We start from the raw sequence: 46922 nt of genomic DNA on the forward strand, positions 1-46922 counted from the left end.
AGGCGCAACGTACTGCGCGCGCCGGCCCATCGAATGTGGCGAGGAATCCGTCACCGGCCGTATCGATCTCACGGCCCCGGTAGCGCTCCAGTTCCCGCCTAACCAGCGCGTGGTGGCTCTCCAGGAGATCGTGCCAGCCACGGTCGCCGAGTTGGGCCGCACGTTCGGTGGACTTCACGATGTCGGTGAACAGGACAGTGACCAGGAGCCGGTCGGCCTCGACGCCGAGCCGGGCGCCGGTGAGGAATTCCTCGATCTCGTCGAGGATGATTTCGCTGTCGCAGCCCCACGGGAGGTGATCGATGCCATGCAGTTCGACCAGCTTCGCCCCGGCGATGCGCTCGCTCATGTACTGGCTCGCGCCGAAGTCGATGACGTGATCGTTCCGGCTGTGCAGCAGCAAGGTCGGCACCCGCACGGCGGGCAGCACATGGCGTATGTCGATGTCGATGTTCATGCGCAGGACGCCCGCCGCCGCGGCAGGGCTCGCGCTGGAGCGCAGCCACCGAGCCCACCAGCGACGGCAGCGCTCGTCCTGCGCATGGCTCGGCCACCGCGTCTCGATGCCGACGGCCCCGCCCCAGTCGCGCTCCACCTGTGCCGCCACATCGAGCAGTTGCTCCCTGGTCTGGCCCCAGGGGTAGTCCGGTGCGCTCGCGCGCCTTGCGAAAGAGCCGCACATGATGAGCGCGGAGGCGCGGTCCGGGTAGGTGGCGGCGAAAAGCGCACACATCGCCCCGCCCTCCGAATAGCCGTACAAGGCGGCGCGCTGCGAGCCGGCGGCGTCCATCACCGCGCGCACGTCGTCCATGCGGACTTCGAGGGAGGGCATGTCGCTGACGCGATCCGACAGACCCGTTCCTCTCTTGTCGAAGAGGATGACCCGGGAGAACGACGCCAGCCGCGTCAGCATCCGGTTGAGCGCCGGCTCTTCCCAGAAGACGTCGATGTTCGACACCCACCCCGGCACCACCACGAGGTCCAGCGGGCCATCGCCGATCACCTGGTAGGCGATGTTGACTCCACCGCTTTTCGCGTAATGCGTCGTGGGAAGCATGGAGATGCGGCTCCTTGAAGCTTTTCGATCTGTCGGAATTATCGAGCGACTGCGGCGCCAATGGCGCTTTCCTCTGCCCGATGCGCATCCGCTGAAGGAAAATGGCGGGTTCCTCATTCCACGCCCACCGCCATGCCGAAGCTCGACGACCCCCTCCACGATGCCGAGATCGGTTCACGCGACAGCACGATCGACACCACCCGCATCGACGACGTCCGGATCGGCGCAGTCCGGCCACTGATGACGCCGGCTCTCCTGCAGGAGCGGGTTCCGGTGCTTGACGACACGCTCGCGCTGGTCGAGCAAAGCCGCGCGGCGATCGCCAACGTCCTGCACGGTCGCGACGACCGGTTGATCGTCGTGGTCGGCCCCTGCTCGATCCACGACCACGACCAGGCCATCGAATATGCCCACCGCCTGAAAAAGGTGGCCGACGACCTGGGCGACGATCTGCTGGTCGTCATGCGCACCTATTTCGAGAAGCCGCGCACGACCGTGGGCTGGAAGGGCTACATCAACGACCCGCACCTGGACGGCAGCTTCGCGATCAACGAAGGCCTCGAGCGCGCGCGACGCCTGCTGCGGGAACTGACGCTGCTGGGCCTTCCGACGGGCACCGAGTTTCTCGACCTGCTGAGCCCCCAGTTCATTGCCGACCTGATCGCCTGGGGCGCCATCGGCGCCCGCACCACCGAAAGCCAGAGCCATCGCCAGCTCGCCTCCGGGCTCAGTTGCCCCGTCGGCTTCAAGAACGGGACCGACGGGAGCATCAAGGTGGCGGCCGACGCCATCCTTGCCGCGAGGGCGCCGCACGCCTTCATGGGCATGACCAAGATGGGGATGGCGGCGATCTTCGAGACCCGCGGCAACGACGACTGCCACGTGATCCTTCGCGGCGGAAAGTCGCCGAACTATTCGGCCGAGGATGTGGCGGCGAGCTGCGCGGCCCTGCGTGCCAATGGCCTGACGGAGCAGGTCATGATCGACGTCTCGCACGGCAACAGCAGCAAACAGCACCAGCGGCAGATCCCGGTGGCGCACGACGTCGCCGGGCAGATCGCCGCGGGCGACGCGCGCATCACCGGCGTCATGATCGAAAGTCATCTGGAGGAAGGCCGGCAGGATCTGGTCCCCGGCGTGCCGCTCAAGCACGGCGTCTCGATCACGGATGCCTGCATCGGCTTCGCGCAGACAGTTCCGGTGCTGGAGGACCTGGCGAGCGCGGTGCGCCGCCGGCGCGCGAAGCGCGGGTGAAGGCGCTCAGTTGATCCGGCCGAACCAGAACAGCGACAGCAGCGCCGCGGTCACCGCGATGAGCGCGGAAACCAGCGTCAGCGGTCCGGTAAGTTCGGTGTCCCGCGTCTGCACCTGCAGGCGCGAGCCCAGTTTTTCGTAGACGCTGCGCAGCATCTCCGCGGTGCCTGCATGGTGGTACTCGCCGCCGGTCATGCGCGCCACTTCCCGCAGCGTCGGTTCGTCGAGCTGCATGTAGATCGCCATGCCGTCCGGCATGGCGGCGTCGCCATCCACCGTGCCCAGCCCCACCACGTAAATGCGGACACCCCGATCGGCTGCCATCTTCGCGGCTTCCAGCGTGTCGACCCCGGTGGTGCGGCGGCCATCGCTCAGCAGGATGATCGCCGCCGAGTCGTACGAGCCCGGTGCCACCGGCGTGATCTGCATCGGAGGCGGCTTCGCTCGCTCGTCCAGGCTCCGCGCGCGCGGCCTGCCGCTGAAGGTCAGGTCGGCGAGTTCGATGCCCTGCTCCGGAAACAGCTCGGCCAGGCACTGCACGATCGCGTTGCCCACCGCGGTGCCCATCTGCATCTGGAAGCCGTCGATGCTCGCAATCAGCGACTCGCGGTCCAGCGTCGCGCGCTGGGCGACCTGGCTGCTGCCGGCGAACGTGACGAGACCGACTTCGATGTTCTTCGGCAGTTCGCGCAGGAATGACTTCGCCGCCTCCTGCGCCGCCACGATACGGCTCGGCTTGACGTCCGCGACGCGCATGCTGAGCGAGACATCGATGGCCAGCATGATCGAGGACCTTGCCCATGGCAGCGGCACGCGCGCCACGGGCCGGGCCGCTGCAAGCAGCAACCCCGCGCACGCGAGCAACAACAGGGCCGGAGGGAGGTGCTGCCGCCAAGCGCGACCCGCGGAAGCCGCGCGGACGATGCCCAGACTGCTGTAGCGCAAGGCCGTCTTCCTCCGACGGCGCAGGATCCAGACATAGGCCGCCGGAAGCAACGGCAGCCCAGGCAGGAGCCAGAGCAGATCGGGCCAGAGGAAGAACATGGACGGGCGCTCCAGCAGGCGGGGCACTCTCGGTGCGCACAACATCGTGCCTGCGATGCGGTCGATTCGCAACCGCCACCCGCCGCGCGGGCAGCTCCCTCGGCCCGTCGTCCAGCGACCGCAGGCTTGGGGAAATCCCTCCCACACGTCGCGTGGAATTTTCCGAAACCTTGCTGATAATGCGCATTACCAATCAAGTAATACGTATCAGCAAAGCAAATGGTTGCCCGCCGCCTGACCCAGCAAGACATCGCCAAGCTCGCCGGCGTGAGCCAGGCGACGGTGTCCCTGGTGCTGAATGGCGCCGCCAACGCGCTGGCGCGAATCCCGCCGGAGACCCGCGACCGTGTGCAGAAGATCATTCGCGAAACAGGCTACGTGCCCGACCCGATCGCCCGCCGCATGGCCAGGGGTTCGAACCGGATCCTGGGCGTGTTCACCTACGAGCCGGCTTTTCCGAATGCGCACGCCGACTTCTTCCTGCCCTTCCTTTTCGGCATCGAGGAGGAAGCACAGGCGCGTGGCTACGACCTGCTGCTCCTCACCGGTGCCGGCGAAGGCGCGCAACGGAAGATATTCGCCGAGGAAGGCCGGCTGCGCATCGCCGACGGATGCATCGTGCTGGGCAAGACGTTCGACCGGACCGAACTCGCGCGGCTGGTGGCCGGCGACTATCCCTTCGTCGCGATCGGCCGCCGCGAGGACGCCGGCGGCCCCGTGCCCTTCGTCGGCGGCGACTATGCAACGGCCACCGGCGCGCTCGTGCGGCAGGCCCGCGAGCTGGGACATCGGCGGCTGGCCTATCTCGGACCGACCGGCCCGGCCGAATCGCCGCTCGACCGCTGGACGGGCTTCACCGCTGCACTCGGCGCCGACCTGGAACTCGCCCTGCAACTGGCGGACACACCCGCCGACGATGGCGAACTGCTTGACGCACTGCTCGCCAGCGGCGCGACCGCGGCCTTCTGTGTGGAACTGGCCGACGCGGTGCGCCTCGAGCGCGCAGCCAAGGCGCGCGGACTGGCCCTGCCGGACGATCTGTCGGTCGTGGCGCTGGGCTCGCACATCCGCACGGAAGGCAGCGGAACGCGATTCGCCTCGTTCCTCGTTCCGCGCGAAGAGATGGGCCGCCAGGCCACGGCCATGCTCGTGCGCCGCGTCGAAGGCGGCATGGCGCAAGCGGTGCAGCAGGTGCTGCTGCCCTGCGAGCCGATCCGCGGCGAGACCCTAGGCCCCGCGAAGTCGCACTGAACTCACCCCATGGAACGACACAGCATGAGAGAAATGAAGACGGACATCCTCGTGGTCGGCGGCGGCCTCGGCGGCGTGGCCGCCGCGCTGGGCGCGCTGGAGGCCGGACGCACGGTGGTGATGAGCGAGGAATACGACTGGCTCGGCGGCCAGCTCACGAGCCAGGCCGTGCCACCGGACGAGCACAGCTGGGTGGAACGCTTCGGCATCACCCGCCGCTATCGCGCGCTGCGCGACGGCATTCGACGCTACTACCGTGACCACTACCCCCTGACGGCGGCAAGCCGCGCCTGGGACGAACTCAATCCGGGTGCGGGCTGGGTCAGCCGCATCTGCGCGGAGCCACGCGTCGGCCTGGCAGTGCTCGAGGCCATGCTGGCACCCCATCGCGGTGCCGGACGGCTGACGGTGCTGCAACCCTACCGCCCTGTCGCAGCCGACACGCAGGGCGACAAGGTGCGCGCGGTGACGCTGCGGCATCGCGACACCGGCGACGAGATCGCGGTCGAGGCTGCCTTCGTGATCGACGCGACCGAACTCGGCGACCTGCTGCCGCTGGCCGGCTGCGAGTACGTCATCGGCTTCGAGAGCCAGGGCGACACGGGCGAGCCGAGTGCGCCGGCCGAAGCCCAGCCGCAGAACGTGCAGGCCGTGTCGATCTGCTTCGCGATCGACCACGTCGACGGCGACCACACCATCGACAAGCCGCGCAACTACGACTTCTGGCGCACCTACCAGCCGCACTTCTGGGGCGGGCCGCTGCTGGGCTTCAAGGCGCCGAATCCACGCACGCTGGAGATCACCGAGCGCTCGTTCACGCCCAACCCGGACGACGATCCTCTGCTCGTCGATGCCGACCAGCGCAAGAGCGGCGGCGACCAGAACCTGTGGACCTTCAGGCGCATCGCGGCGCGGCGCAACTTCGTGCCGGGTGCCTATGCCTCGGACATCTGCCTGGTCAACTGGCCCATGATCGACTACATGGAGGGCTCGATCCTCGATGTGTCCGAGGCCGAGAAGGCGCGGCACCTGCAGTCCGCGGCCGAGTTGTCGCACTCCGTCTTCTACTGGCTGCAGACCGAGGCGCCGCGTGCCGACGGCGGCGCGGGCTTCCCGGGGCTGCGCCTGCGCGGCGACGTCACCGGTACGACGCACGGCCTGGCGATGGCGCCCTACATCCGCGAAGGTCGGCGCATCCTCGGTGTGACGCGCATCGTCGAGCAGCATCTCTCGCATGCCGTGCGCGGCGACCAGGGCGCGGTGCGCTACCGCGACAGCGTCGGCGTGGGCATGTACCGCATCGACCTGCATCCTTCGACGGGCGGCGACAACTACATCGACGTGCCCTCCTGCCCCTTCGAGATCCCGCTCGGCGCCCTGCTGCCGCGCCGCATGACGAACCTGATCGCCGGCGGCAAGAACATCGCGACCACGCACATCACCAACGGCTGCTACCGGCTGCACCCCGTCGAATGGAACGTGGGCGAAGTGGCCGGCATGTTGGCCGCGCATTGCCTCGACAACGACACCCTGCCGCACCAGGTGCAGGCCGACGACACGCGACTCGCCGCCTTCCTGGCCCTGTTGGCGCGTGCCGGCGTGGAGACGCGCTGGCCCGACGTGCGCGCCTACTGAGCCAACTGAATCACCGCCCCCATCGACAGTTCGCAGACAAGACCGAGGAGACCCCCATGTTCCAACGCAAGAAGTCCGTCACCCTCCGCGCCATCGCCGCCGGCCTTGGCCTGTCGCTGGCCCTCGCAACCGTCGCGTCGGCCGAGACCAAATTGCGCATGACCATCTGGAGCGCCAACGAGGCGCACCTGAAGCTCTTCAACGGCATCGCCGAGGGCTTCAAGAAGGAACATCCCGATGTCACGGTCAGCTTCGAGTCCCTGCCCTTCGAGAACTACACCACGGCGCTGACCACGCAGATCGCCGGCGGCAACGCGCCCGACATGGCCTGGATCTTCGAGACCAGCGCGTACGACTTCGTCAACTCTGGCGCCCTCGTCCCGCTGACCAAGGCGCTCGCCGCCACGCCGGGCTACGACCTGGGCGAGATCAGCCCGTCCGCCGCCGAGCGCTGGTCGAAGGACGGCGTGCTTTACGCCTATCCCTTCTCGACCTCGCCCTTCGCCGTGTTCGTCAACAACGACCTCATCCGCAAGGCCGGCGCCAAGACACCCGCGGAACTCATCGCCGCCGGGCAATGGACCTGGCCCAACGCGATCGCGACGGCGCAGGCCGTGGCGCAAGGCGGCAAGGGCGGACTGGTGGTGCGCGACTTCAACTACCAGGCCTGGCAGTACCTGTCCTCGGTCTGGAACGCCTGGGGCGCGGCGCCATGGAGTGCCGACGGCAAGCGCTGCACTTTCGCCGACAAGCCGATGGTCGACGCGCTGGGCTTCATCCACGACGCAGTGTTCGTGAAGAAGGCGATCCCCGGGCCGGGCCAGAACGTCGACTTCTTTGCCGGCGATGCCGCCATGACGATCACGCAGATCAGCCGTGCATCGCTGCTGCCCAAGGACAAGCGCTTCGACTGGGACCTGGTGCCGCTGCCCAAGGGCCCGGCGGGCGACTACGCGATCGTCGGACAGGCCGGCATCGGCGTGCTCAAGGCGGCCAAGGACGCGGCGATGGCGACCGCCTTCGTCGGCTACATGACCAATCCGGAAAATTCGGCCAAGCTGGCGCAGTTCTTCCCCTCCGCGCGCAAGTCGCTGCTCAATGCCGAAGTGCTCGGAAAGACCAACGCCCTGCTCTCGCCCGCCCAACTCGACAAGGTCGTGGTGTCGGGCATCGCGAACGGCAAGGTGATGCCGGCACACACGGATTTCGCGCGCCTGCAGCAGACGGTGCGCTCCGGGCTCGATGCGGTGTGGCAACCGAAGGCCGACATCCCGGCCGCGACGCGCGCGATCTGCGCGCAGATCGAACCGCTGCTCGCGCAGTAGGACGCTGCAAGTTCCCGACGAACGGCACACGATGCTTCGCACACCCGACCCCGCCCCCACGCCACGGCCGTTCTGGACGATCGCGCGGCGCGACAGCGTGGCGGGCCTGCTGTTCGCGGCGCCGCAACTGGCGGGCACGGTCGTGTTCGTGCTCGCGCCGCTGGTCCTGGTGTTCTGGTATTCGCTGCACGAGTGGAACGTGCTGGCCAACACCTTCAACTACAGCGGTTTCCGGAACTATGAGCAGTTGCTGAGCGACCCCAACCTGCCCAGCGTGCTGCTGTCCTCGGCGCTGTTCTCGGCAGGCCTGGTGGTGCTGAACATGAGCCTGGCCCTGCTGCTGGCCGTGCTGCTGAACCAGAAGCTCGCCGGCATCACCGCGTTCCGCACGCTCTTCTTCTCGCCGGTGGTCGTCTCCCTGGTGGCCTGGACCATCGTCTGGGGCTTCCTGCTGCAGCACAACGGCGGCATCAACGGCATGCTCAGGCTGGTGGGCATCGAAGGGCCGAACTGGCTGCGCACACCCGGCACCGCCATGCTGTCGGTGATCGTGGTGCAGGTGTTCAAGAACGTGGGGCTCAACATGGTGTTGTTCCTTGCCGCGCTGCAGGGCGTGCCGCGCGAACTCTACGAGGCTGCGCGCATCGATGGCGCCCCGCGCTTCAAGCAGTTCCGCCGCATCACGCTGCCGCTCATCAGCCCGACGATCATGCTGACATCGATCATCACGATCGTCGGCTCGCTGCAGGTGTTCGCGCAGATCGCGGTGCTCACGCAGGGCGGGCCGGGCCTGTCGACCACCGTGCTGGTGTACTACCTCTACCAGCAGACCTTCCAGTTCCATCGCTTCGGCTATGGCTCGACGCTGGCGATCGTGCTGTTCGCGATCGTGGCGCTGCTGACGCTGGCCCAATGGCAAATGCGCAAGAAGTTCGTCTTCCATGAACAGTGAGATCTCGCCGCGCATGAAGGTCGCGCTGTACGGGCTGCTGTGCGTGCTGCTGATCCCCTTCGTGTTCCCGACCTGGTGGATGGTGACTTCGTCGCTGAAGCCGATCAGCGACATCTTCGTGTTTCCGCCGCAGCTCTTTCCGACGCATCCGGACTGGAGCACCTACAAGCAGGTGTTCACGGTCCAGCCCTTCGCGCAGCAATACTGGAACTCGGCCTGGATCGCGGCCGTCGTGACCACGGCCACACTCACGATCTCGTCGATGGCCGGCTATGCCTTCGCGCGCATTCGCTTCCCAGGTGCCAACGCCTTGTTCATCGTCGTGCTCACCGGCCTGCTGATTCCGTCGGAAGTGACCATCGTGCCGCTGTTCCGGATGTTCCTGAAGCTCGGCTGGGTCAATACGCACTGGCCGCTCGTGCTGATACCGGTCTTCGGCGCACCCAGCGTGTTCGCGACCTTCGTGATGCGCCAGTTCTTCATCGCGCTGCCGCAGGAGCTCGAAGAAGCCGCGCGGGTGGACGGCCTCGGCCGCTTCAAGATCTTTCGCACCATCGCGCTGCCGCTCGCAAAGCCGGCCTTGGCGTCGGTGGCGATCTTCACCTTCCTGCACAGCTGGAACCTGTACCTGGAGCCGATCGTGTTCCTGTCGACGCCGTCCAAGTTCACGCTGCCGCAGGCGCTCACGCAGTACACCGATACCTATGGTGGGCCGATGTGGAACATCCAGTTGGCCGCGGCGACGCTCACGGCCTTGCCGGTGCTGATCGTCTTCGTGCTGGCGCAGAAGCAGTTCGTCGAGGGCCTGGCCCACACGGGGCTCAAGGGCTGAGGGCGCTCATCCAACCTCCCATTCATGGCAGAAGTCCTACTCTCCCGCATCCAGAAGCGCTTTGGCGCCGTCCAGGTCATCCACGGGCTGGACCTGCACATCCACGACGGCGAGTTCGTGGCGCTCGTGGGACCTTCGGGCTGCGGAAAGTCGACCTTGCTGCGCATGATCGCCGGGCTGGAGGCCGTCACGCACGGCCGCATCCACATCGGCGGACGCGACGTGACCGACCTGGACCCCAAGGACCGCGACATCGCGATGGTGTTCCAGAACTACGCGCTCTATCCGCACATGACGGTGGCGGCCAACATGGGCTTCTCGCTGGAGCACCGCGGCCGGCCGAAATCGGAGATTGCCGAACGCGTGCGCTGGGCCGCAGACATCCTGGGGCTCGCGCAACTGCTCGAGCGCTATCCGCGCCAGCTCTCCGGCGGCCAGCGCCAGCGCGTCGCGATGGGACGCGCCATCGTGCGCGATCCGCAGGTGTTCCTGTTCGACGAGCCACTGTCCAATCTCGATGCGAAGTTGCGCATCGTCATGCGTGGCGAGATCAAGGGCTTGCACCAACGGCTCAAGACCACCACGGTCTACGTCACGCACGACCAGGTCGAGGCGATGACAATGGCCGACCGCATCGTGGTGCTGAACGCGGGCCGGGTCGAGCAGGTCGGTTCGCCGCTCGAACTCTTCGACCGCCCCGCCAACCAGTTCGTGGCCGGCTTCATCGGTTCGCCGGCGATGAACTTCATCCCCGGTCGCTGTACTTCAGAGGGTTTTGCGGCTGCGGGCGCCCTGTTGCCGCTGCCGCCCGCGGCCACCCTGCCATTCGGGGGACTTGAGGCCATCTGCGGCATCCGGCCCGAGCACTTCGAGATCTGCAAAGCCGGCGAAGGCGTGGCGGCGCAGGTGCAACTGGTCGAGCCGCTGGGGTCCGAGACGCAACTCAGCCTGCGCCTGGGCGAAACACCGGTGATCGCCCTGTTCCACGAGCGCCTGAGCATGGCGCCGGGCGATGTGCTGCACCTGCGGCCGAAAAGAGGCGCGGTGCATCTGTTCGATGCGGCCAGCGGCCTGCGGCTGGATGCAGGCGCCGCGGCATGAACGGCGGCAGCCCGCCGATCCCGTCAGTTCAGCGGGTCGAGTGAGCGGTCGACGTCGTGGCCCTCCGCCTGGGCCAGCAGGCGCGCCGCAGCGCCCGCCGCCATCTCCAGGCGCCGCACATCGCGGTCATCGAGATGCGTGCATTCGGTGAAACTGAAGCCGCAGAGCACACCGTAGAGGTTGCCGTCCGCGAATTGCACGGGCACGCCGATGTGGCCGCCCAGCACCTCGTAGTACTCGGGCAGCTGGTAGCGCGCTCGTTCCTGGGCGACGCTCTTCATCAGGCGCGGCATCCGCCCGTCGACGATGCGCTTGCAAATGGTCATGTCCAGCGGGTGCGACTGCCCGGCCTTGACGACGGGATCCTTCGACTTCGCCGACACGTGGCGGAAAACGCGCGCGCCCCCGACGAATTCGCCGACGAAGACCACTTCGAGGTTGAGCTGCTCGCGCACGACGCGAAGCAGCGTCCCGATGGAGCGCTCCAGATGCGCGCAGCCGCGCATGTCGGCGTCGGCCGTGACCATCGAAAGTTGTCCGGCCCAACCTGCCAGGTCGCCGTCTTGGGATTGAATTTCCGTTTCCATTGATAACGAGTCTCCGTTGCGACATCCTAAGTCAGCCCACGCGTTGAATCTGTGCAAAACCGCGTGAAATCAAGCGATATTCACGCGACCCCGGGCTGGCAAAAGAGCGGCATTAGTTCTATAGGATTCGTTTTCACATGAACAAGGAGACACCCATGAATTCGATCGCACGTCGCCAGACGCTGGCCGACCTCGTCAGGCGCAGTGCGCGCCGGTTTCCTTCGAAGCTGGCCATCGTGTGCGGGGACACCCGCTGGACCTATGCCGAGCTCGACGCCATCGTCAACCGCCTGGCGGGCGCGCTTTCAGGGCGCGGCATCGTGGCGGGCGATCGTGTCGCGGTGCTCGCGCGCAACTCGCACGCCTTCGTCGCATTGCGTTTTGCCCTCGCCCGGCTTGGCGCTGTGCTCGTGCCCATCAACTTCATGCTCAAGGCGGAGGAAGTCGCCTACATCCTCCGGCACGCCGGTGCGCGCATGCTCGCGACCGACAGCGGACTCGCCGCGCTGGCGCGCGACGCGGCGGCGCTCGACACCGCCGTGGGCGAGTTCGTCTGGCTGCCTTCCGAGGACCCGACCGATGCGCCCGAAGGCATGACGCGATTCGACGCGCTGATCGCGATGCAGGCCGAGCCCCCCGAGGTCGACCTGAACGGCAGCGAGCTGGCACAGATCGTCTACACGAGCGGCACCGAATCCGCCCCCAAGGGCGCGATGCTCACGCACGACGCCGTGATCGCGGAGTACGTGAGCTGCGTGGTCGATGCCGAGATCGCGACGGGCGACCTGACGCTCCACGCACTGCCCCTCTATCACTGCGCGCAGCTCGACGTGTTCCTCGGGCCGTGCATCTACGTGGGCGCGACCAACGTCATCACCGCCAAGCCGACGCCGGAGAACCTGCTGCCGATGCTGGCGCGACACGGCATCCAGTCCTTCTTCGCGCCGCCGACGGTCTGGATCGGCCTGCTCCGATCGCCGCTGTTCGAGCAGGTCGACCTTCGGTCGCTCAAGAAGGGCTACTACGGCGCGTCGATCATGCCGGTCGAGGTGCTGCGCGAACTCGCCGCACGCCTGCCTGCCGTGCGGCTCTGGAACCTCTACGGACAGACCGAGATCGCGCCGCTCGCCACCATGCTCGGACCCGATGACCAATTGCGCAAGGCGGGCTCCGCCGGCCGGCCGGTGCTGAACGTGGAAACGCGCGTCGTCGACGACCAGATGCGCGACGTCGCCGTCGGCGAGGTGGGCGAGATCGTCCACCGGTCGCCGCACCTGATGCTCGGCTACTACCACGACGAGGCACGGACCGCCGCCGCGTTCGAGGGCGGCTGGTTCCACTCCGGCGACCTCGGCATCCTCGACGACGAAGGCTACCTGAGCGTGGTCGATCGCAAGAAGGACATGATCAAGACCGGCGGGGAGAACGTCGCCAGCCGCGAGGTCGAGGAAGCCATCTATCGCCTGGCCGGCATCAGCGAGGTCGCGGTGGTGGGGGTTCCGCATCCGCGCTGGGTGGAAGGCGTGCTGGCGGTCGTGGTGGCCAAGCCGGGGCATGCGCTGGACGAGGCGCAGGTCATGAACCATTGCGCGCAGCACCTCGCGAGCTTCAAGTCACCCAAGCGCGTGGTCTTCGTCGATGCGTTGCCGAAGAACCCCAGTGGCAAGCTCCTCAAGCGCGAATTGCGCAACAGCCATGTCGGGGCGTTCACGAGCGGCGAGGACGGCGAACGCGGCTGACATGGGCGCGCCATCCGTGGCGCGACATGTATCGCTTTGTTCCCGGGTAAAATCTCGCCCCTCTATGTCGGATACCCAACTCACCAAGGATGGCCTGCGCTACGTCAAGAAGGCGCCGGGCTCCATCATCACCACCCCCCGCGCCGAATCGATGATGTCGTGCTTCAAGTGCGGCAAGTTCACCCTTCGCACCGCGATGACTTCGCGACGCTTTCTCGGCAAGAACCACCTCGTCTGCGCGCCCAAATGCGGCGGCTAGACGCGCGGCGGTTCAGTTCGCCACGAACGGGTGCGTGATCAGGCTGTAGATGGTCCGCACCCCGTCGATGTAGTTGCCCATCCGCATGTTCTCGTTGCTCGCATGCTGGTTGTTGTCCGAATTGACCAGCGGCACGATCGCAAACGGAACCTGCAATGCCCCCACGATCTCGGCCGTGGGCACGGTGCCGCCCATCATGCGGATGCGGACCGGTTCGGGCTTGGCGCCGAAGGCATCGACCATCGACGCATAGGCCCACTGGCCGACCGCTGAATCCATCGGCGTGCCCGCCGCATCCCCGCCTTCGGTCTGCATCGCAAAGCTCGCCAGCTTCTCGTAGCGGCTGCGATCGTCGTCGGTGGGCGCGCCCTTCACGAGGTGGTAGCCCTGCTTCTCGATGTGGGTCTCGACCAGCTTGCCGAGATAGACCGCGTTCGAATCGGGCGTGGTGCGCAGATCGAGTTCCGCCACCGCCTGGTCGGGCACGATGTTGGCGGCCTTGTCGCCCACCGCCGCCGACGACATGCCCCGCACGTTGAGCGAGGGGTACTGCATCGCCTCCTGGTAGTTCGCGCCGACCTGGTCCGTCCGCGCAATGCCCAGGCGCTTCTTCAGCGCGGCCTCGTCGTCCGGCACGGCCGCCATGATCTTGCGCTCGGCATCGCCGAGCTTCACATGGTCGTAATAGCCCGGAATCAGCACGCGGCCCGTGTCGTCCTTCATCGAAGCGAGCAGCGTGGCCAGGCGCTGCGCCGGGTTCGGCGAGTAGTTGCCGTAGTGGCCGCTGTGAAGCGACACCTTGGCGCCATAGACGGTGATCCGCCCCATCGCCGCGCCGCGGTTGCCGAAGATCAGCGTGGGCCGATTGGTGGCGTGCATCGGACCGTCGTGGATCACGATCGCGTCGCTGCGCAGCAGGTCGCGGTGCGCGAGCATGACCTTGCCGATCGAGGGCGAGCCTTTTTCTTCCTCGCTGTCGAGCACCACCTTGACGTTGACGCCCAGCTTGTCGCCACTCGCCTTCAGGGCGTCCATCGCCGCCAGGAACATCATGATCGGCGCCTTGTCGTCGGCCGAGGATCGCCCGAACACGCGCCATTCCGGATCGACCGGGCCGCTGAAGAGCTGTGCCGAGTCGATCTCTTCCCACTCGCCCTTTGCCGTCTTGCGCTTGAGCACCGGTTGCCACGGGCTTTTCTGTTGCCACTGCTCGGGGATGACCGGCTGGCCGTCGAGGTGCATGTAGAAAAGCACGGTCTTGCGCTTCGGGTCGCTGCCGGGCAACTCCGCGAAGAGCATGGGCTTGCCGTCGTTGGCCAGTTGCGTCGTCGTGAAGCCGCGCTTGCGGAAAGCCGCTTCGAGCCACTCGACGTTCTTGCGGATATCGGCCGGCACGATGGCGTCGTTGGGCAGCGCCAGGAGTTCGAAGTAATCGCGGAAGGTGGCCTGCGCGTATTGGGTGGCCCCGGCCGGCGAAAGCTCGGCGGCATGCAGGGGATGGGTTGCAGCGGCGGCGAGCAGCGCCGCAACGAACGAGAGGTGGCGCAAGGGGCGATTCATGGCGGGGAAAGATAGCACAGCACTTCGAGCACCCTGCCTCCCGCGCGGCCCGCAATTCGCGCCCGAACCGGATCTCACCGGCTCACGGTCACCTGCCGGATGCTGTACTGCGAGTGCGCGGTGCCGTCGGAATCGAGGCAGAAGTTGTAGCCGTATAGCCCGACGAAACGGGCGTTGGGCACGGTCCATGTCTTCTGGTGGAAGGCGGTTCCGGCAACATGGAACCAGCCCTCGCTCGTCGGCACCAGGCCGTTCCCGTCGCCAGAGGCGATCAACGCGTCCGATTCGTACCGGAGATTGAAGCCGGGGTCGCCGTGCCCATGCCCGCGCAGCACGACGGTGATGCGAATCGGCGCGGCCCCATACAACGGCAGGAACGTGGGGTCCACCGCAAAGCAGGGGCCGGTACGGCCTTCGAGATTGAACTCGGGCGTGTTGTTCGCCACGGTGGCCGCGGGTGCGTCTTTCATGAAGACGCCCTGCGGCATCGCGCCCGCCGTCAGCTGCACCGACGCCGAAGCACTGTGGTCACCGTTCCATGGAAACGCCTTGCCGTTGCTGGCAGCGGCTTCGGTCAGCCATTGTTCGGCTTGTGCCGAGCCAGCCGGCGCGACAAGGATCGCAGGCGCATCGGTGAGCGTCGGTGTGCGGCTCGTGGTGGTCGCACCGGTGCGCGGGTCGACCACCGTGACGTCGGACGCCAACGCGAGCACCGCCGGTTGCGCGGGCCGCGTCCACGCCGACAACACCACGCCTTGCGGACCTTTGAAGACGAAGCCGTAGTAGGCATTGCCGGGTTGCGTCCAACCGACATAACGGGGCCGCGCGCCCAGGTAGGTGTTCAGGCTGCGCAGCGCGTACCAGGCGGGCCGCTTCGTGCCGTCGACGGTCGTTAAGCCCATCGTCAGGCCTTCGCTGTCGCTCGGGTCGAACCAGTAGGTGCGCGCCACGCCCTGGGCGAAGGCCATCGTGTAGATCTTCGCGAGCGCGTCGCTTTGTCGTTGCGGTCCGACGCCATCCGCGGCGGGTGTCGCGGCGTTGAAGCCGATCTCGGTGAACCACACCGGCACTGCGGCCTTCGCGGGATCCTTCTCCCGCAGCATCTCGCGCACGCGGGGCGCGATCGCCATGAACTGCCCTTCCCAGCCTTGAGGCAGCAGCGACGCCACTTCGTAGGGGTGCAGGGTCACGAAGTCGTACTTGCCCGCGGCCCCGGCCGCGATGCTTTCGGCCAGAAAGTTGACGTGGTTGCTCTTGGCGGCGAGGCCGATCTGCACGGTCGGATCAACGGCCTTCGCCGCATCGAAGGCAACAGCCACCACCTTCGCGTAGGACAAGGGCGACTGGTCGGCCGTGAAGTTGGGCGGCTCGTTCCACACTTCCCAGTACTTGACGCGGCCCTTGTAGCGCCTGACCTGCGCAGTCACGTACCGGTGCCAACCACGCAGGTCGTTCACCGGCAGCGTGAAGACGGGGCCGGAACTCCATTGCAGAAAACCAACGGCCGACATGCCGGCCGCGGTGATGGGCGTCAATCCGTCGACGTCGGGCGTCGACTGGAAGCCACGCACGGTCGTGATGCCTGCTTCCGCCATCGCAGGCAGCCAGGGCTCGGGGTTGTAGGACAGCGCCGCCGATGGCGCCACGCCCCAGGGCCTGTCGCGATTCGCGGCAAGACCTGGTTCGTCGGCTGCCCGTGCGGTCATCGACCCCATGCTCGACGCGGATGTCAGCAACGCAGCGGCAGCGAGATGGGCTCGTGACGCCTTGAGATCGAGGTTCATACGTGTGGAGACCATGTTAGTGACAAGTTCGTCGCGCGGTTTACATAGACGTGAGAAGTCGTAAGACACCGCGCCGAAACGCTTACGCGCACAGACAAGCGGCACGATTTCTGCTGTTATCTCGGAATGCGCCAATCCCTCACTATCTCGACGCCCGGCACTCAACAGCGTCCGCTCGCAGTTTCCGGGCCAGGCATTCCGATGATCGACGCGGAAGACGAGCCGCGCCTCTCGGAGTACAGGGACATCCTGATCGACCACAAGTGGCTGATCGTCTCCACCATCGCATTGGCCCTGCTCATCGGCCTGGTCTACGTGACGGTGGCCACGCCCGTCTATCGTGCCAACCTGCTGTTGCAGATCGAAGACTCCGCGCCCGACAGCAAGAATCTTGTCAGCGAAAAACCCGGCCTGTTCGAAGTCAAGACACCGGCGACCGGCGAGATCCAGGTGCTCGCATCCCGAATGGTCCTGAACGCAGCAGCAGAAGAGACCGATCTGCAGATCAGCGCGCAGCCGCGTTATCTGCCGGGGATCGGCCAGTGGCTTTCCCGTCGCACGGTCGGACTGTCCGACCCCGGCATCCTGGGTCTGGGTGGCTATGTGTCTGGCGCCGAGCGCATCCAGGTGACGCGCTTCGATGTGCCGCCTTCACTGGAGGACACGGAGCCTTTCATCATCACCGCGCGGGGCGACGGGAAATTCACGGTGCGCCACGAGCTGCTCGATGCGCCGCTCGAGGGCGTGGTCGGACAGCCCCTGCGCCAGACGCTGCCCGACGGCGTCCTCGAGATCCGCATCGGCGAACTCGCGGGCAAGCCCGGCGCCGAATACACCGTCTCCGTGGCATCGCGGCTACGCGCCATCGAGCGCCTGCAGGAGCGTCTGCAACTGAGTGAACAGGGCCGGCAGTCGAACGTCATCGGCGTCACCCTCGAAGACACCGATCGCATTCGCCTCGCGCGCATCCTCAATGCGATTGGCGAGCAGTACGTTCGACAGAACATGGATCGCAAGTCGGCGGAAGCCGAGAAGACACTCGCGTTCCTCAAGTCGCAATTGCCGGTGTTCCAGCGCCAGCTCCAGGGCGCGGAGGATGCCTTTGCGCGCTTTCGCAACAAGAACGGCACCGTCGACTTCGACGAGGAAGCCAAGGTCTGGCTGAAGAAGACGTCCGACCTCCAGACCAGCCTGCTCGATTTGCAGCAACGCCGTCGCGACGCGCAGATGAACTTCACCGACCAGAGCCCTCGCATGCAGCTGCTGAACCAGCAGATCGCGGCGGTCCAGGGCGAACTCAACGCACTCAATTCGCGCGTCTCCGGCATGCCGAATGTGGAGCGCGACGCGTTGCGGCTGGAGCGCGACGTGCGCGTCAACAGCACGCTGTACCAGGCCATGCAGAACAACATCCTGCAGATGCAACTGGCCAAGGAAGGAAAGATCGGCAACGTGCGCCTGCTGGACAAGGCCGCCGTGTCCAAGGTGCCCGTCAAGCCGCAGAAGACCCTGGTCCTCGCCTTCGCGCTGGTGCTGGGTGCCCTGGTGGGGCCGGCGCTCGCGATATTGCGCACGCGGCTGAAGCCGGGCATTCACAACCCGGGCGAGATCGAGGATCACACCGGTCTGGACGTCCATGCGGTCGTGCCCCACAGCCCCGAGCAGTCGCTTCTCGAGCGGCGGCGCAACGGCAGGACCGAGTCGGGCTCCCTGCTGGCCGATGCCCATCCGCACAGCGCCTCCATCGAGGCCTTGCGCACCTTGCGCGTCGGCCTCAGGCTCACCATGGCGGATGCACCCAACAATCGCATCCTGGTCACCGGTGCCACGCCCGGCGTCGGCAAGAGCTTCATCGCGAGCAACTTCGCGACGCTGCTGGCGCAATCCGGCAAGCGGGTGCTCCTGATCGATGCCGACCTGCGCAAGGGCGATCTCAGCGGCGCCTTCGACCTTCCCAGGGAAGGCGGATTGGCCGAACTGGTCGCCGGCGACGTCGACGCGCAACAGGCCGTTCGCGAGCAGGTGCGGCCCAACCTGGACGTGCTGACCACAGGCAGGCTGCCCGAGATGGCGGCCGACATGCTGGAGTCGGAGTCCTTCACCCACACGCTCGAGACGCTCTCTTCGTCCTACGACCTCGTGGTCGTCGATGTCGCACCGGTGCTGGTCGCGGCGGATGCATCGGCAGTGGCCTCGGCGTGCGGCGTCGTCCTGCTCGTGACGCGCGCCGGCAAGAGCCAGCTTGGAGAACTGAACGAGAGCATTCGACGGCTGGTGCAGGCCGGCGCATCGATCAACGGGGTGCTCTTCAACGGGATGGACTTCAGCCGCCGCTACAACGGCAGCCGTGCCTACCGCCACGGCAGCTACCGGCACGAGGAATACAAGCAGGCGTAGCGGCTACGCCAGCGTGTTCGAGATGCTGAACACGTTCTCGTTGCGGTAGATGAAGTCCCTGTTTCTCTCGGAGATGGCGCGCAGGAAGTTGTTCGAGGTGGCCTGCCGGGGCAGCATCCAGTCATGCAGCTCGATGATCAGCAGAGGGAACGCATCCAGCCATTCGACGTTCTTCTCGAACAGGTTCTGCTCGAAACCCTCGATGTCGATCTTGATGATGAAGGGGGTGCATTCGCTGTAGAGGGGATCGCGGACGATCGAATTGACGCTGACGATCTTCGTCTTTCCCTCGGCGCTGGTCTCGGTCCGGTAGCCCCAGTTTCCCTCGCCGGGGTCCACGATGTCGGCTCGCGCATCCGAGTTGCCGATGCCGGCCAGCAGGAACTGGATGTTGGGGTCGTGGTTGTTCAGCCGGGCCATTGCCATGTTCCGCTCTTCCGGTTCGATGCAGACGACCACCGAGCCTTCGTAGGTCTCCGAGAAATACTTGGTGGCCAGGCCGCTGTTTCCCCCGCAATCGATGATCAAGGGCTTCTTGCCCGAATCGATGATCCTGGCGTAGTACTGCCGGAGGGTGTCGGCGTGATTGGGACTTTCGAGTGCGTAGTCCTCATTGACGAAGATCTGCCGCACCACGGCCACGTCGATGTCGTCCCTCGACTTGACGGTGAAGACCGATCCGCGCAATCGGTCGTAGATCAACTGGTCCGAGAACACGCCGGGCGTCAACTTCACGAACCTCGACTTCTTCTTCAGCAGCGGACTCGCGCAGAAGTTCGACAAGCCATACGCCCAACGCGCGAGTTCCTTGATGCGCTTCGAATTCGACATGGGTATCAGCATCTTCACGTCCTCCATAGTCTTCACTTCTGCGATCCGAGGTTGATCGACTTCTTGAGCCCACTGCCGTCGAGGCAGACGCCCGCATACCCTTCGGCCCTGCCGACGGCCACGTTCAAGTAGTAGATCCCGCGGTTGATGTTTCCCTTCAGCAGGGACAGGCACGCACCCCCGATGGGCCGGACCAGGTAGTTCGTCAGATACAGGATCCCGTAGCTGTGCTTGCGGATGACATGTCCCATGCCCCTCGCATAGCGGCGCCCCTTGGCGCGCATGGCGTCGTCCGGATCGCGCGTGTCGAGTTCCGGATGGTGGGCGTAGAGCGCCGGGTCGTAGACGACCTTGAAGCCGGCCAGGATGGCACGAATGGTGATGTCCGGCCCTTCGCACGACTGCCAGGGCGTCGACGCACCGACGCCGATGTCCTCGTCGAAGCCTTCGAGCTTCTCGAACACCTGGCGCCTGAAGAACACCACCCATTCGATCTGGGTGGTGAACACGTTCCGGAGGTCGACCGGCTGCGCGCGCGTCTCGAACCGGCCGTTGATGGAGCGACCGTCCGGGGCCGCGGCACGTCCGCAGACGATGTCCGCACCCGTTTCGTCGAATCGTCCAAGGGCATTCCTGAGCAACGAAGGCGGATACAGGCAATCGTCATCGGGAAAGCAGAGGATCTCGCCGCTCGCCTTCGCGACGCCCAGGTTCCTGCCGAGGCTGACGCCCTTGGCGTGCGGGCTCCGAAGATAGTGAACCGGAAAGTCGACTGCGACGGCGCTGCACGCCACCTGCAGGCGCGCATCCGCGTTCTGGTCGACGATTATCAGTTCGAAGTCGTTGTGGTCCAGTTGCTTCAAGGCCTGGATGAACTGGATGACTTCGTCGATCCTGCCGAGGGTGGACATGACCAGGGACACTTTCATCGGTCGTCGTCCTCAGAAGCGAAGAATGCGCTCGGGGTCGACGCGCCCTCGAACCCAGTCCCACACCGCCAGTGCGTTGCCCACCAATCGGCCGCGCCTGTCGACCCAGGGTTCCGGCCTCCAGCTGCGCAACAGGTTCGCGCCGATGTTCTTCAGGTTTCCGTTGAGCGCCTGAAGCGGCGTCATGTGCCCCTTGCGCATGATGTAGATGCGGTTGGCCACCTGCGAGTAGCCGAGGCGCTTGCCCGGACTGCGACCCGAGCGCTTCGTTCCCAGGTGCACGCCTCGCAGGCTCGTCGCCTGCACGATGTCGCCATGGGGCGCGAGCTGCCTCGAGAAATCGACATCCTCCAGCCAGCCGTACAGCGGCAGCCGCTCGTCGAAGCGGATGCCGTGCTGCCGCACGGGCGCAAGCCGGACCGCCATGTTGCAGCCATAGGCGTTGAAGGCCGGAGAAAGCGACGGCGGATTCGGATCGAGCCCCGTGTCCGCCAGCAGCCGCACCGCTTCTTCATGGGTCAATCCGGGCCCGAGGATGCCGTCCGCGAGCACCTTGCCGGTCGCCACGACGACCCCGGGGTGGGCGGCGAACAGCCGCTCGGTCTCGCGCACGAAATCTTCCGCAGGCAGGTAGTCGTCGTCGAAGAAGACCATCACATCCGCATCGGAAACTTCGATGAGCGCATTGCGTTGCGCCGAGCTTCCGATCGAGCCGGACACGATTCGGACGGGGCAGGGAAAGCCGTCCAGGCAAGCGGGGTCCACGTCCTCCGGCCGCGCCGGACAGATGAGCAGCTCGTCCGGCCGGCGCGACTGCCGCGCGAGGAAGCGGACCGCGTCGGCCAGCACGTCCCGTCGGCCGGCTGTGGCAATGGCGATGGCAATCTTGAGGCTCATGGATCAGTACGCCGGGAGGTTGCCGGTGCCCACGATGCGCGGGGCGGGTTCGTGAGCGGGCGGCATCAGGCTGTCGGTCAGCGCAGCCAGTTCGCGGTCGTTCCAGGACTGCGCCGTGCCGAAAGCAGCCCGCCCCCGCTCGACGCGCTCCTGCCTGTCCCTGTAAAGGTGCAGCACCGCATCGGCAAAGGCCGCTGCATCGCCGTCCGGCGTGACCCGCACGCCATGGAGGTCCGAAGCCCTGATGCCTTCGACACCGAATTGCGTGCTCACCGCCGGAATGCCGTGCCCGAAGGCCTCGAGCAGCTTGATCTTGACGCCCGTGCCGTGCGTGATGCTGTTCACCAGGATCGGACCTTCGCGGAACGCATCGCGAAAGCGAGGCACGACGCCGTACTTGACGACGCCGGGCGCGTCCGCGCATTTGCGGCAGACCGTGCCCGCGACGAACAGCTTGAAGTCCGGTTCCTGCTGCCGCACGAGCGGCAGGACCTGATCGACGAACCACGCCAGCGACTGGTTGTTCTGCGCGAAGTCCGAACCGATGAAAGCCGCCCCCGCGCATGCCGACAGGTCGAAAGGCGCATCGATGTCGATGATGTGGCTGACCAACGAGACCGTGTCCATCGAAGGCGGCAGCAGTCGCCGGAAATACTCGGCCTCCCGGTCCTGGATGGCCAGCACCCGCTGCGCCCGAATGAGCCCTCGCCGCTCCTGGGCCATCGGTATGCCGCCCGCAAAGCTGTCCTGCGTGTCGACGACGCGAAACGCGCGCGGCCCGAATGCATCGAAAGCGCGGGTGAAGGTCACGTACTGCGCAATGACGACATCGAAACCGTGCTGGCGCTCCAGCTTTCTGAGCTGTGGCGTGAATCCTGAAAAATAAGTCTCGTCGACATCGCTTTGTAGGAACCGGCTCCTAGTGAGTTTCCGCCGGGCCTTCCAGATTGCGCGGCCGGCGTAATAGGCCGCGTCGGCGACCGGCCCCCGTTCGAGGCAATGGAAGTTCCCGCTGCCCAGAAGTGCGCGATGCGCTTGCGGATCGAAGTCCCCCATCTGCCGCGATGGCAGGAACACGAAATGCACTTCGTGGCCGCGCGCCTTGCACGTCTTGACCATGTGCAGGGTCCTGACCCTGTTGCCGCCCGTGGCGGGGTAAAGCGGGAATGGCGAGACAAAGACGATCTTCATCGGAATCCTGTTCATCGGTTCAGAAGCGAAGAACCCGCTGCGGGTCGACCTGGCCCCGCACGCAATCCCACATGGCCAGGCAGTTGCCCGCGAGCCGACCGCGCCGGTCGACCCAGGGCTCCGGCGACAGGCTGCGCATCGAATTGGCCAGCAGGTTCTTCGCCATGTGCTTGAGCGCCAGCGACCAGTTCATCGTCCCCTTGCGCGCGAGATAAAGCGGATTGGCCACCTGCGAGTAGCCGAGGCGGCGGCCCGGGCTTCGGCCGGTTCCCTTGGTGCCGAGGTGAACGCCGCGCAGGCGCGCGACCTGGACCACCCTGCCGTGCGATGCCAACTGCCGCGAGAAGTCCACGTCTTCGAGCCAGGCGTAGAGCGGCAATCGTTCATCGAAGCGGACGCCATGGCTTCGCACCACCTGCATCCGGATGGCCATGTTGCACCCGTAGCCGTTGTAGGTCGCGGTCAGCGACCGGGGTCCGGTGTTCGGCCCCGCGCGTTCGAGGATGCGCACGCCCTCCGCGTAGCCGATGCCGGGGCCGAGGATCCCGTCGGCGAGCAGCTTTCCCGTGGCGACGACCACTTCCGGACAGGCGGCGAACAGCGCCTCGACCTCGGCGACGTAGTCGGACGACGGCAGGAAGTCATCGTCGAAGAAGATCACCACATCGGCATCGGTCGCGTCGAGCAGCACATTGCGCTGCAGCGGCAGACCGACCGGACCGCGCAGCACGCGAACCTCGCCCCCGTAGGCCCGCAGGCACGCCGGGTCGAGGTCTTCCTCCCGCGCCGGACAGACCAGCAACTCGTCCGCCATCCGGGACTGGTTGGCGAGCAGCCCGATCGTCTCGGCCACCACGTCCCGTCGACCCGCCGTGGCAATGGCAATCGCGATCTTGAGCCGCTCTGGCCTGGTCTCCAGCGCAGAAAGCGGCCGCATCATGACGCAGGCCTCTTCGTCGACTGGCGATGTGCGGGACACGGCCGCCGGCACGGGGCTCGCCTGCATGAGACCGGTGTCGCCCAGCGCCCGGCCAAGCACGGTTTCGAGCAGGCGACGCGCCGCCCGGTCCCAGGTGAAATGCGCAGCGTGCGCCTGGCCGCGGCGCCGCATGTCTTCGCGCAGTTCGACGTCATCGCACAGGCTTGCAACCTGCCGGGCCCATTGATCGGGGTCGTGCGGATCGGCCCACAGCACCGCGTCGCCGCAGACTTCGGGCAGCGCGCCGCAGGGCGCGGCAATCGCCGGACAGCCGAGCAGCATCGCCTCCAGCGGCGGAAGACCGAATCCCTCCGTGGTGGATGGAAAGGCCAGCGCCACGGCCTTCTGCAGAAGACCGGCCAGTTGCTCGTCGCTGATGAACCCCAGGAACCTGACGTTGGGAGGGACCGTGTGGCCTTGCCGCTCGAAGTCCTCGCGTTTCGCGGGTCCGAAAAGCGCCAGCGTGACCGACTGCAACGCCGGTGACTGGAAGGCCCGAAACAACATCGCGATGTTCTTGTGCGGCTGGGTGTTGGCGAGCGCGAGGATGAAGCGCTCACCCGCCAGCCCTGCCCCGTCGACCTTCGCCGCATCCGGCACCAGCCGCAGCACGTGGTCGCAGCCGTTGTGAATCACGCGGATGCGCTCCGCATCGGCCACGCCGAATCGCGCCAGTTGCTCGCGCGAATACCGGGAGACCGTCAACAAGGCCTTGTTGCGTTTGCCGAGTCGCGGCAGCACCAGTCGATACCACGTCCGGAAGGCGCGGGAGTAGGACGCGGGCGCGCTGTAGACCTGTGCGTCGTGAACCATCGTGAACGCATCGCGGTACACGACCGGCCCGATGTTGCAGAGGCTGATCAGCGTGTCGCTGCCGGCGCGGCGCGGCAGCATGAGTTGCTCCCAGAGCAGGCCGTTCAGTCGATCGGGCAAGGGCCCCCCGCTCCCCCAGCGATCGCTTTCCACGCGAATGTGCGAGAGGCGGAGATCGGTGTCCTGCCCACCCGGCACGATGACGCGGCATGACAGGGCCGCGGCAAGCGCAGGGTTGTTGCCGAGCACGGTGTCGAGCGCCACCAGCATTTCGCGGGCCACGCGATAGACGCCCGATCGGCTCGTCGAAGGCTGCAGGAACTTGCCGTTGATGACCAGTCGGGGCACGGTCGTGCCCTTCACAGGCGGCGGCGGATCAATGCGGTTGCTTGACATGGGCCTCCATGGGGTCGTTCGGCTTCGTTCGCGTGCGGGCCGCCGCCTGGGCGCGATGCGCGCGTGCCCGGGCGAACCGGGCGCGGATGGTGTCGAGGAGATGCTGTTCGAGTCCGGCGGGCCGCCCTGCCAGTTGCCACGCCAGCAGGACCAGCAGGGCATAGACCAGCAGGTACAGCAGGCCCAGCGGGATCGCCCGCACCAACAGATCAGGCAAGCCGGGCGCAGCCATCACGGCGGGCTCTGCGAACCAGAGAAGCGCACCCGCGGGCAGCATGGCCAGCAGCGGTGTCCACAGCGTCATGAGTTGGGGCACCAGGGGCTCGGCGATCAGGCGGCGCACGATGAACAGCGCGACCACCGTGCCGGCCGCGGTGGCGATCGCACTGCCGGCGATGGCGCCCGGTATGCCGAAGGCCACAGCGCCCAGCCACACCAGCGGCAACCGGACCATGAACTCGATCAGCGTCCGGACCGCCACCCACCGCGTGCGATCCAGCGTCATCGCCAGCGGCCCCATCAGGATCGCCGGAAGCCCCAGCAAGGTGACCGCGCTGATCCAGCGCAACCATTCCGCGGCCGGCGCCCAGGCCGGCCCCAGCGCCACGCGAACGAGCACTTCCGGCCACAACAGCGGCAGCCCCATGACGGGGGCCATCATCAGCGCGATGGCGCGAGACAACTGCAGATAGCGCGACCCGCGCGAATCGCCGGCCGATGCCAGTGCCTGCATGACGGGGCGACTCAGCGGCTGGACGAGGGCCTGCGCCGGAATCTCCGCCATCTGCTTGCCGAGGGCGTATTCGCCGAACGCCGAGGTGTTCGTGAGTCGCGGTAGGAGCAATCGATCGATCTGCCAATTGAGCGCCATCCCCAGTTGCGACACGAAGTTCCATCCGATCAGGCTGGAGAAATGCGTCCAGTGGACGAAGGTCAGTCGGGGCCGCAGCGGCACGATGCAGTACGACAGGAGCGTCGCCACCAGCGGCGCGCACACCGATGCCGCGGCAATGGCCCAATAGCTGCGCGTGGTGACGGCGATGGCCACCGATACGACGAGCGCAACGACCTTGCCGGACAACTCGAGCACCGCGTCGGGACGGAAGTTCAGCGCGCGTGCGTACTCCACCATCCGCGGATTGACCAGGCCACGCATCGTCGGCGCCAGCGCCAGCACCGCCAGCAACGCGGTCAGCCGCGGTTCGTTGTTGAACGCAGCCAGCGGCCAGGCCACGGCGAGCAGCAGCAGCCCGACGACGAGCCCGCGCAACAGGCTGAGCGTGAAGGCCGTGTGGAGCATGTCGGTGGTCAGCACAGGCACGCGGATCAATGCGGCAGCCATCGGCAGGTCGAACAAGGCCTCGACCACGAACACCGCCGCCATGGCCATGGCCACCAGGCCGAACTCCGCCGGGCCGAGGAAGCGCGCCAGGCAGAGCAGCATGACGAGGTCGATCAGCTTGGCGGTCAGCCGCGTGCCCACTGTCCACGCGCCGGCCCCGATCGCCCGGCTGGCCATGCTCGTGGGTTCAGCGGCTGACACGCGCGCTCCGCTCGGTGGCCAGCCGGAAAGGCTTGCGTCGCGATGCTTCGCCCATGCCCCGTGCGTCCGGGGCCCGCACCGTACTGAACGACGCCCGATGCCCGATCGCCGCCGCGATGCCATAGAGGAAGGCGTTCAACAACCCGAAGTCCGGGGTGGTGCCGATCATCAGGCTGGTAAAGAACGCAGGCAGATAGGACCAGCGCACGGCCGACAGCATGGCGTGTCCTTCCGCGTCGCCCTGGGGCGCCCTTCGCACGAACAGGGTCTGCAGCACGAAGAGGAAGTAGAACGCCGCGCCGAGCACGCCCGCGTTGCTCGCCAGCGCCACGGCGAAATTGGAGGCCCGGGTGCCGCCCAGGCCGACGCCCAGGCCATGCGTCGCCAGCAGCGCCTGCAGCGAAACGTGCGTCCACATGTTGCGTTCCTCGAAGGAACTGGTGGTCGACTTCTGCAGCACCATCAAGTCGAACATGTCGCGCATCGGGGTCAGCAGATGGGGAACCGCGAGCACGATCAGGCCCACGCCGCAGACGGCAACGGCACCCAGCCAGAACTCGCTCGCGAGGCCGCGCTGGAGCAGCGGATTGCGCCCCGCGGCGATCAGGCGCCAGCACCACTCCGCCCCTGCCGCCGCGCCGAAGAGGCCCAGCCCCAGGTAGGCCGCGGACGAAGTCGACAGCCACACCAGAAGAAGCAACACGACCATGAGGACCGGAACCACGCGACTGCGCAGGCGGCCCGGCGGCATCGCGCGCCTGAAGAAATACAGCGACGCCAGGAAGGCCAGCGCGAGACTGCCGAAGGACGAGGCCTCGGGCATCAGCCCGATCAGACGCGTGCTGGACAGGATTTCCGTGTCTGTGAGCAGGGCATAGCTGGCGGTGCGAAACAGTTCCAGGATTGGCGTGAGCGGCAGGAACTGCGACGCGAGGTCCAGGCCACCGGTGAGGACCGTCACCGCCGCTCCCAGGCACAGCGCGGCCATCGCATGGCGCCGCATGGACTCCGTGCGCAGCATGCGCGCGAAGCTGAAGACGGTCAGCACCGAAATGCTCACGTACACGAACTGGGAAACATTCTGGGCGGTTGGCACCAGCGCCGCGGTATCCGCAAGGGTGCCGCCGCGAACGGGCACGATCTCGACCATGCCGCCGAAGAAGCGCGGCATGAACGCGGTCGCGATGACGGCCACGAGCCAGAAGAGAAACAGCAGGAGCAGTTCGGATCGCTTCATCGCGGCGTCGAACGCCTGCGCGAGGCCCCGCGCGCTGCCGAGCTGCCGCGCGATCAGGAGCATGGCGACGATCGGCGTCGGCGTGAGGGTGAGGCCGCCTGTCAGTTCGGTCGGGACGGCCGCGAACGATCCGAAAGGCATCGAAGCGAAGAACAGGTACATCAGCGCCTGCTTCTGCCGGAACAGGGTCCAGACCGCGATGGTCCAGAAGGCGGCGATGGGGATGGCTTCCATGGGCCTGCCCGGTCAGATGGCGGGCTGCAGGTCACTCGCCAGCAAGAATCCGATATGGTCGGCCAGGCGGCTCCTGAAGACGTCGGTATCGAAGGTGCGTGCGTGCGCCTGCATCACATCGGGATGGAAAGTGTGTGCGATGGCCTCGAAACGCTGGATGGCATCGATCACGCCATCCGCGCTCTGGTCGTCGAAGAACAGGCCAGTGCGCTGATCGACGACGGTTTCCAGCGCACCGCCCATGGCGAACGCGATGACCGGCCGTCCACTCGCCATCACCTCCAGCGGCACGATGCCGAAGTCCTCGACACCCGGAAACAGCAAGGCCTTGCAATGCGCGAAGTGGTGCGCCATGGTCTCGTCGTCGACCGCGCCGAGGAACTCGACGGTCGGACCGGCCAGCCGCCGCAACGCAGGGCCGGCGCCCGCACCAATCACGACCAGCCGCCTGCCCATTCGGGTGCACGCCTCTACCGCGATCTCGATCTTCTTGTAGGGCGTGATCTGTCCCGCGCAGAGGTAGTAGTCGCCGACCTCTGTTGCAGGCGTGAAGCGAGGCAGGTTGACCGGCGGGTACACCACGTGCGCGGTGCGACGGTAGTACCGCTCGATGCGCCGGGCCACATACGATGAGACGGCGATGAAATGATCGACGCGATGCGAAGTGCTCACGTCCCATTGGCGCAGCGACGGCGCCGTCAGCGACATCATCGCGCGGCCAATGGGGCCGGCCGTGGAGCGGTACTGGGGATACAAGTCCCAGATGTAGCGCATTGGCGAGGCGCAATAGCAGATGTGCGTCGCGTTCGGGCCGGGGATGATGCCCTTCGCCGGGCCGGACTCGACGGAGATGATCAGGTCGTAGCCCGTCATGTCGAAGGATTCCAGTGCGTAGGGCATCAGCGGCAGCATCTTCTTGTAGTGCCGCACGCCGCCGATCTTCTGCAGGAACGAGGTGATGACGCGATGGCGCCGGAGCTTCTCCGAGATGGCATCCGGATCGCAGACCAGCGTGAAGATGTCCGCGTCCGGGTAGAGGTCGCAAAGCACTTCGAGCACTTTCTCTCCGCCGCGCATGCCGACCAGCCAGTAGTGAACGAGTGCAACCTTCACGTGTGAACCTTCCTATGTTGCGACATGGCGATGTCAGTAGGCATTCTTGTTGACGAAACCCTTGAGCACGGTCAACGCGATGATCTGGAGATCGAACTTCAGCGACCAGTTCTCGATGTAATAGATGTCATATTCGATGCGCTTGGCCAGGTCCGTCGAACCCCGCCAGCCGTTGACCTGTGCCCAACCGGTGATGCCGGCCTTGACCATGTGCTTCTTCATGTAGTCGGGAATCTCGTTCTTGAACTGCTCCACGAACACGGGCCGCTCGGGCCGTGGTCCGACGATGGACATGTCACCCAGCAGCACATTGATGAACTGCGGAAATTCATCGAGGCTTGTCTTGCGCAGGAAGGCACCGACACGCGTGGACCGCGACTCGCCGGCCTTGGCCCAGACGGCGCCGGTCTTCTGCTCGGCGTCCACCGGCATCGACCTGAACTTGTACATGTTGAACTTCTTGTTGTTCCAACTCACGCGCTCCTGGCGGTAGAACACCGGTCCCGGCGAACTCAGCTTGACCGCGAGGGAAATCGCGAGCATCAATGGCGAGATGAGGATCAGGATCAATGCCGCCAGCAACACGTCCTCGACGGACTTGATCACGCGCGCCGCGCCCTGCAGTGGGGTCTGCTGCAGCGTCAGCACCGGCAGGCCCGCAATCTCCTCGACCGAATGATTCAGCAGGTGCAGGCCGAAGAGGTCGGGCACGAGCTTGATGTCCGCCGTCGAGTTCTTCAGTTCGTTGAGTGCATAGGAGATCTTTTTCTGGTCCCACATGGGCAATGCGAGCCAGACGAGATCGACGCCGCGGGATTCCACATACCCACCGAGGTTGTCGAGTCGCCCCAGCATCGGCGCACCCGTCAACTCGCTGCGGTCCGCATGCGTGGCAAACCAGCCGCGCACTTCGATGCCGCACGATTCGTCGCCCCGGATGGCGTCGACCAGGCGTTGCGCATCGGGGTTGGCGCCGACCACGACCGAGACCCGCGGATCGACGCCCTGCGTCCCCATCCAGCGTGCAAATGCACGCAGGGCCACGCGCAACAACATGGCGCCGGTGATGCTGAACAGCAGCCAACTGGCCCACCACAGTCGCGACGTCTCGTGACCATCTCGCACGGCCAGTGCGTACACCGCCATGACGCAGAACATCAGCAGCCACAAGGTGCCGAGCTTGATGAACTCGTCCGCCATCGCGCGACCGCGCCAGCGTCGATACAGCGAACTGCCGTTGAGAACGATGACCGCGAACAGCACGCCACGCGTGAGCGCATGCACGTAGTCGGGGCCCATTTCGAGTGCGCCGAATCTCGCCCAGAAAGCAACGATGCCGCAGACTTCGAGAATCGCGATGTCGCCCAGTCTCAGGATCAGCCCGAGAAAGGGATTGAATTTCCCCAACGCTGACAACGGCGTTTCACGCAAGCCAGTTGCATAGGAAGACAGCATCAGACGCTCTCCGGGTCCAGGTCGAACTCGATGTAAACCGACTGTCGTCGGACGGGATGTCTCCTGCTGCCTTATTCGTTCGGAGGTGCAATATCGGTGCCAGAAACGGGCGATAGGCTCTGCGCCTACAGCACAATCAAACGCGTCCTACAAGCTGCGTAAGGACCTGTTATTTCCCAGTGAACGCGCGCGTTTTCTGCTACCGGTCTCGCCGCTTTTTCGGCGTGGACGTGATCACTCGAAGCACCATATCACCGTTCAGCGTTCTGAATGTGTCATAGCGTTCGGCGCATTCCAGCGGATCGCCGTTATCAAGATAGAACCGCGGTTCGCGCTGCTTTTCGACAACGCCGTACGCGTCCCTGACAAAGTATGTTTGAGTACGACGAAAAACGACATGCGTCTTTCCGTCTGTCCCAAATGCATGAAATACATCGGTTCGCATTTGTTGCTTGCATGACCACCCGAGGTGATCACTCTGGCGAGCAAGCAGGTCGAGCGGCGTAGGAATTTTTCACAACGCTCGTTCGGATGCGTCTGACCCGGACGAACTCCAGCGAGTGTTCATCCGGATGGCATGCACGCGCCTCCCTCGACTTGAGGATGCGCGGCGATCCGCGCCTGACGCTGTCGCTCAGACCCCGAAGGCGTAGCGCAATCCGACCCACGCGGTGCGCGGCGCACCGGGCGAGTAGAAGGTCGCGCGGGGAAGCGGGAAGTCGCCGTTCGCATTCGCGGGCAACGGGCGGGCAACGAAGTTGCCGTTCACGGTGAAGCCGTTGGCGCCGAGCACGCCACCGCTCGTGTACTTGCGATCGAACAGGTTCGTGATCTGGAGGAAGAACTTGATCCCCGGCTTGGGCTTGTAGTCCACGCCAAGGTTGAACACCGCGTAGCCGCCGCTGCGTCCGGAGCCGGTGTAGTAGAGGCCGTCGGGCGTGTGCAGGCCGTTCTCGTTGCCGCGCACGTTGGTGCCGCTCACCGCGTTCATGTCGGCGCCCACGCGCCATTGCGCGTTCGGCTCCCAGTCCGCGAAGAGCTTGAGGATCTGCCGCGGCAACTGCGTGATGCGATCGCCGGGGTTGATCTGGATGGTCCCTTCCGTGCCGGGGAAGCCGGCCACGGCGGAGGCATTGCTGCTGTTCCCCGAGCCGTCGATCGTCTCCGTGCTTTGATAGGTCGCGTCGAGCAGGCTCAGGTTGCCGCCCACGGTCCAGCTCCTCGCAGGCTTGGCCTGCAGGCCCATCTCGATCCCCTGGCGCCGCGTCTTGCCGAAGTTCTTGAAGTAGCCGAAGCCGCTCGCGTTGTCCGAGACGAAGAGGATGTCGTCGCGGTTGTCGGAGCGGAACACACCCAGGTTCCACGCCACCTGGCCGGCCACCGTGCCGCGAATGCCGGTTTCGAAGGTGCTCGTGACGACCTGCTTGAGCGGCGGGTCTCCCGCAAAGGAGTTCGGCAGCTTGCACGGGCTTTCGGGATCGGCGCAGCCCAGTTCGATCGCGGTGGGCGCCCTGCTGCCCTGGTTGGCGCCGACATAGAAAGTGATCGCATCGTTGGCCGCGAAAGTCAGGCCGACCGCCGGATTGAAGCGGCTGAACGTGTAGTCGCCGTCGAGCGAACCCGTGCCGCCGCCGGGCGTGATGCCGTCGGTGTTCGTGAGCGACGTGTGGTTGTAGCGCCCGGACAACGTCAGGTGCGTCCGTTCGTTGAGCGCCATCGTTTCGGTGGCGTAGATGCTGCCGGTGCGCGAGCGGCTCGACAGGTCGACCCTGGCATCGAAGGCGTCTTCGGACGCTTGGGTGCCGTCGGCAAAGGCGCCGGGGCCGAACACCGGCGTGATCGTGCGATCGGGGTTGAGGTAGCCGAATTGCGCGCCCTGCGTGAAGCTCACGCGGCTGGCGTCATACGCGGCACCGACGACGAACTGGTGCCCGATGCTGCCTGTCGTCGCCTGCGCGGACAACTGGCCCGCGAGGCCGTAGTTGGTCTGCCGCGCGTCCGTCTGGTTGAGCAGGCCGTTGCACTTCTCGTTCGGCTCGTCGTTCAGCAGCGCGTTCGCGATGCAGCGCCACTTGGGAAAGGGCGTGTTCGATGCGTTCTCGCCGCTGGTCGGGAAGCCCGTGTAGCCGGCGGCCGCGAGTGCCCTGCGCTCGGCCGCATTGGGCTGGTAGACCGCCTGGTCGAGGGAGTCGTCGTTGATGTCGCCGTTGAAGGTCTTGGCCTTGATGTAGCGGTAGTACACGTTGCCCGAGAAGGTCAGCGTGTCGCTCAAGGCCTGGATGGTGGCGAGGTTCACAAAAACGGACTTGTTCTGCGTGTTGTCGGGGATGGTGCGGACACTGGCCCAGTCGCGCTGCAACGCGCCCGCCTCCTGCACGCCGTTCCCGGTCAGGTCGTTGTCGGCCAGCGCAATCGTCAGCGAGGTATCGCCGTCGCGTGTCTTCCGCCCCACCTTGGCGAAAAGCTGGCGCAGGTCGGAAGGCGAGGCGGTGCGCCAGCCGTCCTCGTGGAAGACGTTGCCCGTCGCGTACCAGTGCATGCCGTTGTCGACGTTGTAGCCGCCGGTCTCGAACTCCGCCGCCGCGCGGCCGTACGAGCCGCCCAGGACCTGCACCGATGTGCCCGGGTTGTGGATGCCGTCCTTGGTCTGGATCGAGAGCGCGCCGCCCAGCGTGTTCAGGCCGAACAGCGGATTGCTGCCCGGCATCAGGGCGATCGACGCGATGGCCGTGCGCGAGAACAGGTCCCAGCTCACCACATCGCCGAAGGGCTGGTTCAACCGGACGCCATCCAGGAACACCGAGAGTCCCTGCGGCGTGCCCAGCAACGGCGACGCGGTAAACCCGCGGTAGTTGATGTCGGGCTGGAAGGGGTTGCCCTGCGTCTCGTTGACGGTCACGCCGCCTACCGCGCGCGACAGGAAGTTCGACAGGTCGAGCGAATGGAAGCGCTCCATCTCGGCGCCGGTCGCGGTCTGCACGTTCGACGGAATCTGGTCGCGCGGGACGTCGATGCCGGGCAGCGGCGTGACCGCGATGACGTTGATGGTCGGGAGATCGGGCACGGCCTGGACCGACGAGGCCGGCTGCTCCGTGGTCTCGACCTGTGCGTGGGCCGCCAGGCCGTGGCACAGCAGCAGGACTGCCGTGGCCACGGGCGCTGACGAGAAAACAACCGCGCGCGCGTTGCGGGACATGCAGTCTCCTCGGTGTTTGGACTTGTTATCGCGCATCACTGCGCGCCCTCGCCCCAAGGTAGCGCAGGATGTCCGGCTGCGACAGGGAAGATTTCCCGACGTGCGCCGGCGGCCTCAGGCTTCAGCGCCGGGAATGAGGCCGTGCCGAAGCGCCAGGTGCGCCATCTCGGCCGTGGTGTGGATGCCCAGCTTGTCCTTGATCAGGCTCTGGAGGTTGGAGACGGTCTTCTGGCTCAGATGCAAGGTGTGGGCACAGGCGGCCACGGACTCGCCGCGCGACAGCAGACGGAACACTTCGAATTCGCGCTGGGTCAGCGAGTCGAAGGCGGGCGACGCGTCGGCGCCGTCGAGCAGGCGCTGGGCCAGTGCGGGGCTCAGGTAGCGGCGCCCTTCGCGCACGCTTCGCACCGCATCGATCAGGCACTCGGGCGGGCTGGTCTTGGAGACGAAGCCCAGCGCGCCGAGTTCGAGCGCGCGATGCACCAGCATGTCGGTGTCGTGCATGCTGAACACGAGGGTTCGCGCCTGTGCGTCGCGTTCGCGCAGGCGGCGAATCAGTTCCAGGCCGCTGCTGCCGGGCATCCCCAGGTCGGTCACCGTGATGTCGGGTTCGTGGGCAGCGAACTGCGCGCAAGCCTCATCGACGCAGGCGGCCTGTGCGACGACCGCCATGTCGCCATCCTGCTCCAGCAGGTGCCGGTAGCCCTCTCGCACCACGGGGTGGTCATCGACCAGGAGGAGCCGGATCACGACGCCTCCGCAGGAAGTCCGGGCACCAGCGGCAGTTCCATGCGGATCCGCGTGCCGGCACCCGGTGCGCTGTCCGCCTGGAAGCTGCCGCCGAGTGCCGCGGCGCGCTCCGTTGCGCCGAGCAGCCCGAAGCCCCGCGCGGGCGTGGCCGCGATGAAGCCACGCCCATCGTCTTCCACGCTCAGGGTCAGCACCTGGGGCGTCGCCGCGAGCGCGACGTTCACGCGCGTCGCTTGCGCATGACGCACCACGTTCGCCAGCGTCTCCTGGGTCACGCGGTAGATGGTGGTGTCGATCGCCTCGCCGAGCTGGCGCAGATCGCCACGGGCTTCGAACTGGCAGCGCACACCGCTGCGCGTCGCCCATCCGTCGCACAGCGATTGCAGTGCCGCGACGAGGCCTAACTGGTCGAGCTCCGCCGGCCGCAGACTCCGCACCAGCCGCCGCACGCCCACCTGCAGCAGTTCGGCCGAAGCGGCCGCGCGCCGTGCGGACTCACCAATCTGCTCGAGCGAGGTCGAGCGCTGGATGTAGGTGGCCTCTATGCGGATGGCGGTGCAATGCTGGCCGAACTCGTCGTGCAGCTCCCGCGCCAGCGCCAGCCGCTCGCTGTCCTGCAGCGCGATGAGCTTCTGCGTGAGTTCACGGTTCTGGGCCAGAAGGCGGGCGGCTTCCTGACGACGGCGCCTTGCGTACCACGCAAGGCCCAGCGACAGCGCGACCAACGTGAGCGGGACTTCGTCGACCTGCCATGCCTCGGCATGCGCAAAGACCGCGGCCAGGCGTTCATGCAGCTCCAAGGTGCTCGACAGCACGAAAGTCAGCACCGTCCCCAGGACCACCCAGGCCAGATCGAACCGCCCTGAATGGGCGCGCGATCGCGACAGCCCCAACACAGCTCTCATTGCACCCTCCGGTTCGAGCCCGCTCCACCCTGCGCCGCAATGTAACCTCGGAGTTCATCTTGCGGCCTGTCGATTTCCCGCAGGCTCGTTCGACGTATCAGCGAGGGTCGTCCTCGCACTTCACAGGAGCACATCACCATGGCCACCAACACCGTCCGCCTGCACCGCGTCCTGCGCGCCCCGCCGGACCGCATCTACCGCGCGTTCGTCGAGCCCGGTGCCTTCGAGCGCTGGCTTCCGCCCTTCGGCTTCATCGGCAAGGTCCAGAGCATGGAACCCGTGGTCGGCGGCGCCTGGCGGATGTCCTTCACCAACTTCGGCAGCGGCCACAGCCACTCGTTCGGCGGGAAGTACCTGGAGCTCGATCCGGGGAAGCGCGTTGCCTATGACGCGAGCTTCGACGACGCCAACCTGCCGGGCACGATGAAGACCACGGTGATATTGAAGGCGGTGTCCTGCGGCACGGACGTGTCCGTCACGCAGGAAGGCATACCCGACATGATCCCGACCGAGATGTGCTACCTGGGCTGGCAGGAGTCGCTGATTTCGCTCGCCCAACTGGTCGAGCCGGACATTCCGGGGTGAGCGCGTCGCCACCGCGCTGCCTACAGGCGGTGTGGTTATGTAGAAGGGTCGCTGCAGCAAATTAGGGTTTACCCCAAACTTCATCCATCGTGATCAATGAAGTGCTTCCATGCTGACCCTCCTGATGGTTCTTGGCGCTGCCGGCGCCCTGGTTTTTCACGGCGTGCATACCTCGAAAGACACTGAAGACCTGAACTGACGGCCCGCGCGCCAACCGGTTGTCTCCTCCTCCGTCACTTTCAGACGGATTCAGGCCCCGTGCAGCAATGCCCGGGGCCTTTTTGTATGCCCCACAACAGAACGCCCCCCGCCAGGTTTCCCTGGTCGGGGGGCTTCCGCGAACTCGGGGTACCTTTTTGGGCGTGGCCGAGAACGTGAGGGAAGTATCTCGAAGGCGACCGCGGCCGGAAGTCGCCTCCCGGCTACATCCAGTGAAGGCCAATGCCCTACGCCCGGGTGGGACACGCCGGGCGGGACGCGATGGGGAGCGCGAGATGTCTCAGGGCGCAGGCGCCGCCAGCAATCTGGCGGTGCGCTCCGAACCCGCATCGTTCTTGGCCGCCACTGCGACGTCATGGGCCCTGGCCCAATAGTCGCGGGCCAGTTCCGGCTTGTCCGCGGAGGCCTGGCCCAGCAGCAGCAGATCCTGGTAGATCTTCTCGCTCGCTCCCGCTGCCTTGTCCATCTTCAACGCTTCCTGGAGCAGCGGCACCGCCGAGGCCGGCGTTTTCAGGGCGATGTAGGCGCTCGATTGCAGGCGCAGCGCGTTGGCCTTTTCCAGCGCATCGTCCTTCGCGAGCGCGCTCTGGGCCTGTTGCGCCAATCGCAGACCCTCGTCGGCGCGACCGGCGCTCAAGGCCAGGTAGGCCTTCAGGTTGAGGATCTTTCCCCTCACGCTGCAACTGCTGCCGCAGATCGATGCGGCCCGGTCGAGCGATTGCTCGGCGCTCGCGCGGTCAGTCGCGTGCACGGCCATGGCGCGTCTCAGGGCGGCTTCGGCGCGCCGATCCGTGCTGAAGGCGAGGCGACGCTCGTCCAGGACGGCGTCCAGCTGCTTCAGCGCCTCGTCCTGGCGGCCCATGCCGACATAGACCGTCGCCAGGTTCAGCCGCGCGGCTGCGATCGCATCGTCGTCCTCGATCGACTGCCCCACCACGAGGGCCTGCTGGAAAGACACCAGCGCACGCGGAAGGTCACCGGCCTTGACGCGATCCATACCCTGCGTGCTGAAGCCCTGTGCCTGGATCTCCGCGGGCGAGCGCACGGGCGGCGACGAACACCCCCCGAGCAGCGCCGCGCCCGCTTCGACCAGGCCGCAGACGATGAATCGGCTCGTGCGGCTCAAGGTGCTTCTCCCGGCAGCGGCAGGCCGCCGATGCTGTCGATCGGCAGCGACTGCGGCGTGGTGGGTGTGCCGGTCAGCATGCTGATGGGCCAGGTCTGGCGCGCATTGCTCACCATTTGGTTGGTCTGCGTGGCGGCGGCCTGCACCTGGTCGAGCACGGCGGGCAGTCTTTCGGAAGCCTGCGCCGCCATGGCCTGCACGTCGGCGCTGGCCTTCTGCGAGGTTGCCGCGGCCTGCTGCACCCTGTCGATCACCGCCGGCGCCGCCTGCTCGACGACCTCGATGGTGCGGCTGGCCCTTTGGATCGTCGCCACCGCCCCGTTCTCGATGGTCTTCACGGTCTGCTTCGTCTGATCGATCACCTCGCCAGTCTTCTCGGCGATGGCGGGCATCTGCGAGACCACGTCCTGGCCCGCCTTCAGCGTCTGCTGGAAGGACCCGTTCGGATCCGTCAGGCTATCGGTCAGCTTGCGTGCATCGGCGATGACGGGCATCCACGCCGCCTGCATCTCCTGAAGGAGCTGGTTGCCGTCCCTGCTGCGTTCGAAAGCCAGCACCTCACCGGGCGCCCGCGGCTGCGCGGCGCCGCGCGGGGGCACGAGGTCGATGGCCGGCTGGCCGATCGTGGTGTCCTGCACCAGTCGCGCCCGCGTTCCCTTCGGTATGCCCGCCATGTAGCCGCGGCCAATGCCCAGTTCGATCCCGGCGCCCTGGCCGGACTGCGCTGCGGGCAGTTCGATCTTCCGGACGCTGCCGATGACGACCCCGCGGGTCGTGACCGGCATGCCCTCCGCGATCCCGAGGGCGTCGGGCGCCTCGACGTAGAGCTGCTCCTGCGGACTGAACGACCCTCGCTGCTGATAGACGATGTAGGCCAGCAGCGCGGCGACCAATGCGACGAGGGCAACGACGGCGACAGCGTAGCGCCGCGAACCGGGCTTGAACATCGACATCCTCCGGCAGACAACAGGGCGACAGGGGTGGATCGAATCTCGCTACGCACTGTAACCGCCCTCTTCAGCCTCGCCAGCATGCCCGAGCCGCACGACATGCCGCGCGCAGACGGCCGCGAGGGTCAGGGCTGGTTCAGTTGCGCATACGGCACGAAGGCCGCACCGCCCCAGTTGGCCTGCAGCAGGAGGCCCTTGTCGGTGAACTGGTAGGTGGAGATGAACGGATTGAACGATGCCGACATGTCCGCGGACGTTCCCGATCCCTCCGTGGGCAGCTTCATCGTCGCGTCCGCCGATGCCGTGACGTCGGCGCCCAGCTTCCGAAACTGGTCGAACACTTCCCTGTTCTTGAAGATCATGACCTGCCGGAAATCCTTGTAGCCGACGCCCGGGCCCGTGCCGGCGCGCGTTGCCAGCATGAAGGTGTTCGCCTGTGTCGCGTTCTCCACCAGCACGCCCGAGCCGCGTGCCCCGACGAAAAGCACGACGTTGATCTGCGAGGAGTCGAAGACGGCGTAGCCGACGGCCTTCTTCAGTTCGTCGCGCGTCTCGGGCTTTTGCGCAAAGAGTTCGTCCAGCGTCCTGTCGCGCATGCCGAGAATCTCGGCCTTGACCTTTGGAACTTCGGCCGGCGACAACACGGGTTGCGTTGACACGTCGCCCTGTCTGGATCCCGAGGCGCAAGCCGCAAGGAGCAGGGGCAGCAGGATCGCGAAGCCGGACAGACGTTTCATGCCGATTCCTTTGAAGCACAGGTGGGTTGACGCGCTCGAGTCGGCGTCATTGTGCTTCAACGCGTTGCGAGCCCGAAAGTCCGACCCTCGCTGAACCGTCGCCTGGAGCGGATCGACGCGCTGCAGGCGGCAGTGGCCCGGCGTCCTAGAGTTCTGGGCGTGGCGAAGTCGGTCGTCTTTCCGGCGACTCGCTCCGCGACGCGACACGCGACCTGTTGACGGCGTCATCCAGATGGTCGGGCCGGCCGGCGGCGTCGAGGCCGACCGTGCGCCCCGGAAAGCCGGCCGCGTTGAAGTAGCGCGTGCCACCCACCTGCCGGTAGTGAACGATGGTCTTGAGGCCCGTCGGCGAAGCGGTCGAGACCAGCTGCCCGCTGACGACACGGCTTTCGCGACCGCCTGCGGTGGCTTCCTCGAGCACCCGGCCGACCAGGCGGCCCTTGCGCCCGCTGTCGATCGGCAGGTGCATCAAGCTGGCGATCGTCTGGCCGATGTCCGCATTGCTGACCGGCATGCGGTCGACGTAGCCACGCTTGAACGACGGGCCGATGGCGGCCATGAAGTTGAAGGTGTCGGCCCGGCTGAAGGTGCCGTGCATGCCCTGCCCCTGCTGCAACGCCGTGTCCGCCACTTCGACGGTGCATGTCAGGTAGGTCGGGCACGCCGGGCTGTCGACGTGGAAAGATCGGAAGTTCACCACGATGGACGGCGTCGGCGTGGCCGCGCCGCCGCTCAGGTGGATCGCCGACAGCGGCAATGTCCCCGCGAAGCTGCCCAGGGAATCGTCGACGAAGACGCCGCTCACGTAGTCCTGCGCCAGCAAGGCCTCGACGACCTTCGGCGCCATCGAGGCCCGGTCTTCGCCAGGCAGGTAGACCAGGTCGGAGCCGCCGTTCGCAGCCACCACCACGCTGGGGTTCGCGGCGTCCGTGCCAATGAGCGCATTGCCGGCCGCCGAATGTGTGCCCGGGGCCACCGCTGCGCCGCTCCGGTCCGGGTCGAACAACGGCCATTGAAGCGCGGTCGCCAGGTCGATGCCGAGGAAGCCGGGCGGCAGCAGGCCCGCAGGCACATCGGCGTAGCTGGCCTTTGCCGCAGGGCTGGTGCCGCTCTGCTTCGAGATCGTCGAGAAACCGTGGTCGGAGGTCACGATGACGTCGGTGCTCGCATCGAGGCCCTGCGACTTCAGTGCCGAAAGGATCGACGCCAGGTTGTTGTCGACATTGCGCACGGCCGCCAGCGAGGTCGGTCCGTTGATGCCGGGAGTCAGTTGCAGGAGGCTGTCGCCCTGGTTGTGCTGCGTGCCGTCCGGGTCGCGCGACCAGAACACCAGCACGAAGGGCTTGCTCTGGCTCTTGAGCAGCGGCAGCACCGCCGTCGTCGTCGCCGCGACGAAGTAGGCCTGCTGGTTCACGTTGGCGGACAGCGTTCCGGGAGTCCGCGCGGAGCCCGAGCTGCCGTTGGCGCCACGGGTCGGCGCTTCGAGGCCGAGGCCGGCCGCCTTCAGCGCATCCTGCACGGCAGGCGGCAGGGGCACGCCGGCCGGCTTGCCCGTCGAATCGTCGATGACGATCGACTCCGGGCCGCGGCTGGCGTGATCCATGATCAGCGCCGGCCCCAGTTTGCCGATGGTCGCGGTGTTGAACCCCGCCTCGCGGGCCAGCGCGAGGACGGACGCCTCGTTCAGGTAGTTGCCATTGAAGCGCTGGTCCATCTCGCCGAGGATCGGATCGGATTCGAGGAAGGGCGTGACGCTGCCCTTCGCGGTCGTCAGCGCGTCCTTGCCGGTGTAGATGGTGTTGCTGAAGTCGCCGGTGTCGCCCAGGTAGTGCCCGGTCGCCATCGCGGAGGCATTGGCTGTCGTGAAGGTCGGAAAGATCGAATGGCTGTTGCGGAAGGCGACGCCTTCGCGCATGACCTGCGTCAGCGTCGGCGCGTTCTGCTCGGTCACGATGCCGTGCCGGAGGCCGTCGGCCACGAAGAGGATGACGTTGCGAACCGGCTCCGCGGCGCCGGCCGCCGTCACGAAAAGGCAGCTGGCCAGGCCTGCCACTGCCACTCTGATCATCGATGTCATGAATCCGCCCTTCAGGAGCACCCGTCGTGCCTGCATAGTTACCGAGGATGTTGACGAGGTCTTGTGGCAGGGTCATGACAGTCCGGATCTTCGCGCTGCCCTACCGATGTCCGGGCGCGTCGTCGGCGCCGTGCCCGACGCCATGCGCCGCGTCATGCCCCGGAGCATCGTCCGCGCCGTGTCCGACGCCATGCCCCGCGCCAACGTTTCCGGCGCTGGCCGCAGCGTTGTTTCCGCCGCCGCCGCCGCCACCGGAGCCCGGTCCGCTCGAAGAGGATCCTGTTCCACCAGAACTCGCGCCTGAACTACCGCTTGAACTTGAACCTGAACTTGAACCTGAACCTGAACCGGAGCCGGAGCCGGAGCCGCCACTGCCGCCTCCACCTCCACCTCCTCCGCCACCACCACCGCCGTGCGCAAGTGCCGAGGCCGCAACAAAGCTCAGCGCCATCGTCAGAAAGGCAGCTCGCGTCATCTTTCTCATCTTGCTCATGGTGTTCTCCAGAAAAAAGTTGGGGGACCGAAAACCTCCGTCGCGTCTTTCGGCGCTGGCGGCGGGATCACTGACGTGTAAAACTTTCCCACGCCTGAGCCTCAGCATATGTGGGAAATTTACCCACGTCAATCGCCGTGGAAATATTTCCCACAAAACGGCTAGACTCGTTTTCACGCCCCAGCCTTCGCCATCCGAGCCATGCCTGACACTCCACCCTCAGAAGTCACACCCCCACGCGCGCTCGTCCAGGCGCTGCGGCACGCCCTGCGCCCTCTGGTCAAGCTCATGCTCTCCCGGGGAATGACCTTCACCTATGTCAGCGAGCTGTTGAAGTCGCTGTTCGTCGAGGTGGCGGATCGGGACTTCCGGCTCGACGGCAAGCTGCCCACCGACAGCCGGGTGAGCCTGCTGTCCGGTGTGCATCGCAAGGAAGTGAGCCGCTTGCGCCAGGCGCTGGACTCCGGCGAAGAGACCACGCCCGAGGTGGTTTCGCTCGGTGCGCAGGTCGTGGGGCAATGGATGAGCGCGTCGCCCTATGTCGACAAGGCCGGCAAACCCCGTCCCCTGGCCCGCTTCGTGAGCGAGGGGGCGGACATCTCGTTCGAAGCGCTGGTCGCTCGCGTGAACCGGGACATTCGTCCGCGCGTGGTGCTGGACGAGTGGATACGCCTGGGCGTCGTTCACATCGATGACGAGGGACGCGTCTGCCTCAATGTCGGCGCCTTCGTGCCCACCAAGGGCATGGACGAAATGAGCTTCTATCTCGGCCACAACCTTCACGACCATGCGGCGGCAGCGGTGCACAACCTTTCGGGCGGCAAGCCACCGTTCATGGAACGCAGCGTGCACTACGACGGCCTGAGTGAACAGGCGGTGGTGCAACTCGCAGACCAATCGCAAAAGCTCGGGATGCAGGCGCTCGTGGCTGTCAACAAGAGCGCGCTCGCGATGTCGAAGCGGAAATCGGCGGCGGCACCGCGGCAGCGCATGACCTTCGGCATCTACTTCTATGCGCAGGACGTCGATGCGCCGGCAGCCGCACCGGACGCCGACATCGCGGAGGCGGAGGCGGCATCGGCCCCTGCCCGGCCGACCCGCGCGAAGCCTGCGCGAACCGCGCCATTGCCGCCTTCGCCGAGTTCGTCCGCGAAGGCAAGAGCCTCCACGAGAGGCACGAAATGAGCGCGCGCCTTCTGCGCCCGATCGCGTGCGCGATCCTGGCGGCACTGCTGGGCGCGTCCGCCGCAGCATAAGGCATCTGCGAGACAGGGGCATCGCCGATCAACCCGGCGCTGGGGTCACGTGCTCAAGGCGCGAGCGCGTTGCCGCAGACCGGCGCGCGCAGCAGCGGCGAAGGTGAAGGCGGCACCGGAGGCATCGGCGGCACCGGGCTCACGGCGCGCAACGCCAAGGACCCCACCGGCGGGATCGGAGGCACGGGGGCCACGGCCCGGGCGAACGAACCGACAGGCGGCATCGGCGGTACCGGCATCGTGGGGATCATCACGGGGTTCGCCAGCATCTGCGTCGCAGGCATGGAAGTGCACTTCGATACGGACACGCCCGTCTCCGAAAACGGCCAGCCCGCCTCAGCGCGCAACCTCGCAGTGGGCCAGGTGGTCGCAGTCCGGGCCACCGGTGCGGGCAGCGCATTGCGTGCGCAAACGATCGCCGTTCAGCACGCGCTGGTGGGGCCGATCGAATCCGTCGACGCCAGCGCGGGGACGTTGCGGTTGCTTGGAGAGAACGTCAAGCTGCTGAACGCCTCGGCCCTGGTGGGCATGCGAAGGGGCGACTGGGTACGGCTGAGCGGGCACCGCCAGGCGGATGGGGTGCTCGCGGTGTCGCACGTCGCGGCATTGCCCGCCTCGCCGGGGCGTCTGGCGCAAGTCGCGGGTCGCGTGAACGTCGTCACTTCCGAGGCCATGCAGGTCGGCGGAACGCGGGTGCAGTTCAGTGCACAGGCAAGGCCGAACGGGATCGAGCGAGGCCAGGAGGTGCTGGTGGCCGGCAGATGGGACGGCACGCAGTTGAGGGCGCAGCGCATCACGCCCGATCCGACGCGCGAGCAGCTCGGACCTGTGAATGACGTCGTCCTGGAAGGCTATGTGCAGGAGCTGGGCGGCGGAACCTTGAATCTCGGCCAGGGAAGCCTGCAGCTCGATCCGGCGGCACGCGGGGCGGGCGGGCCGCTCGCGAACCTGTCGGTCAATCAGCTCGTGCGCGCGACCGGCCGCATGGATGCGGAACGCCGGATCGTCATTGATCGGGTCGTGGTCGAGGCTGGTGGCCCGAGCGGTGGTTCGAGTGGTTCGAGTGGTTCGAGTGGGTCGAGTGGGTCGAGCGGTTCGAGCGGTTCGAGCGGTTCGAGCGGTTCGAGTGGGTCGAGTGGGTCGAGTGGATCGAGTGGATCGAGCGGGTCGAGTGGATCGAGCGGGTCGAGTGGGTCGAGCGGGTCGAGTGGATCAAGCGGCGGCAGCGGTGGCGGTGGCGGCGGCGGCGGCGGCAGCGGCAGCGGTAGCGGCAGCGGTGGCGGCGGCGGCGGTGGCGGCAGCGGTGGCGGCGGCGGCGGTGGCGGCGGTGGCGGTGGCGGTGGTGGCGGTGGCGGTGGTGGTGGCGGTGGTGGCGGCAAATAGCCGCTCGTCGCCCAAGCACGCTGCCGGCGCAGAGCCGAGGACGTTCTGCGTCATGATCCCGTCAACAGCGCCCGGCTCGCTGCCACCCTCATTCGAGCGAAAACCATGACCACAGCACTTCTCGTCATCGACGTCCAGCAGGGCCTTTGCGAAGGCGAGCACCAGGCCTTCGAGTCGCAACAGGTCATCGACCGGATCAACCAGGTCTCGGCCAAGATCCGCGCCGCCGGCGGCAGGGTGGTCTTCATCCAGCACGAATCAACGACCGGCTATCTGGAGTACGAAACAGACGCGTGGCAGCTTGCCAATGGCCTTCACGTGGATGCGACGGACATCCGCATTCGCAAGACAACGCCCGACGCCTTTCATCGCACGGCGCTGGAGCAGATCCTCCGGGACCACGCGGTCACGGACCTCGTGGTTTGCGGGATGCATACCGAGTTCTGCGTCGACACCACCACACGCAGGGCGCTGGCCTTGGGATTCCCCGTCGTGCTCGTCGGTGATGCGCATACCAGCGAAGGCAACCGCCACTTGTCCGCAACGCAGGTGATCCGGCATCACAACGAAACGCTTGCCAACATCAGCAGTTTCGGGCCGAGGGTTCGTGTCGTTTCAACCGCGGATCTGCGCGTTTGACCCGGTCCTCGGGACGGGGCCAGAGGCAGAATGCGGCCAGCTTTCAAAGGAGTGGTGTTGGACAGTTCATTGCTGACGCGGCTGCTCGCGATAGAGCCGTTGATGGCGCAAATATCACGGCAGGTCGACCTCTCAGGTGCACGGCTGCTTTCAGCAACCGCCAGACCTGTCGATGCGCCGGGCTACCTGTCCGAACTGATCGGCGTGACATTGGCATGGACCCCAGGGGCCGCCGCTCCCGCCCAGGCCGTGCTGAAGGCGTCGCACGCCGGATTCGGACAGGCAGAACTGCCGTTCTATCAAACCGTCGCCAATCGCCTCGACTGCCCGGCTGTTCCTCGCTTCTTCGCTGGTGGGACGGACGAGCCGAGCGGACGAACCTGGCTGCTGATGGAAGATCTCTCGGGTTCACATGAACGTCCCAGTGAAGCCCCCTTGCCGCCGACCTTTGCGCGATGCGCAAGACTGGTCGAAGCGTTGGCTCAGTTTCACGCGGCGGGATGGGAAGACACGGACTTGTTGAGCGGCACCCCGACGCTTGTGCAGCGGCTGCGGTCTATCGAATTGCAGGAAGCCGCGGAGCGAATGTTCGATCAGGCGGGCGATGCCCTGGACAACGCCACAAGGGTTCTCTACTCACTTCAGGAGGACTATCGGCTTGCGGTGCTTCTTCATCTTCGAACGCCGATCGCCCGATTCACGAGAAAGATGTCGGCCTACGTCTGGTGGCCACAGCTCATGCGCATCCGGGACGCGGTGGAAGACCACCGCTGCGTCGATTTGCTGAGCTAAGGTCGACGCGCTGATGTGCCGTCACCGCCGGACATTGGCGACGGTGGCCTGCATGAGCGCGATGACCTTGAAGGCGTCCCCGCTGCCCGCGAACGCTCGAACTTCGCCGGTGCAGACAGTCAGTAGCTTGCCGGCACTCTGTACGCGCCCGATCGCCAGAAAGCGTTCGCCGAGCGCAGGTCGCATCAGATTGATCTTGAACTCCGCGGTGACCACCTCGAAGCCGGGCGGTGCCTTCGTCAACGCGGCGTAGCCGCAGGCGCTGTCCACGATGCTCGTCGTCGCGCCTGCGTGAAGGTATCCGTGCTGCTGCGAGAGACCGATCGAGAACGGCAGGGCGATGTGAACCTCGCCCTCTTCCACCAAGGCCAGCCGCGCACCGATGGTCTTCATGAGGCCCTGTGCGTCGAAGCTGTCGGTGATCCGCTTTTGAATTTCAGTCATCAGGGTCTTGAATGCGTCGCGATGGACGCAGCGTAGCCCATGCAGGCGCTTGGGCAATCGCAGGCCGTCGATATACTTGCCTCATCACGTCAAAAAAAGGCGTGATCGGGATTGACGTCTCGAGTAACTCGCTGCGATGCAAGCCGCAGCCATTCCGCAAATGTCTGCGGCTTCCTTGTTCGCGCCTCCCATTTTTTGGCGGCTCGGGCGTGGAGCCGCAAGGCTCGCCGGTTCGCGCAAGCGGGTTCCCGGTACGTCAACTCGTTCGAGCCGCCGCCTCCAATTGACGTTGGGTGCGGTGGTTTTTGCAAACCGAACCCGCTTGGAGGCCATCCTTGGTCCACCCTATCTGCGCGCCCGCGCGCCTCCCCCACAGTCCCCCCGACGGCGAGACCTCGCTCAAGGTCATCGGCGATCTTGTCGCGCTCGGCGCGAAGGCCACTGCCGAACTCAGTTCGGCAAGAGAGGCGTATCGCGCCGTCGCTTGCGTGCGCCGCCTGCTCGAACTACAAATCTCGTCCACTGGCGAGTGGCGCGTACCGCGCGACTAGGCCGAAGCCCTTGTGGACCTTGTCCACGCCGAGTTCGAGCGTCGCATCGAGCGCGCCAAATCGAGCATCGAGTCGATGCAGGTCGAAGGCACGCCTTCGCCTCCGGCAGCCTCGCAGTCGTAGAGGTACATTGGTCGTCCGATGCACAACTGGCGCAATTCATGGCACGACCGAACGAATGGGTAAACAAGGTCCTTGCACTGCTGCGAGCCGGCAACACCACGGCGGCGATTGCGCAGATCAAGGTCGCACCGAGTGCGAAGGACGTGCGGGCGCTGCAATCCGCGCTGGAGGCCGGCAACCTGTCTGAACCGCACCGGCTTTCGAGGAGGCCTATTGGCTTGAGTCCGACCGGGATGGTCTGACTTCTCTTCTGGCTGTTCTGACTTTCATTATTCCAGCCCCCCGCAGGGGCCGCCGGAGG

39 protein-coding genes (1 of these 39 running past the window's edge) are annotated in these 46922 nt (G+C 66.3%); 17 read left to right on the plus strand and 22 right to left on the minus strand.

The features are described from left to right. Positions 1-1057, minus strand: the 5' portion of a protein-coding gene (locus ACSFBL_RS26420; RefSeq protein ID WP_435518789.1) for an adenylate/guanylate cyclase domain-containing protein. 269 nt of this gene lie to the left of the window's left edge; 1057 of the gene's 1326 nt are visible here — the first part of the coding sequence; its start codon is at positions 1055-1057; its stop codon lies beyond the left edge, outside the window. A 132-nt stretch (positions 1058-1189) separates the two neighbouring features. On the opposite strand from ACSFBL_RS26420, the gene ACSFBL_RS26425 reads away from it, so the two are divergent. After that, positions 1190-2311, plus strand: a complete 1122-nt coding sequence (locus ACSFBL_RS26425; protein WP_435518790.1) for a 3-deoxy-7-phosphoheptulonate synthase — start codon at positions 1190-1192, stop codon at positions 2309-2311. 6 nt (positions 2312-2317) lie between these two features. Here the strand turns inward: ACSFBL_RS26425 and ACSFBL_RS26430 are convergent, their stop codons facing one another. Beyond that, entirely contained in the window at positions 2318-3355 is a 1038-nt protein-coding gene (locus tag ACSFBL_RS26430; protein WP_435518791.1) for a VWA domain-containing protein, read from the minus strand. A gap of 219 nt (positions 3356-3574) precedes the next feature. On the opposite strand from ACSFBL_RS26430, the gene ACSFBL_RS26435 reads away from it, so the two are divergent. Genes ACSFBL_RS26435 through ACSFBL_RS26460 form a run of 6 tightly spaced genes read left to right on the plus strand, consistent with a single transcriptional unit; the run spans position 3575 to position 10451 of the window. Then, positions 3575-4606 (plus strand): LacI family DNA-binding transcriptional regulator, encoded by a 1032-nt coding sequence (locus ACSFBL_RS26435; protein WP_435518792.1) that lies wholly within the window; start codon positions 3575-3577, stop codon positions 4604-4606. 24 nt (positions 4607-4630) lie between these two features. Next, entirely contained in the window at positions 4631-6241 is a 1611-nt protein-coding gene (locus ACSFBL_RS26440; protein ID WP_435518793.1) for an FAD-dependent oxidoreductase, read from the plus strand. Between the two features lie 56 nt (positions 6242-6297). Next, positions 6298-7566: an ABC transporter substrate-binding protein gene (locus ACSFBL_RS26445; protein WP_435518794.1), complete on the plus strand. Its 1269-nt coding sequence runs from the start codon at positions 6298-6300 to the stop codon at positions 7564-7566. 31 nt (positions 7567-7597) lie between these two features. Beyond that, on the plus strand, positions 7598-8518 hold the full coding sequence (locus tag ACSFBL_RS26450) for a carbohydrate ABC transporter permease (RefSeq protein WP_435518795.1): 921 nt from the start codon (positions 7598-7600) through the stop codon (positions 8516-8518). Further along, positions 8508-9350: a carbohydrate ABC transporter permease gene (locus ACSFBL_RS26455; protein ID WP_435518796.1), complete on the plus strand. Its 843-nt coding sequence runs from the start codon at positions 8508-8510 to the stop codon at positions 9348-9350. Before ACSFBL_RS26450 ends, ACSFBL_RS26455 begins: the two co-directional genes overlap by 11 nt. 24 nt (positions 9351-9374) lie before the next feature. Beyond that, positions 9375-10451, plus strand: coding sequence for an ABC transporter ATP-binding protein (locus tag ACSFBL_RS26460; protein ID WP_435518797.1), 1077 nt, complete (start codon positions 9375-9377; stop codon positions 10449-10451). A gap of 23 nt (positions 10452-10474) precedes the next feature. Here the strand turns inward: ACSFBL_RS26460 and ACSFBL_RS26465 are convergent, their stop codons facing one another. Next, entirely contained in the window at positions 10475-10978 is a 504-nt protein-coding gene (locus ACSFBL_RS26465; RefSeq protein WP_435518798.1) for a GAF domain-containing protein, read from the minus strand. 215 nt (positions 10979-11193) lie between these two features. Here ACSFBL_RS26465 and ACSFBL_RS26470 point away from each other — a divergent pair, with 215 nt between their 5' ends. Then, complete coding sequence (locus tag ACSFBL_RS26470) at positions 11194-12777, plus strand: acyl-CoA synthetase (protein ID WP_435518799.1); 1584 nt, start codon at positions 11194-11196, stop codon at positions 12775-12777. A gap of 64 nt (positions 12778-12841) precedes the next feature. Continuing rightward, on the plus strand, positions 12842-13036 hold the full coding sequence (locus tag ACSFBL_RS26475) for a hypothetical protein (protein WP_435518800.1): 195 nt from the start codon (positions 12842-12844) through the stop codon (positions 13034-13036). Between the two features lie 12 nt (positions 13037-13048). Here the strand turns inward: ACSFBL_RS26475 and ACSFBL_RS26480 are convergent, their stop codons facing one another. Then, positions 13049-14596 (minus strand): M20/M25/M40 family metallo-hydrolase, encoded by a 1548-nt coding sequence (locus ACSFBL_RS26480; protein WP_435518801.1) that lies wholly within the window; start codon positions 14594-14596, stop codon positions 13049-13051. 74 nt (positions 14597-14670) lie between these two features. Then, positions 14671-16395 (minus strand): hypothetical protein, encoded by a 1725-nt coding sequence (locus tag ACSFBL_RS26485; RefSeq protein ID WP_435518802.1) that lies wholly within the window; start codon positions 16393-16395, stop codon positions 14671-14673. 186 nt (positions 16396-16581) lie between these two features. Here ACSFBL_RS26485 and ACSFBL_RS26490 point away from each other — a divergent pair, with 186 nt between their 5' ends. After that, positions 16582-18777 carry a polysaccharide biosynthesis tyrosine autokinase gene (locus ACSFBL_RS26490; protein WP_435518803.1) on the plus strand — a complete coding sequence of 732 codons (2196 nt, stop codon included), beginning with the start codon at positions 16582-16584 and terminating at the stop codon, positions 18775-18777. A 3-nt stretch (positions 18778-18780) separates the two neighbouring features. Here ACSFBL_RS26490 and ACSFBL_RS26495 read toward each other — a convergent pair whose 3' ends face one another. The 12 genes from ACSFBL_RS26495 to ACSFBL_RS26550 form a co-directional block, all read right to left on the minus strand. Further along, entirely contained in the window at positions 18781-19635 is an 855-nt protein-coding gene (locus tag ACSFBL_RS26495) for an FkbM family methyltransferase (protein WP_435518829.1), read from the minus strand. 5 nt (positions 19636-19640) lie between these two features. Beyond that, positions 19641-20537 carry a glycosyltransferase family 2 protein gene (locus ACSFBL_RS26500; protein WP_435518804.1) on the minus strand — a complete coding sequence of 299 codons (897 nt, stop codon included), beginning with the start codon at positions 20535-20537 and terminating at the stop codon, positions 19641-19643. A 12-nt stretch (positions 20538-20549) separates the two neighbouring features. After that, complete coding sequence (locus ACSFBL_RS26505; RefSeq protein WP_435518805.1) at positions 20550-21434, minus strand: glycosyltransferase family 2 protein; 885 nt, start codon at positions 21432-21434, stop codon at positions 20550-20552. 3 nt (positions 21435-21437) lie between these two features. Further along, entirely contained in the window at positions 21438-22625 is a 1188-nt protein-coding gene (locus tag ACSFBL_RS26510) for a glycosyltransferase (RefSeq protein ID WP_435518806.1), read from the minus strand. A 19-nt stretch (positions 22626-22644) separates the two neighbouring features. Next, positions 22645-24813, minus strand: a complete 2169-nt coding sequence (locus ACSFBL_RS26515; RefSeq protein ID WP_435518807.1) for a glycosyltransferase — start codon at positions 24811-24813, stop codon at positions 22645-22647. Further along, entirely contained in the window at positions 24794-26356 is a 1563-nt protein-coding gene (locus tag ACSFBL_RS26520) for an oligosaccharide flippase family protein (RefSeq protein ID WP_435518808.1), read from the minus strand. The genes ACSFBL_RS26515 and ACSFBL_RS26520 overlap by 20 nt, the downstream gene beginning before the upstream one ends. Further along, on the minus strand, positions 26343-27827 hold the full coding sequence (locus ACSFBL_RS26525; protein WP_435518809.1) for a hypothetical protein: 1485 nt from the start codon (positions 27825-27827) through the stop codon (positions 26343-26345). Before ACSFBL_RS26525 ends, ACSFBL_RS26520 begins: the two co-directional genes overlap by 14 nt. A 12-nt stretch (positions 27828-27839) precedes the next feature. Further along, entirely contained in the window at positions 27840-28940 is a 1101-nt protein-coding gene (locus ACSFBL_RS26530) for a glycosyltransferase (protein ID WP_435518810.1), read from the minus strand. Positions 28941-28973: 33 nt separating this feature from the next. Beyond that, positions 28974-30395 carry an undecaprenyl-phosphate glucose phosphotransferase gene (locus ACSFBL_RS26535; protein WP_435518811.1) on the minus strand — a complete coding sequence of 474 codons (1422 nt, stop codon included), beginning with the start codon at positions 30393-30395 and terminating at the stop codon, positions 28974-28976. A 634-nt stretch (positions 30396-31029) separates the two neighbouring features. Next, complete coding sequence (locus ACSFBL_RS26540) at positions 31030-33591, minus strand: TonB-dependent receptor (RefSeq protein ID WP_435518812.1); 2562 nt, start codon at positions 33589-33591, stop codon at positions 31030-31032. 114 nt (positions 33592-33705) lie between these two features. Continuing rightward, on the minus strand, positions 33706-34341 hold the full coding sequence (locus tag ACSFBL_RS26545) for a response regulator (RefSeq protein WP_435518813.1): 636 nt from the start codon (positions 34339-34341) through the stop codon (positions 33706-33708). Continuing rightward, positions 34338-35246 carry an ATP-binding protein gene (locus ACSFBL_RS26550; protein WP_435518814.1) on the minus strand — a complete coding sequence of 303 codons (909 nt, stop codon included), beginning with the start codon at positions 35244-35246 and terminating at the stop codon, positions 34338-34340. Before ACSFBL_RS26550 ends, ACSFBL_RS26545 begins: the two co-directional genes overlap by 4 nt. A 138-nt stretch (positions 35247-35384) precedes the next feature. On the opposite strand from ACSFBL_RS26550, the gene ACSFBL_RS26555 reads away from it, so the two are divergent. Further along, entirely contained in the window at positions 35385-35831 is a 447-nt protein-coding gene (locus ACSFBL_RS26555) for an SRPBCC family protein (protein ID WP_435518815.1), read from the plus strand. A 499-nt stretch (positions 35832-36330) separates the two neighbouring features. Here the strand turns inward: ACSFBL_RS26555 and ACSFBL_RS26560 are convergent, their stop codons facing one another. The 4 genes from ACSFBL_RS26560 to ACSFBL_RS26575 form a co-directional block, all read right to left on the minus strand. Further along, the gene (locus ACSFBL_RS26560; RefSeq protein WP_435518816.1) at positions 36331-37176 is read right to left on the minus strand and encodes a tetratricopeptide repeat protein; all 846 of its coding nucleotides are present in this window, start codon (positions 37174-37176) and stop codon (positions 36331-36333) included. Beyond that, the gene (locus ACSFBL_RS26565) at positions 37173-38123 is read right to left on the minus strand and encodes an MlaD family protein (RefSeq protein WP_435518817.1); all 951 of its coding nucleotides are present in this window, start codon (positions 38121-38123) and stop codon (positions 37173-37175) included. The genes ACSFBL_RS26560 and ACSFBL_RS26565 overlap by 4 nt, the downstream gene beginning before the upstream one ends. A gap of 128 nt (positions 38124-38251) precedes the next feature. Next, positions 38252-38863, minus strand: coding sequence for a lipid-binding SYLF domain-containing protein (locus ACSFBL_RS26570; RefSeq protein WP_435518818.1), 612 nt, complete (start codon positions 38861-38863; stop codon positions 38252-38254). Positions 38864-39008: 145 nt separating this feature from the next. Next, positions 39009-40940 (minus strand): alkaline phosphatase family protein, encoded by a 1932-nt coding sequence (locus ACSFBL_RS26575; protein WP_435518819.1) that lies wholly within the window; start codon positions 40938-40940, stop codon positions 39009-39011. 694 nt (positions 40941-41634) lie between these two features. Between ACSFBL_RS26575 and ACSFBL_RS26580 the strand changes: the two genes are divergently transcribed. The 4 genes from ACSFBL_RS26580 (at position 41635) to ACSFBL_RS26595 (ending at position 45503) form a co-directional block, all read left to right on the plus strand. Beyond that, positions 41635-42618 (plus strand): DUF6502 family protein, encoded by a 984-nt coding sequence (locus ACSFBL_RS26580; protein ID WP_435518820.1) that lies wholly within the window; start codon positions 41635-41637, stop codon positions 42616-42618. Between the two features lie 140 nt (positions 42619-42758). Beyond that, a complete protein-coding gene (locus ACSFBL_RS26585; protein ID WP_435518821.1) occupies positions 42759-44072 on the plus strand; it encodes a DUF5666 domain-containing protein in 1314 nt (437 codons plus the stop codon). Positions 44073-44177: 105 nt separating this feature from the next. After that, entirely contained in the window at positions 44178-44711 is a 534-nt protein-coding gene (locus ACSFBL_RS26590) for a cysteine hydrolase family protein (protein ID WP_435518822.1), read from the plus strand. 57 nt (positions 44712-44768) lie between these two features. Next, a complete protein-coding gene (locus ACSFBL_RS26595; RefSeq protein ID WP_435518823.1) occupies positions 44769-45503 on the plus strand; it encodes a phosphotransferase in 735 nt (244 codons plus the stop codon). Between the two features lie 21 nt (positions 45504-45524). Here the strand turns inward: ACSFBL_RS26595 and ACSFBL_RS26600 are convergent, their stop codons facing one another. Beyond that, positions 45525-45947 carry a PaaI family thioesterase gene (locus ACSFBL_RS26600; protein ID WP_435518824.1) on the minus strand — a complete coding sequence of 141 codons (423 nt, stop codon included), beginning with the start codon at positions 45945-45947 and terminating at the stop codon, positions 45525-45527. A gap of 335 nt (positions 45948-46282) precedes the next feature. Here ACSFBL_RS26600 and ACSFBL_RS26605 point away from each other — a divergent pair, with 335 nt between their 5' ends. Next, positions 46283-46498, plus strand: coding sequence for a hypothetical protein (locus tag ACSFBL_RS26605; protein ID WP_435518825.1), 216 nt, complete (start codon positions 46283-46285; stop codon positions 46496-46498). 161 nt (positions 46499-46659) lie between these two features. Continuing rightward, a complete protein-coding gene (locus tag ACSFBL_RS26610; protein WP_435518826.1) occupies positions 46660-46863 on the plus strand; it encodes a hypothetical protein in 204 nt (67 codons plus the stop codon). Positions 46864-46922 lie beyond the last annotated feature (59 nt).

It is taken from the genome of Variovorax glacialis (assembly GCF_051216375.1).
GTDB lineage: Bacteria > Pseudomonadota > Gammaproteobacteria > Burkholderiales > Burkholderiaceae_C > Variovorax.

What these genes read in the sequence shown, in the direction of transcription:
- ACSFBL_RS26590 (WP_435518822.1), top strand. Translation starts at nt 44,178, where the DNA reads ATGACCACAGCACTTCTCGTCATCGACGTCCAGCAGGGCCTTTGCGAA.
- ACSFBL_RS26550 (WP_435518814.1), bottom strand. Translation starts at nt 35,246, where the DNA reads ATGAGAGCTGTGTTGGGGCTGTCGCGATCGCGCGCCCATTCAGGGCGG.
- ACSFBL_RS26435 (WP_435518792.1), top strand. Translation starts at nt 3,575, where the DNA reads ATGGTTGCCCGCCGCCTGACCCAGCAAGACATCGCCAAGCTCGCCGGC.
- ACSFBL_RS26495 (WP_435518829.1), bottom strand. Translation starts at nt 19,635, where the DNA reads ATGGAGGACGTGAAGATGCTGATACCCATGTCGAATTCGAAGCGCATC.
- ACSFBL_RS26505 (WP_435518805.1), bottom strand. Translation starts at nt 21,434, where the DNA reads ATGAGCCTCAAGATTGCCATCGCCATTGCCACAGCCGGCCGACGGGAC.
- ACSFBL_RS26515 (WP_435518807.1), bottom strand. Translation starts at nt 24,813, where the DNA reads ATGTCAAGCAACCGCATTGATCCGCCGCCGCCTGTGAAGGGCACGACC.
- ACSFBL_RS26535 (WP_435518811.1), bottom strand. Translation starts at nt 30,395, where the DNA reads ATGCTGTCTTCCTATGCAACTGGCTTGCGTGAAACGCCGTTGTCAGCG.
- ACSFBL_RS26460 (WP_435518797.1), top strand. Translation starts at nt 9,375, where the DNA reads ATGGCAGAAGTCCTACTCTCCCGCATCCAGAAGCGCTTTGGCGCCGTC.
- ACSFBL_RS26555 (WP_435518815.1), top strand. Translation starts at nt 35,385, where the DNA reads ATGGCCACCAACACCGTCCGCCTGCACCGCGTCCTGCGCGCCCCGCCG.
- ACSFBL_RS26610 (WP_435518826.1), top strand. Translation starts at nt 46,660, where the DNA reads ATGGCACGACCGAACGAATGGGTAAACAAGGTCCTTGCACTGCTGCGA.
- ACSFBL_RS26465 (WP_435518798.1), bottom strand. Translation starts at nt 10,978, where the DNA reads ATGGTCACGGCCGACGCCGACATGCGCGGCTGCGCGCATCTGGAGCGC.
- ACSFBL_RS26510 (WP_435518806.1), bottom strand. Translation starts at nt 22,625, where the DNA reads ATGAAGATCGTCTTTGTCTCGCCATTCCCGCTTTACCCCGCCACGGGC.
- ACSFBL_RS26575 (WP_435518819.1), bottom strand. Translation starts at nt 40,940, where the DNA reads ATGACATCGATGATCAGAGTGGCAGTGGCAGGCCTGGCCAGCTGCCTT.
- ACSFBL_RS26485 (WP_435518802.1), bottom strand. Translation starts at nt 16,395, where the DNA reads ATGGTCTCCACACGTATGAACCTCGATCTCAAGGCGTCACGAGCCCAT.
- ACSFBL_RS26450 (WP_435518795.1), top strand. Translation starts at nt 7,598, where the DNA reads ATGCTTCGCACACCCGACCCCGCCCCCACGCCACGGCCGTTCTGGACG.
- ACSFBL_RS26430 (WP_435518791.1), bottom strand. Translation starts at nt 3,355, where the DNA reads ATGTTCTTCCTCTGGCCCGATCTGCTCTGGCTCCTGCCTGGGCTGCCG.
- ACSFBL_RS26470 (WP_435518799.1), top strand. Translation starts at nt 11,194, where the DNA reads ATGAATTCGATCGCACGTCGCCAGACGCTGGCCGACCTCGTCAGGCGC.
- ACSFBL_RS26475 (WP_435518800.1), top strand. Translation starts at nt 12,842, where the DNA reads ATGTCGGATACCCAACTCACCAAGGATGGCCTGCGCTACGTCAAGAAG.
- ACSFBL_RS26500 (WP_435518804.1), bottom strand. Translation starts at nt 20,537, where the DNA reads ATGAAAGTGTCCCTGGTCATGTCCACCCTCGGCAGGATCGACGAAGTC.
- ACSFBL_RS26425 (WP_435518790.1), top strand. Translation starts at nt 1,190, where the DNA reads ATGCCGAAGCTCGACGACCCCCTCCACGATGCCGAGATCGGTTCACGC.
- ACSFBL_RS26580 (WP_435518820.1), top strand. Translation starts at nt 41,635, where the DNA reads ATGCCTGACACTCCACCCTCAGAAGTCACACCCCCACGCGCGCTCGTC.
- ACSFBL_RS26570 (WP_435518818.1), bottom strand. Translation starts at nt 38,863, where the DNA reads ATGAAACGTCTGTCCGGCTTCGCGATCCTGCTGCCCCTGCTCCTTGCG.
- ACSFBL_RS26525 (WP_435518809.1), bottom strand. Translation starts at nt 27,827, where the DNA reads ATGGAAGCCATCCCCATCGCCGCCTTCTGGACCATCGCGGTCTGGACC.
- ACSFBL_RS26440 (WP_435518793.1), top strand. Translation starts at nt 4,631, where the DNA reads ATGAGAGAAATGAAGACGGACATCCTCGTGGTCGGCGGCGGCCTCGGC.
- ACSFBL_RS26565 (WP_435518817.1), bottom strand. Translation starts at nt 38,123, where the DNA reads ATGTTCAAGCCCGGTTCGCGGCGCTACGCTGTCGCCGTCGTTGCCCTC.
- ACSFBL_RS26490 (WP_435518803.1), top strand. Translation starts at nt 16,582, where the DNA reads ATGATCGACGCGGAAGACGAGCCGCGCCTCTCGGAGTACAGGGACATC.
- ACSFBL_RS26540 (WP_435518812.1), bottom strand. Translation starts at nt 33,591, where the DNA reads ATGTCCCGCAACGCGCGCGCGGTTGTTTTCTCGTCAGCGCCCGTGGCC.
- ACSFBL_RS26455 (WP_435518796.1), top strand. Translation starts at nt 8,508, where the DNA reads ATGAACAGTGAGATCTCGCCGCGCATGAAGGTCGCGCTGTACGGGCTG.
- ACSFBL_RS26445 (WP_435518794.1), top strand. Translation starts at nt 6,298, where the DNA reads ATGTTCCAACGCAAGAAGTCCGTCACCCTCCGCGCCATCGCCGCCGGC.
- ACSFBL_RS26480 (WP_435518801.1), bottom strand. Translation starts at nt 14,596, where the DNA reads ATGAATCGCCCCTTGCGCCACCTCTCGTTCGTTGCGGCGCTGCTCGCC.
- ACSFBL_RS26600 (WP_435518824.1), bottom strand. Translation starts at nt 45,947, where the DNA reads ATGACTGAAATTCAAAAGCGGATCACCGACAGCTTCGACGCACAGGGC.